A 57,671-nucleotide genomic window follows, 5' to 3' on the forward strand; every position below is an offset into this window, starting at 1 on the left:
GCAAGTTCATCCTTGTCTGCAATCTGATTGACCAATTCATCGAGTAATTTTTGAGTTTGATCTTTCATAGTATAAAGTTTTTAGACTCACAAAATCAGATCAATTCCGCTCAACACAAAATTTTTTGGAAAGTCTTCTTGAACTCCACAAATACACAAACTACTTGACAGTCCCACTTTTTCCGCTGGCGCTAACTGGAATATTCTTCCAAATTTGACTTTTGAACCTCAGGTCTCATTGTATAATATTACCAACAGTTCATATAATTTTCAGCCTAGTTTTCTCAACGGGGTCAGTAATTTGGTGGATAGTCGAAGAGCAAGTGCTTCTGAATACAAATGGCGACAATCACAAGTTGATGCTGTTCTCTCTTATTCAAAATCAATCTTAAATGCGCATCATTTCGATGCGAAGGCTGGATTTTCTTATTTTGGTCGAACCGAATCGCGACTTAGTGCGACCGGGCAAGGGGCTTCGACGGATCTTATTCCTACGCTCAATGCTTCGGCAGAACCTGTAGATATAAGTAGTTCAGTTACCGATCAGGTTATACTTGGATATTTTAGTCGAATCAATTACAATTTTGATTACAAGTACCTCTTGTCTTTTAATATGCGTTACGATGGTGCATCCAACCTCGGTAAGCAATACAGATGGGGGTTCTTTCCAGGGGTTTCATTGGGATGGAATCTCCACCATGAGGATTTTTGGGCGGTTTTACCTGAAAACTTGTTGAATTTAAAATTGAGAGGGAGTTATGGGGTTAATGGAAATATCGGAAATCTCGGTGATTTTTCGGCCCAGGGCGCTTATGGTGTAGGTGCCAAATATGCCGGATTAGCTGCTATTCAGAACTCCATCATACGTAACCCGGAACTCCAATGGGAAGAATCAAAAACGCTTAATTTTGGTGCAGATATAGGTCTGTGGAACAGGCGAGTTAATGTAATGGTCGATGTTTTTAGGCGAGTAACGGATAATTTGATTACGAGTCTTTCTTTACCCCCATCCACTGGATTTGGAAGCATATTGACAAACCTGGGTAGCCTGGAAAATAAAGGAATTGAATTAGAATTAAATGCTGCTATCCTGCCACCCAATTCAGATTTTCAATGGAACATCGCATTTAATTCATCCAAAGTGAGTAATAAAATACTTGAATTGCCTGATAATGGAACCGAAAATAATCGAATTGGAGGTTATTACGTATGGGATCCGGCGATTAATGATTACAACTGGTTAGGGGGATTGCAAGAGGGAGGTAGTTTGGGTGAGTATTATGAATACCGTCAATTGGGAATTTATGCAACTGATGAAGAGGCCGCAAGCGCCCCATTAGATCGGATTGCACGCGTAGGAGATAAAAAACATGGTGGGGATGTTATTTGGGATGATCTGGATGGAAATGGCGAAATAGATAGCCGTGACAGAGTCTACGTCGGAACAGAATTTCCAACTTGGACTGGCGGATTGACGAACACCTGGTCCTACAAGGGGTTGTCATTGCTTTTGCGGATGGATTATACGACGGGCCACACTATTTATAATTACGCCCGGGCCTTTATGAATGGTCAGTGGAAGCTCAATATGAATTTGACGCAAGAAATGGTGGATAATGCCTGGCAGGAACAGGGTGATCAAACTTATATGCCCCGGTATACCTGGGAGAGCCAGCGGGGAGCCTATAATATTTTTCCGACCAGAACAGGTCAGCAGTATTATGAATCCGGTGATTATCTTTCTGTTCGTGAGTTGACTGTGAGTTATGAATTACCTGAGTCAGTTCTCAATATGCTGAAAATTAACAGCATTCGATTCAATGTGACCGGGAACAACCTTCACTATTTTACGAAATACAAAGGATTGAATCCTGAATTTGGAGGTCGCGACTATGGTCGTTATCCGATCCCAAAGAATATCATTTTTGGGTTAAATATTTCATTCTAATAAAACTAGATCATAATGAGAAAAATAACTAACAATATCATACTAGTAATTATTCTATCTGCTTTTCAGATATCATGTTCTGATTTGCTGGACGTAGATCCGACTAGTGTTATTACGACAGATTCTTTTTGGGCATCTGAGGGAGATGCTGAAGGTGCTTTGGCTGGAATGTATGTAGATCTTAGGGATGTAGCTCGATTCAATTTATTTATCCTGGGTGAAGCACGTGCTGACGTGGTGACGCTCGGAACAGTCGGTGATGGAGGGTATGCAAAGTATTATAATAACACCGTTAACCCCGCAGATGCCGGTCCAAGTTGGTCGAGCTTTTATACCTTGATCAATAGTGCGAACCTAATTATAAAGTATGTACCTGATATCAACTTTGCTTCGGAAGATCGTAAAAGCGATATTTTAGCTCAGGCCTATGCGATGCGCGCTTACACTTATTTTGTGATGACCAGAACATGGGGTGCACTGCCCTTAAGAACCGAACCTACAGAAGGATTTGGAGCAGAAACCACACAAAAGCCAAGATCACCGATGTCTGAGGTTTTTGAATTAATAAAAAATGATATCGAACAAGCATTGCAGTTGTTCCCGGATGAAGACTATGGCCCCTATCGCGCTTTTTGGTCTAAACCTGCGGTTCAGGCCCTTAAAGGCAATGTTTATTTGTGGACCGGCAAACAAGAAGGCGGTGGAGATTCTGATATTCAAACAGCTCTTGCAGCATTAAATGAGATTAAGAACTCTGATGTTCAATTGTTAAACAACTACGAAGATGTATTTGATTATTCCAACAAAGGAAATGATGAAATATTAATGGCTGTTCGCTTAGCTGAATTTGAAACAGGAGGGAGTTATTTTCAAAATATGTACATCATTAATAGTGCGATTCCTTCTAACATAACACCAGAAACTAGACAAAAAATAGGACCTGTGGGACCTGGTAATAATATTATGGTTCCAACTTCTTATCTCAAATCACTCTATGAAGAAAACGATGTGCGAAAAGAAGAAACCTTTTATGAAATTTATACGAAGAATGAAGATGGGAATCCCACCGTTTATTATACCACCATTGTGGTTAAAGAAGATGGATTGATTACCGGTGGCGACAGACAATTTATTGATGATATCATTTTGTATCGATATGCTGATGTTTTATTGATGATCGCTGAAGCAAAGAATGCATTGGGACAAGATCCCGCAGCAGAAATTAACCAGGTTCGGATGCGTGCCTTCGGAGATGATTTTTCAGGTAATGAATTTGTTGCCGGATCAAAAGAAGAAAATAATGAATTCATTCTCGAAGAAAGACTTCGTGAGTTGGCCTTTGAAGGCAAGCGTTGGTGGGATTTACTCCGGTTTGGAAAAGCCATTGAGTTAGTTCCAGCGCTCCAGGACAAAGAGAATCCAGAACATCTGTTGTTGTGGCCAATCTCAAATTCTGTGTTAAGTCTCGAACCTACCGTAGAACAGAATCCGGGGTATCAAAATTAAATCAAATATGAAGAACGGAAAATGGGCTATTATAGCTCTTATTTTATTCGTTGGACCGTTCTATTTGATCGGTTCAAATCATCCGATTATATCTTATAATAAAAGATCCACTACCCTTGGTATAACCGATACCACTCGATATCAGATTATTTCGAAAGGTGGTGACGCTGGTGATTACCAGGCCTTTCCAGATGCGTGTCGACTGCAAAACGGGGACATCGTAGTAGTCTTTTATGGTGGGGATGGCCATATTACATATCCCAACGAACAATATCCCAAGGCAGGAAGAATTTGCATGGTCCGCTCTAGGGACGAAGGGAAGACCTGGTCCAGGCCGGTAACCATATTTGATGATCTTCATGATAATCGTGATCCGCACATCAGTCAGCGGAATGATGGTACGATAATGGTTAGTTTTTTCTCTTTGGATCTAAAATCCAATCCTAAATCCAGATCTGGTGTTGGGGTCCATTTTATTGAATCTCATGACAATGGACATACCTGGACCACCAAACCTCGTCTGGTTTCTCCTTTTGGAAAGGACTGGTATTGCTCCGCGCCCATTCGAGAAATGGTAGATGGAACCTTGATTTTTCCGGTGTATAGACAAATTATGGGTACACAAAACGCCTGGGGCGGCGTGTTTTTATCGTATGACAAAGGGAAAAGCTGGACAGACCCCATTACAATCGGGGAAGACGCCGGTTTGTTTTTGGCTGCGGAAACAGATGTGATACGCCTGAAAAATGGTGCTTTGTTTGCAGCACTGCGTGGCCAGAACGAATTGCCTATGCATTATGCCATTAGTCAGGATGTTGGAAAATCCTGGTCACCTGTTGAGAGCATCGGATTCTTGGCGCATTCACCCCATCTAAATCGGTTGAGTACTGGTGAAATATTTATGGTATATCGAGGAGTAGAAAATAGCCATACTTTTGATTGGGATAAAGCATATACGGCACTTCGGGTTAGTTATGATGAAGGGAAAACCTGGCAAGGTCCATTTAAATTGGATAATAGCCGGGGAGCTTATCCGTCGACGGTCGAATTAAAGGATGGAACCATTTTATTGGTTTTTTACGAAGAAGGGGAAAACAGTGGTGTTGGTGCATTAAACTTTGAAGTACCAGCGAAAGAACAAGCTTTATCTCCGCCTGCTGAATGGGTGAAATTTTTAAATAACTAACGTGATGAAAGAAAGAATTACCGTCTTGTATGTATCAATTTATGCGTTTATATTATCCATTGGTGTACTCGGAAACGCTCATGCCAATTCAGGTGAATATGTATTGCACAAGGATACCAGGGTCAATGGCGATACGGTATCGATCCTGGAAAAGTATATTTCAATCGATAATGTATGCGCCTGGCCCAATCTGACTCAACTGGATAATGGAAGTGTGATCGCCACAATATTTAATCAGCCCAGTCATGGCCGGGGAGAAGGTGATGTCGAAACCTGGGTAAGTAAAGATGGTCGCTTTTGGGATAAGCAGGGAACACCCACTAATCATGAACCGGGTACCAATAGAATGAATGTCGCCGCCGGATTATCCGCTTCCGGGGATCTGATCGTGCTCACTTCTGGTTGGGAATTGAAAAAAGATCGCAAAGGCAAGGTATCTTTAGTGAAGGTGTTGCGACCCTGGGTATCCCGCTCTTCAGATCATGGATCTACATGGAAAACCAACAAGAATGGTTTTCCCACCGCAGACAAAAACATGACCAACTTCATTCCGTTTGGAGATATTCTGCAGGGGGAAGATGGGTCGCTAAGAGCGATTGGTTATGCTCAGTCCCAGAATAAAGTGATCAACAAAACCGCCATGTTCAGAAGTGATGACGATGGTTCGACCTGGAAAAAGATGTCGATGATCAGTGATGGATCAGATCAGACATCCAAAGGACACAATGAAACTGCGCTTTTTTACCTGGGGCAGGGGGAATGGATTGCAGCAGCACGAAGATGGAAAGGTGGGCAATCCATGGATTTGTTCAGAAGCACAGATGATGGAGAAAGCTGGGTGAAAGAAAGTCAGCTTACAAATTCCCGACAGCATCCGGGGCATTTATTGCGATTGGAGGACGGGCGACTATTATTGACCTATGGAAATCGGGTAAAAGACCAATATGGAGTGGCGGTAAAAATCAGTGAAGATCATGGCCGGACATGGGGTGATGAGATGATGTTATTTAGTCAGAAAATGTCAGTTGATATTGGCTATCCCTCCAGTGTTCAACAAGAAGATGGAACGATAATTACCGCATACTACGCGTCCAGGGAGAAAAACCACGACAGGTATCATATGGGAACGGTGATCTGGGAACTCAAATAATTGGTGCAGTCATGAATAGGATGTTTAAAGTGAAACTGCTTACTTTCTTTATAAGTGTCGCAATGCTTTCACAAATATCCGCTCAGAATTTGCGCCCCAATATATTATTGATTGTTTGGAAGATAATAGCGCCGACTTGGGATGTTATGGCAATGATATAGTCCATACGCCGACTCTGGATAAACTGGCGCACAATGGTGTCCGGTTCACCAATGCCTATACAACTTATTCTGTCTGCAGTCCCTCAAGAAGCAGCATCTTTACTGGTTTATATCCGCATCAAAATGGCCAGATTGGGTGGGCTACTCATCATTATGCTTTGTACGAGGGCGTCAAAGTACTTCCTCAATACCTCTCTGACACGGGATATAAAACAGGGATTATTGGTAAAGTTCACGTTAATCCTGAAAGCCGTTTTAATTTTGACTTTGAAGCTATTCCGGAATCCAATTTTGGAAAAAAAAGATTGTCAGAGTATGCCTCCCATGCGAAGCATTTCATTCAGCAATCCGGGTCCGCGACACCATACTTTCTGATGGTCAATTTCCCGGATGCACACCTGCCGTTTCAGAATGAGGTCGAGAATCTCCCCACGGTCAGCGTTGATGCCGCTAAGATACGAACCACGTTGCCTTTCGCCGGGGTCAATACTCGGCGAATGAGAGACGAGACAGAAAAGTATTACAATTGCATCAATCGCCTGGATGAATCGATAAGCATGCTTTTCGACAGCATCGGAGGATTAGAAAATACCTTAGTCATTTACCTAAGTGATCATGGGGCCCAGTTTAGCAGAGGAAAGCTGACCAATTACGAAGGTGGATTGAAAATTCCGTTTTTGATGTCATGGGAAGGGGCTGCCACCTGCAAAAATATCGTAAGGGATGAGCTAATTTCTGTGGTCGATTTGCTGCCTACCATTTTGGATGTGGCGGGGTTAGACATCCCGGCACACTTGCCTGGACAAAGTTTGTTGCCGTTTCTAAATGATCCGACTGGATCGATTAATTGGAGAACCTATTTAGGAGCTGATGGAGAAGGCTCTTCACCGGTATTTTATTTTCCGCGAAGAAGCATCAGAAATGACCGGTTTAAGCTCATTCTAAATATTGGTGTGGGGCGTAAAGAATTCCCTGCATATGGTGCTTATGCGAATCCTGAATTTGGATCTGGTGCGACAGAAGAGGAGATTCATCATTCACCAAACCATGTGAAAAAGGCTTATGCAATATGGAAGCAACCGCCTACCTTTGAACTCTACGATCTGGATCAGGATCCGTGGGAATTCAATAACCTATCTGATCACCCCCATTTTCAACATGTACTGGATAATATGAAGACACTTTTAAGAAGGTGGCGTGAAGAAACCAATGATCCTTTGCTGGATCGTGTTAAGCTAGAAAAATTAACCGCAGAAATGGATTCGATTAATCATCTCTATCCAGATCATTCTTATCGGAATATTCCAAATTTCAAATGGAACTACCTGGATTACTTAAAACCTTAATCATGGATGCAGCGCATTTGAAAAACCAATTTGAAGAACAAGGATTTCTATTCCTGTCTGATTTTTTTGATAATCGCGAATTAAAGCGCATCAAAGAAAAGGTTCAAAATTATATTTTGAATATTGCACCCGGACTGCCATCTGATAAAGTGTTTTATGAAGATGCTGACGACCTTAATTCCATCAAACAGCTTTTTCATCTGTCCGATTATGATGTTTTTTTTAAAGATTTACTCCGAGGAAGTAAACTAGAAGACCTGGCCAGGGTCTTTTTTGGTGAAGATACGGGTCAGGGGTTTGTGGAGTATTTTAACAAACCACCGGGAATCGGTCAACCCACTCCTCCCCATCAGGATTGTTATTATTTTATGTTGTCCCCACCCAAAGCACTGACATTCTGGATCCCACTGGAAGACGTCGATGAAGAAAACGGTTGTTTGCGATATGTCAGGGGGTCGCACAAACTGGGGATGCGTCCACACGGCCGAACGAAAACCCTTGGTTTTTCTCAGGGCATCACCGACTTTGGGACCAAGGACGATATCGCCAATGAAGTGAGCATGCCCACGAAGCAAGGGGATGTTCTCGTTCATGATGGCATGACGATTCACCGGGCGGATCGAAATAAAAGCCATACAAGATCCAGAAGTGTGCTCGGTATCGTGTACTTTGCAGAATCAGCCATAGAAGACTTAGAGGCAAAAAAAGCCTACGAGGAAAAATTAAAAATCGATCGAACGAAATAAGTCAATTCCTTATGAAGCATTTGTCTTCGAACAACTTAATAGGAATTTGGTGTTCCATCCAATTACCCATACTAGCAGACAATAGCATTGATTTCAATAGTTTGAAAGAGGAAATGGATATGTTAACGAACACATCGATTCAAGGAATATATTCTAATGGTACAGCCGCAGAATTCTACAACCAAACAGAATCGGAATTTGACGGAATCAATGAAATGATGGCAGATATCTGTCATAAAAAGAGGTTTCCTTTTCAGATTGGTGCCAGCCATATGAGTCCTATTATTTCCAGGGAAAGAATAAGACGCACAAAAGCTTTGAATCCAAAAGCTTTTCAAATTACATTGCCTGAATGGCTCCCACTTAATTCCGACGAACAATTGTCTTTTTTGGCAGAGGTAATTGAGGAAGCTGATCCAATTCCGGTTGTTCTTTATAGCCCGGGCCACTCCAAAACCGTACTGACACCTTCTGATTTCAAAAGGATATCCGATAGATTCCCTCAGCTTATTGGCATCAAAGTAGGTGCCGGAGGGCTTGAATGGTATGCTGAGATGCGGAAAATGAATGGTGGTCTTGCGGTATTTGTTCCGGGGCATCGGCTGGCAACCGGAATAAAAGAAGGGGTAGCTAAAGGATCATACTCCAATGTCGCCTGTATTAATCCAAATGCGGCTCAAAAATGGTTTGAAATAATTATAGATAATATTGATGAAGGGATAAGGATCGAAAATCAAATCCTGCATTTCTTTGAAGAAGGAATTGTCCCGTTAGCTCGTGCTGGATATTCTGATGCTGCATTGGATAAACTTTTGTGGGCATTAAGTGGTCGCAGCACGACGAGTCCACGATTGCGATGGCCATACATAGGTGTAAGGGACCATGTGGTCGAAGATACGAGAAAGATTGCACAGCGTATTTTACCGGATTTCTTTCAAGTATAAATAATAATTGAGGAGCAAAAACGAACGATCCCCGGATAATCGCAGGCTGATTTTTAAAAACATCATTGGTTTTAGCGGAATTGTATAAACAAGATGCCCCCATTGTGCCGATAACAAACATTAAAGAAGTGGTAAGCGAGCGGGCATTCTTGTATTGATCATGTTTAAGAATCCAGCGGGACAGTATCTAAATTTGTGCGGCCATTGAAATATAGTATCAAAGTGTAGCATTAAAGTAGGAGAACGAAATCTACTTTTCGCCTAACTTAGCTGATACATTAAGTTTGAACATAAGGGATTACATCTCTGAGTGTTTCTATGCGGATATTAAGGGAGTAGATTTTTTAATCAATTGTAATACTTATGAAAAATTTGATACTAATTTTAGGACTTCTTCTTCCTTTGACGGTTCTGACACAAAATACAACCATAGAAGAGACTAATTTCCCTTATCCAGTTTCGAGAATTTATGGCACGGATGAACACAGTGCTTTCACAGACCTTATCCGGTTCAACGATGTGTTTTATTGTTCCTTCCGAGTCGGGAGTGATCATGCCGGGGGCGAGGATGGAAAAGTACGTATTTTACGTTCTCAAAATGGGGAACAATGGGAGACCGTGGCGTTAGTAGATAAGCCGGGACTCGATTTACGAGACCCCAAACTATCCATTACGCCGGATGGACGAATTATGGTGATTATGGGAGGGTCTGTGTATGAAGGAAAGTCGAGATTGGATATGCGTCCGCAGGTTTCATTTTCAGATCGTGAAGGTGCATCATTTTCTTCCCCGATCGAAGTGCATATCGATCCTGAAAGTGGCCGGAAAAATAGTTGGATCTGGCGGGTGACCTGGAACAATGGTGTCGGTTATGGCACGAGAGTACAAATAAAAGACCATAGCCCCTGGCGTGTTTCTATAGATAAAACCAATGACGGTTCACATTTTCAAGAAATATCACAGTTGGAAGTTGATGGGAAGGCCAATGAATCGACCATCCGATTCGATGACCAGGATAATATGTATGTCATTGTGCGGCGTGAAGGCGATGATAAAGTGGGTGTGCTAGCGAAAAGCAGTCCGCCGTACAATAACTGGAAGTATCAAAAATTAGATTTTCGACTTGGCGGGCCAAACTTTTTATGTTTGAACAAAGATAAATTGGTCGTGGGAACCCGCAAATATAAAGACGGGGTCAAGACACAAATTTTGGTGACTGATTTGGACGGGGATGTACGCAAAACTTTTGTGCTGCCCAGTGGTGGTGATACCAGCTATCCGGGGATGCTTATTTACAACGAAAAGCTTTGGATATCTTATTATTCCAGTCATGAAGACGGGGCTAATATTTATTTGACTAAAATCCCACTGAAAGACTTGGATTAAAGAGGTTCAAATTTAAATGAGTTTGTTCACCCGTTTAGGAAAAAATCAGATAATATATGAAACCTTTCTTTTTTTTCATATTCTCACTATTCGTGTTAGGTCTGATAACTACAATGTCGTTTAATAGAACAGTTGTATTGCCACCGAACTTGGATTTTAAATTAGGTTCAAATCCTGCAGATTTGACAGGGCATTGGCAATTGTTTGTAGACGATTATCTGGTGGAGCGAAAGGTGAATGTAAAACGAATATATCATCCCTTTACAAAGCATCCGAACAATCCTTTGCTCGTGGCAGATAAGCCGTGGGAAGGGCGAACCAGTTATTTATATGGGACCGTGTTGCCCAACGAAACCAATGATGGATATAAGATGTGGTACCACGCCTGGCTCGGTGAGTATACAAACCTATATGCCACAAGCCCAGATGGATTGAATTGGGACAAACCAGAGTTAGGACTAGTAGAATTTCAAGGATCCACAGATAATAATCTATTTCTCCGCAGGACCAGGGAAGATCATATTCCCCAGGTGATTTATACCCCATGGGAAAGGGATTCGAGTCGAAGATATAAATTGATAAATTATGATTACGGAAAGACAGAACCGAACAATCTTGTCAGTGGTTTCTATGGTGCGTATTCAGCAGATGGCATTCATTGGAATGACACCCCAGTCAATCCGATTCTTAAAGATCCGGGCGATGTAGGTAATTTTGTTTGGGACCCACATGAGAATCAATACATAGGATATCCTAAAGTTTTTGCACCCGTTCGTGGATTTAGAAGAAGGTGCGTCGGATATAGTTCGACGACTAATTTTGAAACATGGCCCCAGGCAGAGTTGATCCTGGTACCTGATCGTGCGGATGACTTTTGGGTAGAAGAAGAATACCAGCGGACGGAATTTTATGGTTTGAGTGGTTTTGCTTACGAATCGGGGTATATCGGATTTCTTTGGATATTTCCGCTTACCGATGGGAAAAATGATGGTCCTATTTATTGTGAAATTGTTAGTAGTCGGGATGGAATTAACTGGACCCGACAGGAAGTACAAGGAGGTCGCAGGGTTCCTATTTTACCGACAGGCGGGCCGGACGACTGGGATCGGGGTATGGTTTTCAGCACCAATCATCCCTTGATAGAAGATGGGCACATAAAACTTTGGTATGGTGGATCTTCTGCCACGCATAGTGGTCGTACAGATAGTTCCAGATCAAGTATTGGATTAGCCACTCTGCGGAAGGACGGATTTGCTTCACTGCAAGCGGGCCAGGATGGGGGTGAGGTTATAACAAAAATTTTTGTTGGCGCTCAGGGCCAATTATTAATCAATGCCAATGCGGAAGGTGGGTCGATTAGAGTGGAGTTGTTGGATGGATCCGGGACTGTCATTCCCGGCTACGAAAAGGAAAGATGTCAGGTGGTGAATAAAGATGGACTTGATTTAGAAGTGCGGTGGGACGATCAAGATGGATTGCCTGATGATAAAGAAATACGATTCGCCTTTCATCTTAAAAATGCTGCTCTTTATTCTTTTATGGCCGGCAGTGAACTTCAGTTGATTGATCAGCCTGATTCGGATCGTATATTTTTGGACTTTGAGGAGGAATTTGAATCTAACGCTTTGTCAAAATCTTATCAATTGCATGGCAACGCTGCTCTTGTAAAAGATAGCTCAAGTAACCATATCAGCAACTCCATGGTGAAGTTGACACCAGATGTGAAAACTGAGGTTGGGAGAATTGAAATCTTAAATACCAATAACTTAGGAACCTCCTTTACAATGGCTGCCAGAGTCAAGAATTTGGGAGGAGGTCATGCACGGATCTTTAGTAATCATAGAGGAGTGGGAGAGTTTGTGACCGGCGAAGTCGTCCTTGATGTCGACCCACGTGGGGTAGCATTCCCTGGAATCCGGTTTGTTGTAAATGGACAAGCTGTATTTTCAGGGAAAGTGAATATTCACGATGAAGAGTGGCATCACCTCGCCGTTACCTACGACGAAGGGGAGGTGATCTTATATTTGGATGGCAACATGGTAGGTTCCGGATTTATTCAATCCGGTTCAGTACCCTTACAAGCGGATAATGGCCATCGGTGGTATCTGGAAAATTCCACTGCCCCTTCGAAGGTTGGAATTCAACTTGGCAATAATGTTTTTTTGGGTGCGGATCGGAACAAACCGTTTTTTGCAAGGAGGAGGACGATACTGCCTTCTGCTTCCAAAGCGGCTTTGAATGGATGCATTGATGATGTTATAATTGCCAGAGAGGCTTTACTACCGGATCAGTTTATGAATTAGCGGATGTTTATTAATTTGCCTTTTTGGGAATGCTCTGTATCCGATGGTCTGGAATTACAAATCCTGGCAACCTTATGAATGAAAATATTAGATAAAATTTATTACAAGATGCGGACTTGAATTCTTTCCTAATTTAAATGATTGGATGATCAATCAATGTCAATCAACGGTACATATTATACTTAAATATTTTATACGCTTCTACATTAAGTTTCGAAAATAAATGAGACATCCTTTTTCCTGAAAAATAAACAGCTATGTATCAAGAACAATTGACTTCTACGGACAGGACGCTTGTAGCCAATGAAATCCTGGATTTTATCCCAGAGCGGATTTATGACATTCATGCTCATTTGTATGCTGCTCAACACTTTGATGTGCAGGCATTTCCATTCCTTCAGAATTCCTCTTTATTTGATCTCGCAGCCTACAGGAAAGCTATATCTCGCACTTTGGGAGACAGAACGATCGATGGCTTGTTTTTTGGCATGCCTCATAAAAGTGGCGATCGAGAATCTATAAATAAATGGATATCTGGCGAGGTCGAAAAATCTGAAAAAAGTAAAGCGTTAAAACTGGTTAGTCCCAAAGATTCAAGAGAAGAACTGTCCAAAGATCTGAAAAGCGGCCGGTTTTCCGGTATCAAAGTATACCACGTGTACGCTGACCGGGCCGATACCATGAATGCATCCATCACGGAATATGCGCCGGAATGGATGTGGGAAATCCTCAATGAAACTGGTGGCATCATTATGTTACACATTGTTCGTCATTATGGCATAGCGGATGAAGACAATCAGAAGGCGCTTCGACGGCTTTCAAGAACCTATCCGAACGTGAAGATTGTATTGGCACATATTGCGCGAAGTTTTAACTACCGGAATGCCAGAAAAGGATTGTCTGAAATGGCCGAGCTGGACAATGTGGTCGTGGATACCTCTGCGATATGTGAATCGGAGGCTTTTGCTACAGCAATAGAAGTTTTAGGCCCTGCCAGAATTTTGTGGGGATCTGATTATCCGGTTAGTGAACTTAGGGGACGGTGTGTGACAACCGGAGATAATATGTTTTGGTTACATCCTCATATATTAAAATCAGAACATCAGTCCCCAACCGGCGTAGATATGACCTTGGTCGGTATCGAATCACTGGTTGCATTGAAGGAAGCTTGCGAAAATCATGGCTTAAATCGTTCAGATATTCAGGACATTTTTTACAACAACGCTTCGCAACTGTTAGATCTGGAGGATACTTCCAATAGTTCATCGGATACAGCTTCGGGATCCGAATTGTGGACGAAAGCACGGGAAGTCATCGCAGGGGGTACCGCTTTGTTATCGAAACGGGCAGAAATGCATGATGTAGATACCTGGCCTACCTACTATTCCCGTTGTTCTGGATCCGAAGTATGGGATCTGGATGGCCAGCGATATGTGGATTTTCTGGGCGGGGTGGGATCCATACTGTTGGGTTACTCCGATCCGGATGTCAATGCGGCAGTGAAAAGACGGGTTGCTTTGGGGAGCTACTGTTCTCTGGTCAACCCCCAGGAGGTCGAGCTGGCTGTTAAACTGTTGGAATTGCATCCCTGGGCGAAGGAGGGGAAGGTACGTTTTGCACGGACGGGCGGTGAGGCGATGAGCGTCGCCATTCGTTGTGCACGAAGTTACACGGAAAAAAGCGGTGTGGCTTTTTGTGGATATCATGGTTGGCATGATTGGTATCTGGCTGCCAACCTGGGCGATGATGATGCGTTAGATGGTCATCTGTTGCCCGGACTGGAACCCAGTGGAGTACCCCGGGAACTGAAGGATACGTCTGTTCCATTCCGATATAATGATATTGAATCTTTTGACGCAGCGATAGATAGATTATCCGGGAACATAGCAGCTATAGTCATGGAACCCATGCGCTCGCAGCATCCCGATCCGACATTTATCGAACACATTGTCCGCACCTGTCAGACAAGGGACATTGTTTTGATCGTCGATGAAATCACCAGTGGAATGCGCCATGGATTTCCGGGTGCACACCTGAATATAGGACTTCAACCCGATATTGCTGTTTACGCCAAAGCGATGAGCAACGGAATCCCTTTCGGAGCCATTATTGGAAAAAAGGAAGTCATGGACGAGTCCGAAAAAAGCTTTATTTCATCCAGCTATTGGACCGATGGAATAGGCACCGCTGCTGCACTGGCTGTGCTGGAAAAGGCGGAACGGTTGAATTTGCAAAAGCAGGTCTGGGATAAGGGCGTAGGTTTTCAAAATGAACTCAAGGCGATTGCAGATAAATACCCCGCATGTAAAATGGAAATCGCAGGAATGCCACCCTCGCCGTCCATCGCGTTCCACCTGGGCGACCTTGCATTAAAAGTGAAAACGCTGTACATACAGAAAATGGTGGACCGAGGCTTTTTGGTATCCACCTATTTTTATCTGATGTGGACCCATACCCCGGATCACTTAGCGGCTGTATTAAAAGCGGTGGATGAGGTTTTTGCTGAAATTAATTCCCTGATAGAGAACGATCGTATACATGAAGCTTTGCCAGGAGGGGCAAAAAATAGGAGTGGTTTTTCACGACTTGCTTAAACGTATTCTGACAGTGTGAAAAAATTCGATGAAATAAACCTTTTGCCACAGCGCAAGTTCGTATAAGTCCCTACCGCATCTGCTCGATCGAATTCCACTATGAGGAAGAATTTTATTTCTTCTACTCACCCTGGTTTGCAATAACCACTATCTTTCCCTAACTTGTCAGAAAGTATCAGTTTTGCCCGCAAAATTCATGGCTTTTGATTTATGCAGATGCAAGGCATCTAATTCCGCAGGAATAGTATTCTATTTCAAGGAGTTAGTAACGCAGCAGATGTATGAATCAAAAGTCAAACGTCACCCAAAATTGGGCTATGAAATATATCCAATTTTGGAATTTAAGCATTTGATGCACTGTATATTATGCATCATAACAGATTGACGTGGTGAATAAAGCGGGTTAGGATTGATTCGGAAAACATCTCTTTATAAATTCATGAATTAACAGTATAAATCAGCAATGAACGCCGTTGAATTACATCTTCCGCAGGATTTTACCAAATCTTTTGTGGTATTTCGGGAAAAAGGGGCTTTCTTTCCGGCTCCCTGGCACTATCACGAGCACTATGAACTGGTACTGGTCAAGAAAAGTACCGGACGACGCATGGTGGGGGATCACATTGGTTATTTTGATGAAGGCGACTTGGTGTTTATGGGGTCGATGTTGCCCCATGTCTGGGTGAACGACCCGGAATACTTCGAAGGTGAAGCCGATCAGGAAGCAGATGCCCTGGTGATTCATTTTACGAAGGATTTTCTAGGGGAAGGGACGATGAAAATGCCGGAAATGGAGAAGCTGAAAAAGGTTCTTAAATTATCACAACGAGGCATGGCGATCAAAGGGAAAGCCCGGGCGGAAATTGATCGTCTGATGACTGAAATGCCCGAAATGCCCGGTCTGCTCCGCATGTCCAATCTTTTTGCTGTGTTTCAAGAGTTAGCTCATGCGGAGGAGGTGGAGATTCTGGCCAGTCCTGCATTTGTTCAAAACTATGAATCGTTGGCATCGGACCGATTCAAATCAATTATGGAGTACATTATGCAGAATTTTGATCAGAAAATCACCCTGGAACAGGTGTCTGGTGTGGCGAACATGAGCGTTACAGCATTTTCCAATTACTTTAAGGATCAGTTTCGGATGACTTTTGTAGAATACCTCAACTCTGTACGGATTGGTCAGGTGTGTGTGTTGATGTCCGAAACGGACAAAAATATTTCCGAGATCGCTTACAATTGCGGCTTTAACAATCTGGCCAACTTCAACCGGCAGTTCAAAAAGCACAAAGGAATGACGCCGCGGCAATATCGAAAAAAGCTGGAGGCCGGGTTGTAATTATTTAGAATAGCTTTTTTATCTTACGCGGAAACAACATGTACACACATTCTTTCACAATTAAATCAAGCCCCAAATGAATAGATTATACCCTGTTCTGCTTTTGCAGATTATTACCCTGCTGACAGTTACGGCGCAAGAGCCTTTACAGATCCAGGATGATCGGCAACTGTTTGTGGACCATTACCTCATTGATGCTATGGATAATACTGAACTGCGCTTGCACCACCCGGTGCCTGAAGGCGCGGTACTCCATTTTGATAAACCGTGGGAAGGTCATTTCAGTGGTTACTCCACGATTATTAAAGATGGTCCTTTGTTCAAAGCGTATTACAGGGGTGTGCGAGAGGCGGGAAGTGATGGGCGCGATGGTGAGACGACCTGCATCGCATTGTCTACCGATGGAATTCACTGGACGAAACCGGAACTGGGACTTTTCGAAGTGAATGGATCCAAGAAAAATAATATTGTCCTGGCTCATGCAGCGCCGGTGACACATAATTTCAGTCCCTTTATTGATCAAAATCCGGCGTGTAAACCGGAAGAAAAGTATAAAGGCGTGGGAGGAACCAGTAAAAGCGGTCTGATTGCATATAGTTCACCCGACGGAATCCACTGGACCAAAATGCAAGAAGAACCCGTGTTTACAACGGGTGTTTTTGATTCTCAGAATGTAGTTTTTTGGTCCGAAAGTGAAAACCAATACGTCTGTTATTTTCGAACGTGGTCGGATGGAGGGTTCACAGAATACAAGGGATTTCGGACCGTCAGTCGAACAACTTCAAAAGATTTTATCCATTGGACCGATCCGGTGAAGATGACCTTCGGAGGCACCCCACCGGAACATCTTTATACCCAACAGACCAGCCCGTATTATCGGGCGCCTCAAATTTACCTCGCTATAGGTGCCCGGTTTATGCCCGGACGACAGGTGCTGTCCACGGCACAGGCGGAGGCATTGGATGTCAATCCCAAGTATTTCAAGGATTGCTCCGATGCGTTTATTATGTCGACGCGAGGTGGCGATCGGTATGACCGGACCTTTATGGAATCCTACATCCGACCTGAAATTGGTCTTCAAAACTGGGTGTCCCGATCCAATTATCCCGCGCTGAATGTGGTGGAGACCGGCGATACCGAGATGTCTTTGTATGTCAACGAAAACTATGCTCAGCCCACGGCACACCTGAAACGATATTCGATGCGCATCGATGGCTTTGCCTCCCTTCATGCCGGGTATGGCAGTGGAACACTGGTGACCAAACCCCTGGTGTTTACCGGCAAGGAACTCGAGATCAATTATTCGACATCAGCTGCCGGAAGTGTCCGTGTCGAAATTCAGGATGAGCAGGGGCAACCCATCCCGGGGTTTGGTCTGAGAGATTGCCAGGAGATTATAGGAAATGAGTTGGATCGGGTCGTAACGTGGCAAGAGAATTCCAATGTTCAGGATCTGGCCGGCCGAACTGTCCGGTTAAAAATCCGATTAAAAGATGCCGATTTATATGCCTTCAAATTCAATGAATAGAAAGAAGGCATCCGGATCAGGGACACATTGATTTTAATCTTGTAGAATCGTATTACTTTCTGGTGTAAAAGTAGAAGAAAGGGTTTGGACTTTGAATTATATTTATGCACGTATAAAAAATATAATAATTATGTCCCGAAAAATTATCATGTCAGCCTTGCTGATGGCTTTTGTTTTGAATGCTTTCTGCCAAAACCATTCAGGAATGCGAAAGGTGAAAGATTTTATCATCTATCAGGATGCGTCCTATTATTCGACCTTCCCATCGGTCATCAAAAAAGAAGATGGAGAAATATTAGTGGCATTCCGTCGGGCTCCGAACCGGCAGGTTTTTGGTGAAGGGGGAAACAACCATGTCGACCCCAATAGCTATCTGATGACGGTGCGATCACGTGACAACGGCCTGTCGTGGTCCAGTGAGCCAGAGCTGATGTACGCACATCCCTGGGGTGGTTCGCAAGATCCTTGTTTTCTTCTTATGAAAGATGGAACGATATTGTGTACCAGCTACGGATGGGCTTTCTTGCGTAATACCGACAACCTGAAAACCCCTTATTTTGAGAATATGAAAAATACCGTTTTTCTGGGAGGTTACAACGTCATCTCCAGGGATGGCGGTGAAAGCTGGGATGGTCCCTTCTATCCGCCAAATATTCCTCCAGAGGTCAAATATTCGGCGACCGGTGAACCTCTTCCGGCCTATAACCGGGGAGCACCATGGGAAGGCAAGGACGGACGGCTTTACTGGGCTGTAGCAGCTGGAAACAATAAAGATAATATTCGTCAGACATCTGTATATCTCTTAACATCAGATGATCAGGGAGTGACCTGGGAATATTCGTGCCCCATCGCTGAAGATTCAGAGGCTTCATTCAATGAAACATCGATGTACGAAACACCCAATGGAGACCTGGTAGCTTTTCTGCGGACGGCAGGTCTGGACGATCAGGCTTGTATTGCCCGATCGACCGATGGTGGGAAGTCCTTTGGCCCCTGGAAAAAAATGGGTTTTCAAGGCCATCCGCTGCAAGCGACCCGGCTGCCCGATAACCGGGTGCTGCTGGTGTATGGATATCGCCATAAACCCTATGGAATTCGTGCCCGGATCCTCAATGCAGAGTGCACGAACTACGACACCGCTGAAGAGTTTGTTTTGCGAACAGATGGCGGAAGTACTGACATCGGTTATCCATGGGCAGTGGTCCTGGATGATAACCGGGTGCTGGTGACTTATTATTATAATATCGATAATGGAACACGGCACATCGCGGGAACGATATTGGAGATTGACTAGGATTGACTAGGATTGTAGGATTGGACAAGGGTAGTAGGGTGGATCTTATTCAGGGAGCAAAATTAGAGAAATGATAATTTTTTGTTGAATTCTACGGAAAATATCTATAAATATCTCTGCGATGTAGGACACGTCTGAATATCAATATATTTGATTCAAACTAAATACCAATTCTATAATTACCCATTTTGATTTTGTAAAAATTGGCGTATCCTTTTAATTTTTCGGCTGAATCTAATGACCAAAATGAATCTAATTTTTCACAATCTTCAAAAACAAATTGTTCTATTCTGCGGCGGTCTTTGACAGGTAATTTTACCAAATCTTTCAAAAATTTTCTTTCAATCTGTACTTCCACCAGAATTCGACTTTTTTAATTGAGAATACGCCACTCGTGCCTCGCTTACACTCATCTTTTGCATAGAATCATTATCTTCCATTAACTGGCCTAAAGCATAATCTTCCAGTATTTGTTCGATTTTCTTGTAAGCCGCAATGTCTATCTGTACGGCAACTTTATTTTGATTTTTTTCATCGAAGATGTATTTTTTCTTAATCGTGTCCATTTTATAAATTTTAATTCTTGATATAACGATGCCTTTTAAACCTTCTATTCTTGAATAAAGTTCCAGATAACTTTCTCATTCCTTAACGACATTGTGAATTCTCCTTATCTTAGACACTTATGAATCAACGACGAAAATTTATAAAAAACAGCCTGATAGGGGGTATTTCCTTAATGGCTGTTCCATCTTGTAAAACTCTGGGCTTCGGTGGTCAGGGACCTGGAAATTATGACTTGACCCGCGATGTGGCCGCTCAATACTTTGATGGAGAAATGTGCTATGTGCATCCGCGGGGTGGTATTGTACCGCACCAGGGGGTGGGGCAGATGCCTGAAATTGCCATGACCATGACAACCCTCGATCTTGCCGGAAGCGACGTGTTCAAAGGGATGTATGGGCTGCATACCCAAGACCTGGGGAAGACCTGGTCACCGGTTGAAAAACAGGAAATGATGTCGCCCCGCTTCGAAACCATCGATGGGGTCCGGCGTCCCGTGGCCGCCAGTGATTTTTGGCCCAAGTACCACCACCAAAGCAAGCAATTGCTCGGGATCGGCCATACGGTGGTGTACACCCCGGACTGGAAGGTGGCTCATCCTCGACCCCGCCATACGTCTTATTCCATGTATGACCCGAAGACCCACCGCTGGAATAAGTGGAAAAAATTGGAAATGCCTGACACGAATAAATTCCACAATGCCGGAGCTGGAAGTGTCCAGCGGTATGACCTGGCGAATGGCGAGATTATCTTACCCATTTATTTTATGCCCCCCGAATCCAATTCGAAGGTTACCGTTCTTCGATGTGGCTATGACGGGCAGACCCTTACCGTGCTCGATCAGGGAAATGAAATGGCGGTTGATGATGAGACCAGGGGTCTTCATGAACCGTCGGTGACTTTTTACGAAGGAAATTATTATCTCGTGATGCGCAATGACAAAACCTCTTATGTGACGCGCAGTAAAGATGGTCTGCAGTATGAAACCTACCGGCGATGGACTTTTGACGATGGGTCGGATCTCGGGACCTATAATACCCAACAGCATTGGGTGACCCATAGTAAAGGGTTGTTCTTGGTATACACTCGTCGTGGAGCTGACAACGATCACGTATTTCGCCACCGGGCCCCACTCTTTATGGCCGAGGTTGATCCGGAAAAATTGTGCGTGATTCGGGAGACAGAACGCATCCTGGTGCCCGAACGCGGTGCCCGATTGGGTAATTTTGGTGTAACGGATGTGAGCCCGGATGAAACCTGGGTCACGGTGTCTGAATGGATGCAGCCTGCTGGTGTCGAAAAATATGGGAGCAATGGTAGTGTTTGGGTAGCCCGGATACAATGGAATGAAACGAATGATTTATTTGATGTGGTAAGGTCTTGATCCTTGTATAGAAGCGTCCAAAATAAGTAAAAAATGACGGGGTTTAGATTTCCATATAATTGGGTTAATAAAATACCCAAACCCTGTCAAAAAATAAGATGGTCAGGTTGAACACCTACGGAGTTCAAAGCATTAGCCTTCCCCTCCCCGAATGGCGCCTATCGGCTTATTCGGGGTTATTCACCTTCAACACCTCCGGCGTTGTTGGGTAGTCAATATGAGATCTAATGCGTTGAAATTTCATGATAATTAGAGATCCCCACTACTCAGAACCCCTGATGGGGTTCAAAGTGAATAACCCCCGGCAAGCAAAGTGCAGCCGGGGGTTATAGACGATGTTTATTGGGAACCCCATATGGGGTTCAACTAAAAGCAAACTATAATTAAATTACCGGGTTTACCCACACGCCATCTTATTTTTAGATCTATAACAAAACCAAATTTATGAAATCAATTTATTCTCTGGCGAATCAAACAATATGGGTAATCGGAGGTGCCGGGTATTTGGGACGTCATATTGTGGCGACACTGCTGGAGCAAAATTACCACGTGGTCTGTGCGGATATTAATGGACGAGCAGCGGAATTTGCTGAAAATCTGGAGCATCCGGAAACCCTTTATCCGGTTGAGCTGGATGCCCGGAATGAAAAGGCCATTGATCGGTTTATTGAAGAACAAATAGCTGACACCGGAGTACCGGATGGGCTCGTGATCTTAACTTATGGGGCCGCGGGTAAAAAACTGGAAGAAATGACCGGAGCGGATTTTGACCAGGCTAGTCAGCTGGGCGTCACATCAACATTTTTATTAGCACGAAGCGTCGGTCTGCATATGGTCGAACAAGGGCGAGGCCAGATTGTCCTGTTCTCGAGCATGTATGGCATGGTGTCTCCCGATCCGAACATGTATCTGCCACCCATGAAGGCGAACCCCATCGAATACGGGGTGGGGAAAGCCGGTATTATTCAGATGACCAAATACCTGGCCGTGCTATGGGGGCGTACCGGGGTGCGCGTGAATTGCATTTCACCGGGACCTTTTCCCAGCGAACAGGTGCAGGCAGAAACCCCCGAATTTATCGACCGGTTATCCAACAAAGTTCCGTTGGGAAGAATTGGTGCACCGAAGGAGATCGCAGGACCTGTTCTCTTTCTGTTGTCCGATGCCTCCAGCTTTGTGACCGGACACAATCTGGTCGTGGACGGGGGCTGGACCGCCTGGTAAGAAAAGAACAATATGAGGACAAAAAAAAAACGGCAAGAGCCACAAAGCTCTGCCGTTTTGAAATATAGTTCATGGGGATGAAAATCATTCTGTGGATTCGAGTTTATTGATTGCAGTGATCACACCACCCTTTACCTCGAGTCCCCGCGTGGCCGTTGCGGAATCTACATCTACGCTGTATACAAAACTACCCGCTTCAGTGGTTATCCCAATGTAGACCGTCCGTCCATCTTCCGAAACATAATTGCTTCTTAAAGTATTACTGACGATGGATTTCGCATCAGGTAGTCCACTGATCCAGGTGATCGCTTTTTCGTACACATCCAGGATGGCATAGCTTTTTCCCGTGGCATAGGGTCCTTTCTCCGCAACGGGCTGCATGTAAACCAGAAACTGACCGTTTCCTGCATAGGTATTCGTTGTGATGTAGTAGCCCGCTGTGGCTGCTTCGATGTCAAAATAGTAATCAGGATCAAATTCTGTCGTTCCCCTTTTTATCCGGGTCACTGCAGATGGTTTCGTGGTACTCGGTGAACCATTGTTCATCGCTACTCCGGACGAAATCGCATAAATATCTCCCTTCTCATCAACCGTAAGACCACTGTTGAAATACCGTCCGATAAAGCTGGTCCGGTCATCGGTGATGACTTTCTCCAATTCCATTTCAGGATAATCATACACGGCAATCCAGGCGCTATCGGGGTGGGAGGTGCCAAATACATCGTTGCAGCATGCCTTTACGCTCATATAGGGCAGGAACACCTTATCTTCTACCTGGGTGATCCAGCTGAAAAATGCCAACTCTCCATTACCGGCCAGTTCTTTGGTGTTGATCTGACCTTCATCCACGAATTGATTGGTTTCGGTATCCAGCCGATACCAGTAGGCATATGGAGCCTCGTCACTTCTGGATATTTTCGTCAATAGTAAATCGTCATTTACCGGAGCAAAAGCCTGAACGGTTTCGGATTGAAAATCAGATATTTTTTCCAGTTCACCTTTGGAATCCAGCTGATAAGTCGTCACTGCGCCTGGATTGCCCTGACCATAGAGCAGACTAAAGAACTTGTTGTTGTGGGTGACATAATACCGATACGTTCCGTCCTGTTCCACCCCGTTTCCTTCTGTAGTCACCGTGCCTTCGGACAGGTCTTCGGCGGTCAGTAAATAATCCGCCACGCCTTCCGAAGCGACCGGATTGGCAGAGATAATGTATTTCGAAACAGCAGTAGGTTGTTCAGGATCAGGATTTTCTGTAATGGGATGATCATCCTTATCGCAGCCCAGACTCAGTATAAACAGGGCTAATAATCCCAGGTAAGTTGATTGTTTTCTCATAATTAAAATGGTTTTCATTAGTAAAAAGTATATTTTATTTTGGCTGAAAAACTTCGACCTGGTTTTTGCAGGCTAAAGTTGTCAAAGCGTTTTTTATCCAACAGATTTTTACACTCCAGAATCCACTGCATCTTATTGGCAAAGGTGAAGGTCACATTGAGATCATGGGATATTTGACTCGGAATGCTCAGCTTGTCACTCCCCCGACTGGGCCAGTAGAGGTAAAAAGCATGCACGTACAAGCCATTGTATCCGATACTCAGCTGGTGGTCTTTTCGCCATATATCGTGAAAAGTATAGGTCGCATCCGCATTACCATATAAAAAAGGCATGTTGGGGATCCGGTCTTTGTACACGGCACTTTGGATGGTTTGCCCTTGCTCATACCGGGTGTTGTTTCGGAGATCCTGATAAGTTATATTCACCCCCATCCTTATGTTTTGGAGATGATGGTACCGGATTTCAGCTTCGAGGCCTTTATTGATTACGCTGCCGAGATTTTCCATGATTTGCATGGTTTGGTTTTTATCCAGTCTGGGACGGATAAAATCCATGGCATCCCGATAAAATACATTGGTGTTGAAGTTGATGTTGTGGTGGTCCCGGAAAGTCCACCAATAGCTGGCACCCAGGTTGTAATTAAAGCTTTGTTCGGGCTGTAGATCGGTATTCCCCCGGAGATTGATCAGATCGCCAAATAATTCGCCGGTTTCGGGCATTCGATAGCTTTTTTCAAAGGAGGCTTTTACCTGTAGGTTTTCGGTAAAAAACCGGCTCACGGCCACTCCATAACCCACAGAATTAAAGTCGTTGGTATTGTTTCGATAAGCGACATCCCCGTAGTTGCCCGATGGGTTATAACTTTGAGCAAATTTATTTTGTTGGTAGTAGTTTTTGATAAAAAGTGAGCTATTCCATGGGCCCGGAGAAAATTGATACCCCAGACCGCTGATGTTTTTAAGTGTAATGCGGGGTTGTTCATAGATTTCATTATTTGGATCGAGGGCATCACTCCCTTTCCGGTTAAAGGTATTGGTCGTATTGCTCAAGGCGACGCTGTGTGTCTCATTCAATTTGTAATTGAGGTTTGCTACGACCAAACCATTGTTGTTGCCGTATTTGTAGGTAGAATAAGAACGCTCGCCACCGGCATTGGGATACTCTTTGTATTGACCGAACCAATTGTAGCGCCGGTGCAAGGTATCGATGTTTTGTTCTGATCCCAGGTTGTAATGACCATTGAGCCGGAAGTCAAGGTTTTCGAGGATGAAATTCTTTTTACGGTAAGTGATGGCGGGCATCAGAATATTTCCGCGCCGGTGCCAGCCACCAAACACAGAAACAATCCGGGCTCCCGTCTGAATTTCTTTGTAATTCTGACCGGCGGTCCATTCCAATGCCAGTTCATCGGCGAACCATTTGTCTCGCACTCCTACGCTGGCTATGATGCTTTCATTGTGGTAGGTGTTGTGGAATCGTTCCAGATTTTGTTTTGGGTAATAGGCCCCGGTGTTAATATCTGCCGCATCTACTTCTACCTTGTAATTGTTATCCGAATAGTTTGCAAAAGCATTGATCTTGGCAAAAAAGCCATTTTCCCCGGTGAATAAAGCATATATGTTAAATCGGTGGGTGTTGAAGGAACCATAAGAGTAGGACGCTTCCAGACTGTTTTGAGTCTGCGGTCGGGTGATGATATTGACAGCCCCGCCCAGCGCATCCGCTCCCAGTCCGACCGGTACCACCCCTTTATATACTTCGATACGTTGTGCCAGATTGATTGGTATGTTATTGAGCTGGAAAGACGAACCAAAATTGTCCATGGGGATCCCATCTATAAAAAAGCGAACCTGTTTTCCCCGGAAGCCGTTCAGGGACACATTCATCTGCGAACCCACGCCCCCATTTTCCCGAACGCGGACCCCCGAAATGCGGTCCAGTGCATGACCTATATCCAGCGTGGTATTGTGGAGCTGTAGAGCATCGACGACCTGTACGTTGAAGGCTTTTTCCTTTACTGACCGGAGTGCTGTCTTTCCCGAGATGGTGATGCCGTCCAGGGCATAGGCAGATTCTTTCAATGTAAAATCGAGCTTGGCGGTCTGACCCGAACCGACCTGAATTTTTTTCTGTTGAACTTCGTATCCTAAATACGAAATTTCGAGAACGACGGTGCCGGGTTGGGGGAGCTCCAGGCTGTATTGTCCTTTAACATCAGATGTAGTACCCGTGTTCTGGTTCTGAACTTTGATGGTGGCACCAATGATGGCACTTCCCTGCACATCATATACCGTACCACTTATGGTGGTTTTTTGAACTTGTGCAGATAGTGATCCACAGATGAGGACTAGCAAGGTGCACAGTACGAAGAATCTTATTCCAGGAATATCTTTTTTCATCACGATGTATGATTTGATGCGCTAATTAGACTAATTATAAATAATAGGACAGTGCAAATGTATTCAATGGCCTAGCGTGCGTTTATACGTCATCGGGAAATATCCATACGCCAGACGGAAAATGAGCGGGTTAACTTATTTCAGCCTTCATGGCCCTCTTATTTTTACTTGATGCCGGTGAGTTTTTTTCGCGCGGTTGTTTTGATTCCGATTTCTTCCGTTTCATTTTGAGTAAAACAAATAAGGAAGTTAGGGAAAGCAGGAGCCAGAACAGATCCACTATGAATATCTGATGATGTCCTTTTTGAAGCGTAATCCAAATCCAGTTGTCAGATACCAATCCGTTCGCTACAGGGACCAGGAATCCCAGTGCGGATCCAAGCACAAGGCTGGTTTTTGTCGTGAAACGATCGTTTCTAAAGAGAATAAAGAAGAGACTCAGGAACAGCCACGGCCAGAAAAACCAATCATAAATAAACGCCTGGCGGTTTTCGAGCTCCGCCGTGCCCAGCCATTTGACCATGATAAAAGAAAAAGCAGTGACTGGATACATCGACAAGCAAGCCGCCAAATAGATGTGGACCAACCATGCATTGAATTTCCGTTTCCGCGGGTCAATGTGTTTTTTATCTCTGGCAACCAACCAGATCATCACACCGGACAGAATCACAAAGCAGGTCACCAACCCCAATACCAGATAAATCAGCTTCATCCCATATCCACCATAATCACCAAAGTGCAACCGAAGGATCGTATTGGTGGCACCTTCCATGTAGGAGGTCGTCGCATACGGATCTTTCTCTCCGACAACCTCACCCGTCAGTGCATTAAAAATCATAAATCCACTGCCCAACAATTTATTTTTGTGCGCCGGATGACCGGTAACTTTTACGTGCATGCTTTCATCTCCGTAATTATACACTTCCACGGAACGAAGAACCAGATCTTCATACTTATCCAATGTTTGATTTACATATTTTTGAATAGAAATGGAGGTAATTACGGCCTCCCCGGTATATTCGTATTGGGTTTCTTCTTCGTAGTTCATCGTTGCTGCCATCTTGGACTGATCTCCATCAAAAAGGAACTTTTTCACCGGATCAAGCATCAGCGAATACCCGATGATCAGGTATGCCCCCGTGACCGCAAACATAAACTGGTAGGGCAACCCCAGTATACCCAGCCCCACATGGGCATCGGTCCAGATGGTTTTCCATTTCGTCCCTGGTCTGAAAACAAAAAAATTAGGAATAATTTTCTTCCAGTGGACGAGTACTCCTGTAGCAATAGCAAAGAGAAAAAAGAAAGCCACGAGCCCGGCCAACAAATAGCCCGATCTCCCATAGAAATTAAGCTGGGCGAAAAAGTGAAGCCGGTAAAAGAACTCCCCTAGCGAATAGTTGGTGGCATAGCTATTATCCTTTTTAGTCAGCAGGTCCAGATAAAAGAAGGAGCGCTTATTATCTTCTTTACTTAACGTCGTATCTTTGGATGCACTGATGGTCGTGTTTACCCGGCGTTCGTCATAATATTGGGTTAACGAAATGTCCCTTCCATACAACGGATGTTCCTGATCCAGGTGCTGAAAAACAGAATCAAAATCAATGGTTCCAAAAAAACCCTGTTCAATGGGCTCATTGCGCTCCCAGGCATTGATTTCATCCCGGAGAAAAGAGATGGAACCGGTAAAGAAAATGACGTACAGGAGCGCACTGATGATGATGCCGCTGATCGTATGACTGTGGAAAAGGATGTTGTATATTCGTCTTGACATGATGAGTTATTCGATGGGGTGAACTATTTTACCGGTATATATGATGCCACACAGCAGGATGAAAATAGCGAGATAGAGCAACCATATTTTCCATCCTTTACGTGCTATCAAAGCCACGATGAGCAGGCCGGCCCAAAGTATGAATCCGGCATACCGAAGCGTGACCAATACATTCCCAATATGGGTCCACATGGCCAAAGCGATATGGAGTCCTTCCGTGATCATATAGCCACCGACCAGGCCGGCAGATATTTTTAAAAATCGTTCAAAAGGGGATTTCGTGAGATGTTTTTTATTGGCAGGCATTGGTCTATATTATCACTTCCAATAGAATAATGAACACACCGATCAGCATCAGCGTTACAGGACTCAAGACTTGAAGTGGCTGCAGAAGAAAGGTCAGACTTCCGACTGTCATCAAAATGACACAAAACGAAAATAACCCCCCAAGTAACCCCCATTGAAACATTGAAAGCAAAGCACTTGCCGTTAAAAACACGGTCGATAATATTCTACTTTCCTCATGATGTTGACCGATCCAGTCGATAGTTACAGATTGGTAGGTCACCGTGGCTCTTTCGGAAGTGAAATAGTAGAGTGAGAATCCGATAAAACAGGTCATTAAAATACTGGAGATCATTTTTGTGGAGCATTTTATAAATAATTGGATCGCTTTTAGAGGTCCCCTCAACGCACGACCAAAGCCGTCGTATAGATTTGTACCAGTTCCTCATACGATTGACCTTGTACTTCCTCTTTCTGAATACGCTCGATATAATAGTTCCCTTTCCATTCAGGGACAAAGGAAGTCGTGCCGTGAGATTTGGTTTGTACTGTTTTTTGCCAGCCTTCTGGGGCATAAATGGAAAAGGATGATTCAGCGAGCGGTACTTTGTTCTCATAGCTGGTAAGAGTTACTTCTTTGTTTTTCTTGAGTTTATGCGGGTTTTTCGCTAAAACCAATTGATTCGCACTCACTGGTTCGACCGTCTTCCTATTGCCATGTTTACCAACGAACACCTGTGCAGAAGCACTGAACACATACTGCGTGGTTCCGGCGAGCTGATTGACAGTATGCGAGACCGTTAAAGTATAAACACCGTTTTGATCCGGTGTGAATATGGCCTTAAAATGATTGTTTTCGGGGGTAGTGTTCAGGGCTTGTTTTGACCCGTCAGGATGGTGCAGCCATAAAGTAAAATCACTAATATCGGCCCACCAATCCGAAACGGCTTCTTTGACTCCATCATGTGGTTCTGCATAATAGATCGTGACTTCCTGAAGAACACCGGATTTTCCTGTGGGGTTGGTCTCTACAAATAAGGCATGGGCAGATAGGATCGCTGTGGGGACCAGACTAAGTATGGCAAATGGTATGATACGGATAAATTTTTTCATCATGGTTGTTTTAGGTTCTGCAATAGGCTCTTGCTCAATGAATTATGGTGATAATTCTTGAAAATAAATTCAGTATTTATATTTAGATTTATTATAAATAGCTACATTTGACCGCTAATGTATTTTACTGGCGCTTTAATTCAAGTACGTCATCGGGAAGAAAAAATACGTGAAACGGAATATTATGAGATTAACAATTGTGTTGGGAGATGAGAAAGCCACTGAACTGGACCTGGACAGCCCGACACCGAGAAAAGACGATAATGATCACCTACAGGTCATTGCGCACCCTGAGGTTCGAGGTCAATTCAGAGTTTCACGCTACGAATTATTTAAAATTATTATCATAGAACTTCAGAGTGAGAAATCATACACTTTGGAGTTGGTGTCGGATGACAAGCAGGCCGAAATGTTTTTTTTATTGGAGGGAGAAATCAGCTGTCAATTTAAGGTATCTGCAAAATCCATCCATGGTAAGGGGCCGTCACACAATATATGTTACGCGTCGGATAGCCAGCGAACCATTGAGGTGACGGATACAAAATTCAAATGCTTGATCATTGAGTACGCTTTGCCCCATTTTATGGAGTACCTGGAAGACATTCCCCGGTTCCGGGATTTTCGGCTGAAAATTATGAAAAATGAACCCGGGGTTTTATACTCTGAATTTGAGGGGCTCAATGAGGACATGAGACAACTTCTTCATGAGATTGAATGTTGCTCCTCGGATTGCCCCTTTCAATGCATCCACATTAAAATTAAGGTACTGGAACTTTTATTGAACCAATTCAAATATTCTTCCCCCGTCCACCCGGTGTCAGATGATGTACCGGAGCATGAATATGATAAAATTATACGAGCAAAATCATTGATCGAAGCTAATTTTACGGATCCGCCTGGAATACCAGAACTTGCCCGACAGGTAGGGAGCAATGAGTTTTACTTGAAAAAGGGATTTAAATCCATTACGGGGAATACCGTTTATGGCTATGTTCAGCATCTGAAGATGAATAAGGCCGTGGAGTTGCTCCAGGAAAAGGACAGGACTATTCAGCAAGTTGCTGAAGCTGTGGGCTACAAATATGCACAGCATTTTTCGACCGCGTTTAAAAAGAAATATGGAATGACGCCGGGGGATTATAAGAAATTGCATGTTATCGAATAATGGTGAAAGACGTGTCTTTGTTTGAAAGGTGGACAAGGGATGGGTCTATTTCCAGACCAGATCAATATAATTATACCTGATTCCCACAAGCTTTTCGCAGAAGGGGTTGAAGCCAGACTTTTCTTCTTTGTACTAAAAGATCATGAAGGACGATCTTCGGCCGAGAATATTCAAAAGTTTTTCATGAGATTGGTTAATTTTATTATTTTGGGACACTTTCAGAATAAAAAAACACTTCAACATGAATATCGCCATTGTAGGTCTCGGATTCGGGGCAGAGTTTATCCCTATTTATCAACGGTACCCCGGTGCCAATATGTATGCCATATGTCAGCGTTCTCAAGACAAGTTGGATGAGATCGGAGATCAGTTTGGGATTGAAAAAAGATATACTTCTTATGAGGAGTTATTGAAAGATCCGGAGGTAGATGCGGTCCACATCAATACCCCCATCCCACTCCATGGTATCCAAAGTATTCAGGCCTTGAAAGCGGGAAAGCATGTCGCATGCACGGTTCCCATGGCCACGACGGTGGAAGAGTGCAAAGAGATTGTCCGATTAACGGAAGAAACCGGGTTGACCTATATGATGATGGAGACGGTGGTGTATGCCCGGGAGTTTTTGTATATGAAGGATTTATATGAAAAAGGAGAATTGGGGAAAGTTCAGTTTCTTAAAGCGAGCCACCAGCAGGACATGGATGGATGGCCGGATTATTGGCCGGGATTACCTCCCATGCATTATGCCACGCATTGCGTAGGACCTGTATTGGGATTGACCCGAGGCGAAGCGGAAACGGTATCTTGTTTTGGTTCGGGTACGATTCGCGAAGAATTGCATGAATACTATAATTCTCCGTTTGCCGTGGAGACCACACACATTAAGATTAAAGACAGTGATCTGACTGCGCACGTGTACCGATCGCTTTTTGATGTTGCCCGGCAATACAGAGAGAGCTTTGAGGTGTACGGATCCAAAAAGTCGGTAGAATGGCCGTTGATTGAACATGATCCGTTGGTGGTACATACAGCCAAAAAGCCTGAACCTGAAATTCCGGAGAATACCGAATGTCCTGATTTTGCGCATTTATTGCCTCAGGAGATTCAGCCATTCACGCAGGGTGGAGTGTATGATGAAGATGATCACCAGCACTTATCCTTTACGCAGGGTGCCGGTCATGGCGGTTCACATCCCCACCTGGTCCATGCTTTTATGGAAGCCTTGCTCCATGGAAAACATGGATATCCGGATGCCCGGGAATCTGCAAATATTACCTGCGTGGGAATATTGGCGCATGAATCGGCGCTAAAAGGAGGTGAATTACTGAAAATGCCAGAATTTACATTGCGTAAATCCTGAGTTTTTTACCAACAGGTTAAACAACATTAATGCCTGGGACTAGAACTTGCCTTTTTCCAGGCCTTGGTGTTTAATCATTTTAATCAATTAACCTTGTTAAAATAAAGTTCATCTGGCATCGACTTCCGGAACTTTTTTCATTAACCAAATGGACGAATATAGAAAAGGGGTGTCTACGAAAGCGATCAATGTTTTTACGATCCAGGTACTCCAGATAATGTCCCAAATGGGAACAACCCCATAAAAGGCAATGAAAGTGAATACTACCGTATCCAGCAGCTGACTGACGATCGTAGAAGCATTATTTCGCAACCAAAGGTGGCGTCCGCCGGTTTTTTGCTTCCAAAAATGGAAAGCCCACACATCGTGATGTTGGGACACCAGGTAGGCAACAAATCCGGCTACGGTAATACGGGGCGTTAATCCCAATACGTCCGAAAATTGATCTGAAAATTCAATGGCGTAAGGCGCCGGCGGCCAATAAATGACCAGATAGGTCGCACCGATCAGCACGAGTCCGGATAAAAAACCAGCCCACACGGCTTTTCGGGCTTGTGTTTTACCCCAGTGCTCTGAAATCAGATCCGTAATCAGAAAGATCATTGAAAAAATGATGACACCCCCCGGTAAAGTAAACGGCCCCATGCTGACCATTTTATTGGCAAATATATTGGCCATAACCACTAATGATGCTACCAATGCGATCGGATAGGCGACGCCGTAGCGTTTACCAAGAACACCCACCGATGCACCGACTACAAAGGTCATCAGAACCCACAGAAATATGATTTGCAATTCCACAGAGACAAAGGTATTATATAAAAAAGAAAGTAGAGCGAATTGCTTCTTTAGGGTAGGTCGTTACAGAAGCAGTGCGCTGTTGAGTCCAACGTGTAAGACAAAGGTTCCGTATAGATTCCGATCAATTCCCTTGTGGCTTGAGTTGACGGGTCAGAAAGCTTTTTGCTTTCTGGTACAAGGCTTCCACCTGGCGTTTCTCCTGCGGGTTTGGATTGGGCTTCATTTTCATCGTTTCGAAAATTTGCTCCATGTACACGAAATCCTCCAATCCGATGGCCAGAGACAAACCGGTCACGTAATTCTCCACGGTCATGTTCTTGGCAAAGTTCCTATCAAAGATTTCCCGGCCATATTCCAACATGGATTTTGAGTTGGGGAAAGCCTGGTATATTTCCATCGCCAAAGCCCCCGGATCAGCCGACTCGCTCTCCAGTGATGTCTTGATGCTTTCCAGGAAGGCCGATTCATCTTCCGTCTGCGCATAGTACTTTCGTTCTACGCTTTGCAACAAGGCGGGAGAGAGCTCCATCTGCTCCAGGCTGCTGACCATTTGATGGAACACGGAGGGTGCGTTGAATTCGACTGCGGTATTGATGGTGCTTTCGGCAGCAGCAACTAATTTTTCATCGATCACGCTCTGGTCATAATTTTCCTTGATCGTCGCCTTTCCTTCCATGACGTATTGCAGGAGCTGCGAATCCATATTTTTAAGCGCTTCAAACGCAATTCGGGCTTTTAGGGGTACCTCCACCTCTTTTTGTTCTTGAAAATATTGCAGCGCAATCGACTCTGTCGGTTTATCTGCTTTGTTGAGTTGCTGGATATATTCCAGGACAAAAGCCGGATCCCGTTCACCTTCGTCATACCTCGTCGCAAATTCATCGGCTTTATTGGTTTTGGAAAGCGCGATCTTCCCATTATTAATCAATCGATCCGCCGGCTGATAGCCTCGTGCCTTGTGCAAAAGGTCCCCATCGGGCGTGATGAACAACAGGGTTGGGTAAGCAGTCACGCCATACTTCCGCTGAATGGAAGGACCTTCCCCTTTTTCCATATCTATTTTGGCGTTGATGAAATTTTCATTGAAAAAATCACCGACGCTGGCCTGGGTGAATACTTCCTTGGACATCCGTTTGCAGGGACCGCACCACACGGCATAGGCATCGACAAAAATGAGTTTATCCTCCGCTTTGGACATTTCGAGCAGGTCATCCCAGGTCCCATCACGAAATTCGATCTGGCCAAAAAGTTGGGTAGAAAATCCTATGATAAATAGGGTAAAAAGAATTGATTTCATATGCTGTCGGTGTTTTGTACGATTGACCTTGTTTTGATGTTATCGAATACGTAAATATGTTTTTACAGTATTCACTGGGTTAACGAAATTATTCTTGAAATATTTTGTTGTCCGGGCGAATAGGAAAAGCGAGATTGAGTAACCAGTCAGTTATACCATTTGAATTCATAATAGCCGCATTTATTCCGAAATATTCTTCATAGTTCATGCCTCGTTGATGCACAAAATAGTGTCGTCAATTCATGTTGTTTTATTTCATTTCTACCCCCCCCCTGACTGACGTAGAATAAATTAATTACAAAAAAGAAACAATGGATCTTCCAAACCACAACCACAAACCACAAACTACTCAAACAATCTGCAGCTTCGCAAACTTCAACATAATCCTGCGCTGTGGGGTGTCAATCTCATTAAAATAGATGGTGGCCACGCGGCTGTCATTTCGTCCGTCAATCTTTAAGACTTTTCCTTTGCCAAACTTCTGGTGAATTACTTCCATGCCTTCTTTGATTTCGTCTGAAGAAGCTGGAGTGAAGTCTGCTGGGGCCACGATGGTTTTTTTCTTCTTTATGGGTTTAAACCGGGTTCTGGCAGAAGGCGTCGTTGTTTCCGCACCACCCCCTGCAAAGGATGTTTTTCCAAAAACCGTATTTGGATTGTCATAGTTCTCGGCATTGATTTCTTCCAGGAATCGGCTCGGCCGGTTGTATACGACCTTTCCATAACGATAGCGGGAGTTGGAAAAAGAAAGCGTCAGGTATTTCCGGGCTCTGGTGATGGCCACATAGAACAGTCGACGCTCCTCATCGATGTCTTTCTCATTTTCCATAGACATAAAGGACGGAAATAGATTTTCCTCCAATCCCACAACGAAGATCGCGTCAAACTCCAAACCTTTTGCCCCGTGAATGGACATCAGAGTGATTTTTTCTTCTGCCTCAGAATCATTGTCCTGGTCGGTCAATAAGGCGATGTGCTGAATGTAGGCAGCAAGGGTTCGTTCTTCTACTTCGATGCCCAGTTCACTGACCTCATCCTCATCCATAAAGTCCTTGATCCCATTGAGAAGCGCTTCTATGTTCTCCAGTCGATTCAGGCTTTCGGTGGTGTTTTCATCTTTGAATGTCTTGATGATGCCGCTGGCATTGGCTACATATTCGGCTGCCTCATAAGCTCCGGCTGTTTCGTTTTTATTAATTCCTGCCCGAATGACTTTCAAAAATTTATTGAGCTGTGTTCGGGCCCGGGGTGAAAGCGGTGCCGTCTGCGCTGCCGTATAAAGATCAGTCCCCTCCCGGGTGCGATGTTCCATAACCTTGTCCATCGTGGTATTCCCAATCCCCCGTTTGGGGTAATTGACAACGCGTTTGAAAGCTTCTTCATCACTGGGGTTGATAAGCAGACGCAGATAGGCCAACAAATCTTTAATCTCTTTTCGCTGATAGAAGGAGAGCCCGCCATAGATCCGATATGGGATGTTGTATCGGCGCAGATAATCCTCGAAAACCCGGGATTGCGCATTGGTTCGATATAGTATAGCTATCTCCTGGTTGGGAACATGATAACGATTTTTGTATTCCATGATTTGGTCGGCGATTCGCTTCCCTTCTTCATTATCAGAAACCGTTTTAAGGATCCGTATTTTTTCACCTTCCCCCTGCGAGGTCCAGATCTTTTTTTCTATTTGACGCCGATTCTTTGCAATGACTTCATTGGCAGCAGCGACAATGTGTGGTGTGCTTCGGTAGTTTTGTTCCAGTTTGAAAACCTGGGCTGATTTAAAATCTTTCTCAAAATCGAGGATGTTGTCGATGGTGGCACCCCGAAAGGCGTAGATACTTTGTGCATCATCACCAACAATGCATATGTTTTTTGGACTCCCCGGATATTTTGACAATTTCCGGATGATGGCATACTGTAGGAAGTTGGTATCCTGAAACTCATCCACCAGGATGTATTTGAACCGTTCTCTGTACTTGGTCAGTATATCCGGTTTCTTTTGAAAAAGTTCGTACAGTCGGTAGAGCAAATCATCAAAGTCCATGGCCCCCGCCTGTTTGCACCGGGCTACATAGCGGCTGTAAATCTTATGAAAAGCACGCCGGTTAGCGATTTTGTCGCTGTTCATCAGTTTTTCGTCTTGTTCATAGGTGCGAGGGGTGATGAGGTTGCTTTTTAGAGACGAAATCCTCGATAGCAGCTGGTTGGCCGGATAGTCATCTTTTTTCAAATTGAGCTCCTTGACAATGGTGCGCAGCAAACTCTTGGAATCGTCGGTGTCATAAATGGTGAATGAGGTCGGATAACCAATGTGTTCGGCCTCTATCCGAAGAATCCGCGCAAAAAGGGAGTGAAAAGTACCGGACCAGAGCCCGGCCACATTGCCCTGCAACACTTTTTCGATCCGGTCTTTCATCTCTCGGGCCGCTTTGTTGGTAAAGGTCAAAGCCAAAATATTGTGGGGCGAGATCCCCTGTTGGATCATATAGGCAATCCGGAAGGTCAGTACCCGGGTTTTTCCGGATCCGGGGCCGGCAATGACCATGACTGGTCCATCGATCTGACTGACTGCCTTTTTTTGTATTTCATTAAGTCCTGATAGAATATCACTCATCGTCTAACTCGCTTTTCATGGATGATCTAAAAATTTATAATTTTACTGCGCAGCATCCAGCATGGATTGAAAAAATCGCCGGTAGTTCGGATTGTCCACAGACTGGATGACTGGGTTCACCTCTTCCTTTAGGACCTGAGCCTGGTTCACTTCGATCTCCTCCGAACGGATGAGATCTGCTACTCCTTTGACAAGCCCGTATTTCTGAAATAAATCACCGGATTCCCGACCCTCTGACATTAATCCAGCGATGGATTCCATCATTTTACCAGGCTCCAATACGGCTAACAATGAAAGATAGCTCGAATAAAAAGGAATGGCAGACTGACCTTTGACAAAGGTTTTGTTTTCTTCAAAAAATGAAAGATGCTGGGGATCGCGCGTCTCAGCAAAGATACTAGCTGCTCCCGGCACGAGTGTCGGAGACTCGCGGACATCAATGGTCTGCAATACTTCAATGGCTGTCTGGGGATTTGATGCTCTGAGTGAGAGTAAAGCAGCATTGATGATGCGATAAGGCAGTTCCCTGGATTGTGCGATGGCAATTAGCTTAATTTCATCGAGGGGTTGACCCAGTTGCCCGGTAATTAATATAGCCTTTTCGCGTACGAAGCTATTTTCTGCATGCAGGGCCATTTCTTTGACTTTATCCCGGATGGCCTGACTGCTGCCCGGTTGGACCATGTCCAGCGCAATCAACTGAATATCTTTGGCTGGAAAATCCAGCAACCGATCCACATTTATGAGAATCGGATTGGCTTTTTGCAAATTCTCGAGAATGACCCCCACGTGGTCGGCGTGATTGACTAAGTAGGTGGCTTGCTCTGTAGTGAAATGTTGCTCTGCCGGTGCCAGAAGAACATGATCTGGATTGAAGTTAACCACCGTCGGAGCGTTTGTCAGTCCCTCAACGGTGAAATTTTGTTCCCGTTGATTCAGCCAGAACCGGACCTGTTGTACGGTATCCCCGGGAGTGTGAATGTGGAATGTGGCTGGTATTTGAAATATGGGAATACTGGATTGAGGATCCTGGGTTTGTTTGACCAGAATGTCGAGTGATTGGGAAGTAGAATCATAGGTGTATTCGATATCCAACTCGGGATGTCCCGCTTCAAAATACCACTGATTAAAAAACCAGTTGAGATCCCGGCCTGTCACGTGTTCCATCGCCAGCCGAAGATCATGGGCTTCGACCGCACTGTATTCATTTCGTTCCAAATAGTATTTTAATCCGGCAAAAAAGGCCTTGTCACCGACTTCATGCCGGAGCATATGCAGGACCAGTCCGCCCTTGTTGTAGGCATGTGCATCAAACATATCTTCTTTGTCCTTGTAGCTAAAATAGATAAGCGGATGGATGCCGGAGGTCTGGCTACTGTAAATGTAGCCATACTTTTCGTCAAAAAGCTGAGCCTGCCCCTCATACTTCCCGTAATGATGGGCTCGCCACAGGTGTTCACTGTAGTTCGCAAATCCCTCGTTCATGGTTAGATTGGACCAGGATTCGGTGGTGACCAGGTCACCAAACCAATGATGAAATAATTCATGCGCTACGATCCGATCGTTGTTGTCATCGATCAGATCCCGTTTTTTACGCTGGACGAATTCACCAAATACCACCGCTGTGGTGTTCTCCATAGCGCCCGATACATAATCGCGCACGACGATCTGATCATATTTTTTCCAGGGATATGGGGTGCCGATCAGGTCTGAAAAATAAGTCAGCATTTCTGGTGTATTGTCGAAGATATACTTCGCATCTTCTTCGTACTCCGGTTCAACCCAATACCCCAACGGGATATCCTTCCATTGATCTTCCACTTTTACAAAGTCTCCGACAGCGATCATGACCAAATAGGGCGCGTGGGGTTGGTCCATGCGCCAATGGTCCGTTCGCTGACCATCGGTTGTTTGCTTGGATTCGATGAGTAAACCATTGGACAGCGTTTTGAACCGGTCGTCGACGGTCAAGGTAATGTCGGTGGTCATACGTTCATTGGGTTTATCTACCGTGGGAAACCATTTGGAATTGTGCTCGGTCTCTCCCTGGGTCCAGATTTGCTGAGGTTTATCCTCCGTACCGTCTGCATTGATAAAAAACAGGCCGTTGTCACCGGTGATGGCATCACTACCACCGGTTCGGCTGGGGCGAGCGATATAATCGATGGATATGGTTAATTCATCTCCTTTGTATCTGCGCTTTTCCAGTTGAATCGTAATTTGTTCGCCATCATATTTATACTCGAGCGGTTGGTTGTTCTCTTTTCTCTGCACCGATTGAATTTCAAAATTTTTGGCATCGAGCACAATCTCATCGATGGGATAGAAATAGGGAGAGAGTGTGATCAAAGCCTGACCCAAAACCTCTTTCTTTGTCCAATCAAAAGACAGATCAAGTGCGGTGTGGTGAATATCGATCATGCGACGCGGCGACGCCTGGTAGACAGGTAGTTCATTGGGGATGTGTTCTTCCGGTGCGGTGGGAAGTTCTTCAAATTGCGGATCATCAGAGACCACCAGGGTATCCAATTGCCGGATTTCAGTGACCGGTGTCGAATCGACGGTTGCTTTTTTTGTTCCACCGCAGGAGACAGCGAGGAAAACGATCAATAAAAAGGGAATTCTTTTCATCTTATGTGTTTTTCTATTTAGAATACTTGGACTCGAGCGTGGGGATAACAGGTCAAAAAAGATGGTTTCATCCTGAAGATTTATTCCTGCAGGATGAAACCCATTGATGTGTTTCAGCTAAAGGAATGCGGATTAAACCGAGACATCATAATCCCGTAACGCTTCATTTAAGCTAACCTTTTTATCGGTACTTGGTTTTCGCTGGCCGATGATAAGTGCACATGGAACTTGATATTTTCCAGCGGGAAATTCTTTTTCAAAGGTGCCCGGGATGACCACACTTTGGGCGGGAACCCGTCCCCGGTAAGTGACAGGTTCATCGCCGGTGACGTCAATGATCCGGGTGGATTGAGTCAGCACCACATTGGCTCCCAGAACGGCTTCTTTTTCTATATGAACGCCCTCTACCACGATGCATCTGGAGCCTATAAATGCATTATCTTCAATGATGGTGGGTGAAGCTTGTGGTGGTTCCAGAACACCACCAATTCCCACACCTCCGCTCAGATGCACATTCCGGCCAATTTGTGCACATGAACCCACGGTGGCCCAGGTATCTACCATGGATCCTGATCCCACCCATGCGCCTATGTTCACGTAGCTGGGCATCATAATAACGCCTTTTTCGAGGTAGGAGCCGTACCGTGCGATGGCATGCGGTACGACCCGAACGCCTTGCGCTGCGTAGTTGTTTTTAAGCGGAATTTTATCGTGAAACTCAAACGGCCCCACCTCGATGGTTTCCATCTGACGGGTTGGGAAGTACAGCACAACCGCTTTTTTGACCCAGGTATTGACCTTCCATTTGTGCGCTCCATCCGGTTCTGCGACCCGAAGTTCGCCTTGATCTAATTTTTTTACCACAGATTCGATAGCGTCCAGGGTAGCCTGGTCTTTTAATAATGACCGGTCTTCCCAGCATTCTTCTATCAATTGTTGTAGCGTGTTGTTGTTCATTTTTTATCGTTTTTATGAAGTCGATTAACTATTTCATTTATCAAAAGCCGCTAGATTACATCGATCAGACCCATAGCCAGAATCTGGCCGAGGAACCCCAGAATCAAACCACCAAACAGTTCCGTGAGGGTGTGCTTTTTTAAATAATACCTCGAAAGTAAGACTATAAATAGAATAAGTAAAGCAATAAAGAGGATAATCTGGTAGCTCCACAGATAGTTGCTTTGACCAAAACTTATTGACAGGGAGGTGTATCCAAAAGCGTTTTTAGCGATTAATAGATTTAACAGGACACCTCCCATGCCCGCGGTATGCAAACTCACTTTGATGAAGAGATTGATGACAAAGGTCAAGACCAAAGTAATAATACTTCCCAGAATGTAAAGTCGGTATATGGGTGCTACTCCGTACTGGTCAATGTTCAGATAATACCAGATCAGAAAGACCATCATGGCTATAAACGGACCGATGCGTTCCATTCTGTGGTCCATGTCCAATGAAGAGATCAGATTGATCTTCCACATCATTACTACCGCGATCAGAGGTAAAATGATGCAGGTGATAAGGGTCTGAAGAACCAGGATCATATCATCAAAAGGGGTGCTTATACCAAATACAAAAGGGTTGCTGTGCAGATAGATCAGCAACATTCCAAACGGAAACCAGAGGGGGTGAAAAATGATCGATACTATGTGCGCTAACTTGTTATTCATTCACCTTGGAAATAATGATTTCTACCCGTCGGTTTCTCGCTTTAAGCTCTTCCGTTGAGTTGTCTGTAATCGGTTCTTTGGGTCCCATTCCTTTGATTTCTACCCGGTCGCCATCTATGCCCTGAGCCAAAAGAAAACGTTTAACGGCGTACGCCCGCTTTTCAGATAAGGCGATCAATGCATTTAAGTCACCAAAATCGTCGGTGTGACCTTTGATAAGAATCTCGATTTCCGGGTGGTTTTTGAGAATAACAGCTAATCGGCGTATTTCATTGTAGGAGACGGAGAGAATGCGATCGGTGGCTCTTTTGAAAAAGATCGGATCCATTTCAATCGAGTTGTTGACCCGAATGGCATCTACCGGAATATTCAACGTGGGAATTTGGTCTGCTTTGTCCAAAATTGCTTCGATATCATATTTTCGGGGTTTGGTGATGTACCCATCCAGCTGAGGATAAAACGTGGTCACTTGTTTTTCATCAAATCGCATCAAAAACCCCTTTTCATCCACGTCAAATCGCATTTTGGTTTGTCCGTTCTCTGCTATTTCAAGAACAGATGCCTTCAAAGGGGTTTTGTTTTGAGAATCTACGACGCGTATGCGAATGTTATGAATCTTAGGTTTTTCAGCTTTTTTTTCAATAGTAGGTGCTGGGGTAGGGGTCTGTGGTGGCTGCGGACTGACTTCAGCTACTGGTTCAGGTTCTGGTGCTTGGTTGGTGTGTTCATCGAAATCGAAATAAAATATATCCCAGGATCCATCCCGGTCGGAAGCAAAATAAAGCTTCTTATCCAGTATAAAAGGATGACCGTCATTGAAATTGGAATTAATGGGTTCGATCAATTTTTGGGGGTTGCTCCACCGGGTATAACTGTCATCAAGCCGCTGTGAGACATATATATTACTCCGGAAAGGATAGTCACCCCGGGTAGAGGAAAAAAATAAAAATTTACCATCTTTGCTAAGGGCCGGACTAAATTCCCGGTAGGGCGAATTAAGATTTTCAAGAGGGATGGGTTCAGAATAAGTGCTCGTATTCACTCTGAAGCAAACATTGAGATCGGTATTTTTTTTATTGGTCCGGTCGAAGGCCAATATCATAACTTCTCCATTGCGTGACAGTGCCAGGTTGGCGTCAGTGCCTGATAATTCCTTGAAATCATAGATGAACAGCGGCTTTGGCCAGGTGAACTCCGTTTCTCCAATCCTTTTTGATGTTGAAAATCCCTTGTACATACTCCCGTTCTCATAAAACTGATTCATGAGGACGAGGGTCTTTTGATCGGGCATAATTGCACAGACAGAGTTCGGTAAAGCATTATTAAGGGGGTGTTGAGGGTGTACAAACCGATCAAAGGATCCGTTTTTGAGTTCAGCGATAAACACATCCTGATTAAAAGGGCTTTGATAGATTTTATCACGCCTTTCCTGGTCTCCCAGATCGACAAAAAGTTTGCTGATAAAAGCGGCATATTCACCATAGGGCAATGTCTCGTAGAGGTTCTGATTATTATACAGCAACGTTTTATTGAACTTGGGGTCCTTGATACGCGTAAAGTACATGGTTTGCCCATCCCAGGTCCATATGGGAGCTATCTCATCAGAGAGCGGTGTATTAATAAAACTTGGTAACTTATGTATGCCCGGAGAACGCTGTTGTCCATAGGCACAGGCTACAATCGATGTAAATAGTACTACACAAAATGTCCGAATCAGTCTTGCCATCTTCATATGCTCTTGACGGCAAAAGTACGAAAGATATTAGTTATTTATTGTCCTTTGCGTTTTCTTCATCCCTGAGTTCCTTCCTCAAAATTTTTCCGACATTTGATTTTGGAAGTTCGCTTCTAAACTCAATGTATTTGGGACGCTTATACCCTGTCAGATATTCCCTCGCGTACGTTTTTAATTCCTTTTCTGTAAGTGATTTTTCTTTTTTGACCACAAAAATCTTGACCACTTCTGAAGAATGTTCATCCGGTACCCCGATGGCCGCCACCTCGAGTACCTTGGGATGCATGGCTATCACATCTTCTACTTCATTGGGATAGACGTTGAACCCGGAGACCAAAATCATGTCTTTTTTTCGGTCTACGATCTGGACGAATCCATCTGGTTCCATGATCGCCATATCGCCGGTCTTTAACCAACCCTCGTGATCGAGCACTTTTTCCGTTTCATCCGGACGCTTGTAGTACCCCTTCATCACCTGTGGCCCTTTCGTTGCCAGCTCTCCGATTTGATTATACCCCAGAATTTCCCCGTTTTCGCCGAGAATACGGACATCCGTGGATGGAATAGGGATGCCAATGGTACCCAATCGGGCATCGTCATTAAATGGATTTACGGTGACCACCGGACTGGCTTCGGTCAGACCATACCCTTCGCTGAGGACACAGCCCGTTACCTTTTTCCATTCGATGGCTACCGATTTCTGAACAGCCATTCCTCCGCCAACAGTCACTTTTAATGTTGAAAAATCACATTCTTTAAATTTCTCATTATTCAGAAGTGCGTTAAAAAGTGTATTGAGTCCGGGGAACAATGATATCTTTTCTTTTTTAAATGCCTTGACCAATGAGTTGATATCCCGGGCGTTGGGGATGAGTATGTTTTTCATTCCCAGTGCAGATATGGTTAGAAAATTTACCGTAAAAGCGAAAATGTGGTACAGTGGTAATGCACACAACGCGTTTTCATTGCCCGCTTCCAGATATGGGTTCATGATTTCTTTGACCTGGAGGCCATTGGCAATCATATTTCGGTTGGTCAGCATGGCACCCTTCGAAACTCCAGTGGTTCCACCGGTGTACTGTAGTATGATGACGTCGTCGGGATTCCTCTCCACGTCTCTTACTTTGAATTTTTTTCCCTGCGTGAGTGCTTCACTAAAAGAGACGCTGTTGACAAGGTCGTAGTTGGGAACCATTCGCTTGATGTACTTTACGCCAAAATTCACAAGCATACCCTTGAATGTACCCAATAGTTCCCCGATTTTGGTGGTGATGACCACGCTGATGTCTGTCTCTGCGGCGATCTTTTCAAATTCCGCAGCAAAATTTTCAAGAATTACAATGGCCTTGGCATCCGAGTCCACAAATTGATGTTTCATCTCCCGGGCGGTGTACAGCGGGTTGGTATTGACCAGCACCAGGCCGGCTTTGAAAGCGGCATATGCTGCGATGGGATATTGCAATATATTGGGAAGTACGATGGCGATTTTATCACCCGGCACCAATCCCCTGGATTGGAGGTATGCTGCAAAATAGGTCGCAGAAACCTCGATTTCATGAAAAGTCATTTCCTTACCCATGAATGTATAGGCCACATTGTCTCTGTACTTATCAAACGATTCTTTCAAAAGTTGATGAAGACTGTCATACTTTTCATAATCCACGTTTGCAGGAATTCCTGAGGCGTAAATTTCTAACCAGGGCTTATTGGACATAGTAAAGATTTCTTATTTTATAAAAAAACGGTTTCAGCGTAGGTGGATAAATCAGGAGGCTGTTGCCGTCTGCTCGTATTTCGTGACTAAATATAAACAAATAAAAAGAAACATGAAATTTGATAAGAATATCTTTTTAAGGAGCTTTTTATGCAATTGAGTGGTACTTTTAGTGGGCCTTCATTTTTTCGTCGTAGTGCAGCTGTGATTCCTAATTAAAACCATCATCAGCACGGCAGCTATGGAGGCATAGACAAAAGAAATTTGTTTTTTACTGAGTTGCACAGCATCTACTCACCGGGTTTCAAAACATCTCCAACTATGGAATGAAACCAGCTGCCTGAAAGTGCATGGGTGCTTTTCAATATAAGCGCTGTGCCATGCCGCGTACCGGGGCGCGCAATGGGCATCCCAAGGGGGAGCTTTTGTAACACAAGGGCAAACCACAATTTAAAAACTAAGCAGAATCCGGCAACGGGCTCTGCTTAGTTTTTCTAAAACACCAAATCCATATCTACCTCTGCACGAGATACATCGACATCGATGATTTTGACCCGGAGTTTGTCCCCTACTTTCAGAACATCTTTGGATTCACGGGCGACGGCTTCCAGTCGACTTTCCGCCACATCGTAATTTTCGTCAAACCGATCGAAAGGAACCATCCCTTCACAATGGTTTTCAGTAATCTGAACAAAAACCCCACGGTCAATAATCCCGGAGACGATGCCGTCATATTCTTCACCAATGTGGCGTTTCATGAACTCTGCCTTTTTATACTTGATGGAATCCCGCTCCGCTTCCATGGCCTTTCGTTCCTGATTGGAAATGTGAACACATTGTGCCTCCAATTCCTGTTTGTTGAATCGGGTGATCTTGTCCAGGTTTTGCTGCAATATCCGGTGAGCCAGCACATCGGAATAACGACGAATAGGAGATGTGAAATGACTGTAGTTCTCAAATCCGAGACCAAAGTGTCCAATGTTGTCCGTTGAATAGACCGCTTTGGACATCATTCGAATCGCCATGGGCTGGATCATTTTCAGTGCTTCATCCGCTTTGGCCGCCTCATTAAGTCGTTTAATGGAACTTTTGATGGCTTGTGGACTGTCCATATAGAACTGAAAGCCCATTTCTTTAAGCAACAAGGCAAAATCAGTCATTCGATCTTCATCCGGCAAATCATGAATCCGATAGATAAATGGTACATTGGGTTTGTCCCGATTGGCCATAAAGGTGCCGACTTGTTTGTTGGCAAGGAGCATAAATTCCTCAACCAGTAAGTGGGTGTCCAATCGTTCCTTGATCTTAATATCTATTGGCTTTTTGTCCTCATCCAGGATAATTTTTATTTCATCCGTTTCAAATTCCAGGGATGATTTTTTCATTCTGCGTTCTCGCAACGTCTTGGCGACCTTATTGAGAAGTCTAAGTTCATCTTGAAATTCATTGGTTTGATCTCCATTGATAATATCCTGCGCATCTTCATAACTAAACCGATAATCAGAATGAATAATGCTTTTGCCGAACCAGGACTTGATGACACCGAAGTCTTTGTCCAGAACAAAAGCTGCTGAAAAAGTCATGCTGTCTTCGTTCGGTCTCAATGAGCACAATTCGTTGGAAAGTTTCTCAGGAAGCATTGGAGCCGTCCGATCTACAAGGTATACGGAGGTGGATCGCTTGTAGGCTTCTTTGTCCAGAGCGGTGTTTGGTTTGACATAGTGGGTTACATCGGCGATATGAACCCCTATTTCAATTTGCCCGTTCTCCAGGTGTTTTAGAGAAATTGCATCATCAAAATCTTTTGCATCAAAGGGGTCTATGGTTACCGTAGCTACATCTCTGAAATCCCGACGGCGTTCCCGTTCCTTTTTGTTGAGATCAAAGTGCATTCCAGCGACTTCTTTCTCCACTTCGGCCGGAAAAATTTCACTAAAGCCTTGTTCGGCCAAAATAGATTGCATCCGAACTTCATTCATGTCATCTTCGGACAGGATCCGCTCGATGTGTCCGATGGGACTCTTGCGGGAGGAGGTTGGCCACTTGTCCACCTTGACGATCACGGTATCCCCGTTCTTGGCTCCGTGGTTGTCATCGTCGTGCACATAGATGTCAAATTGTATAGAATTGTTGAGCGGCAGTACGAAGCCAAAAGATTTGCTGGATTGGTATTTTCCCACAAAGTGGGTGGTGTTTCTTTGGACGATTTTGATGACCTCTCCGGTGTATTTGTTTTGGGATTTGCTGAGGACCATGACTTCTACACGGTCATTGTCCAGGGCACCCTTGAGTCGTTTTCGTGGGACAAAAACATCAGATTCCAATCCATCGCTTATTATATAAGCCGAACCGTGTTTTGTCATATCGACCTTCCCTTCAAATATGCGGCTGTTTTTCACGCTGTTTTTATTGAATTTAAAACGATTCTCATTTAATTCGATGAGAAATCCTTCGTTGGACAGGTGATTCAATGCATGATTGACTGAGTCCTTATTGTTTGAGAAAGACTCCGAATGCATGATTTGTTTGGCATTATAGGTTTGTGATGGGTTTTTAAAAAATTTAGTTTTGAGCTTTTCCCTCAGGTCATCTGAGGTTAACTTCTTTGGTTTTCGATTATATTTTTTCTTCTTCATAATTGTTTAATGTTCTAAGCTGATGAAACCATCAGGCGTGATTTCGAAGGTGTATTCCCGAGTGTTTTCGGGGTCGTAATCTGTTTCGTTTTTATCATTCATGGCACCTTCTACCATATGAATATTGGTGTCGTCATCGATGATGGCGATCCGAGTAATGATGTGTTCTCCATCTGATTTCATCCCTGCAATCACTTGTTGGTGGATCAGATCACCTGCATTGTTATACGTCATGACATAGTATTCGTATTCCAATAGTGCAGCCCGCCACAAAACAATGGCAATAAAATTCTTTTCTGCCTTCAGTTGAAAACACGGGATATATTCGGTGTACTCGTCATCATTGGTTCCGATATGTGGAGTTACATAAGCTTCTAAAAGCTCTGGTTTGATGGATTTATTTTGTTTACTAAAGTCATGATGTGCATCTTTGTGCAAGGTAATCGGGAAGGAAATGGTCTGATACAGATCGATATATTTGGTAAATAACTTAACGTTGGAAATTCGGCCCATGTGGTCTACTGTTCGCGATAATAATAAGTGCAAAACTACTGGAAATTATCTGAAAGGATTTAGATGCGTTCTAAATAATTAATTATTCTTTTGATATTGACAGGTTCACTTTGATAATTTTTAGTTTTGGACGTTAAAATACAATAATAGTAAAAAGCTGTCATATATGAATTGGTTGTCACGTTTTTTCACCTCATCGATAGGTCGAAAGCTAATCATGAGTCTGACGGGATTGTTTTTAATCCTATTTTTAGTAGTCCATTTAGTTGGGAACTTACAATTGTTGAACGAAGACGATGGTTTTTCGTTCAATACCTATGCGTATTTTATGACGCACAATGGATTGGTTAAAACGATATCTTTTGGATTATATTTCTTTATCGTACTCCATGCCATCCAGGGAATTGTAGTCACCATCCACAATCGGAAGTCCCGTAAAAAGAATTACCGCCAACTCAATTTTCGGGAAGCGGATTTTGCTTCACGGAACATGGCTGTTTTGGGTCTGCTGATTTTGGCTTTTCTATTTATGCATATGGGGGATTTTTGGTTGAAAATGAAGATGGGCCAACTCGATATGGTAAAATACGACGGGGTGAATTACCCGGTCAATGACCTGTATACCCGGGTCAATACCGCTTTCAGTGTTTGGTGGATCGTGGTGCTGTACGTGATCGGACAGATCGCGTTGTTTTTTCACCTGAAGCATGGTTTTTACAGTGCTTTTCAGACCTTGGGGTGGAATCATCCAAAATACACACCAATCATCAAAGGAATCGGATTGGTTTTTTCAGTGGTCGTGCCGCTGGGATTTGCTTTGATCCCGCTGTATATATATTTTGTAAGATAACAATTGAGTGAGATGAGTACAATAGCGAAAGACAATACTGCCGAAGCAGAACAAAACATAAAACTGGATTCCAAGATTCCAGAAGGCCCCCTGGAGGAAAAGTGGGAAAATTATAAAGGGTCCATGAATTTGGTTGCTCCGAACAACAAGCGCCATCTGGAAGTCATTGTGGTGGGGACCGGATTGGCCGGATCCTCTGCAGCCGCTTCTCTGGCTGAGTTGGGGTATAAGGTCAAAGCCTATACCTTTCATGATTCACCACGACGGGCACACAGTATAGCAGCGCAGGGTGGAATTAATGCAGCTAAAAATTACCAGAATGACGGGGATAGCGTTTACCGGCTTTTTTATGACACCATCAAAGGCGGAGACTACCGTTCCCGGGAAGCCAATACGTATCGGCTGGCAGAAGTAAGCGCAAACATTATTGATCAGTGCGTCGCTCAGGGTGTCCCGTTTGCGCGGGAGTATGGCGGACTGTTAGCAAACCGTTCATTTGGTGGTGTACAGGTATCCCGGACTTTTTATGCCCGGGGGCAAACCGGTCAGCAATTGCTTATCGGTGCCTATTCAGCGTTGTCCCGCCAGGTATCTTCAGGGCAAGTTGAATTGTTTACCAGGCACGAGGTGCTGGATATCGTTATCATCGATGGCAAAGCCCGGGGCATTATCGTCCGCAATCTGATCACAGGTGAAATTGAACGCCATTCGGCACACGCCGTTGTATTGGCTACCGGTGGATACGGCAATGTGTTTTATTTGTCTACCAATGCCATGGGGTGTAATGTGACCGCAGCTTGGCGGGCTGTTCAACGAGGAGCTTATATGGCCAATCCATGCTATACTCAGATTCATCCAACCTGTATCCCGGTGTCTGGATCGTATCAGTCCAAACTGACACTCATGTCAGAATCATTGCGTAATGATGGACGAGTATGGGTCCCCAAAAAGAAAGAAGATGTAGAGGCTATCCGAAGTAAACAAAAATCACCGAACGATATTCCGGAAGAAGACCGGGATTATTATCTAGAACGACGGTACCCTGCGTTTGGGAATTTGGTGCCACGTGATGTGGCGAGTCGCGCTGCAAAGCAGGCTTGCGATCGGGGGTATGGGGTAAACGCGACAGGATTGGCTGTATTTCTGGATTTTAATGCAGCGATTGAACGGTATGGAAAAGCAGCAGCGCATCAGCATGGAATTCACAACCCAGATGCATCGACCATCCGCAAGTATGGCGTAGAAGTGATCGAGCAAAAATATGGCAATCTCTTTGAAATGTACGAAAAAATCACGGGCGATGATCCTTATAGAACACCGATGATGATCTACCCCGCTGTTCATTATACCATGGGTGGACTCTGGGTCGATTATAATCTTCAGACCAATGTAGATGGTCTATTTGCATTGGGTGAATGTAATTTTTCTGACCACGGTGCTAACAGGCTCGGAGCCTCCGCACTGATGCAGGGCCTGGCCGATGGCTATTTTGTGATACCCTATACCATTGGACAGTTTTTGTCCCAAGAAATACAAACCCCTCCGATTCCCAATGATACGCCGGAGTTTTTGAAAGCAGAGAAAGAAGTAAATGAACGGATCGATCGTTTGATGGATATCAATGGTGAGGTATCTGTGGATACTTTTCATCGGGAACTGGGACACATTATGTGGGAATATTGCGGGATGGCACGAAATCGAGAGGGACTTCTGAAAGGCCGGGCCATGATTCGAGAACTCAGAGACCGGTATTGGAAAGAGGTTTATATTCCGGGTGATCGAAATGAATTCAACCCCGAGTTGGAAAAAGCACTGCGGGTGGCGGACTTTATGGAAATGGGCGAACTGATGATTCTCGATGCCCTGGACCGGGAAGAATCGGCCGGCGGACACTTCCGAGAAGAGTACCAGACCGAAGACGGTGAAGCCTTACGACGGGATGAAGAATACGCCTATGTTTCAGCCTGGGAATGGGATGAAGAGGAGCCGGAACTGCATAAAGAAAAACTAGTATTTGAAAATGTTGAACTGAAGGTGCGGAGTTATAAATAGAGAAGCATCAGATTACCTGATCATCCATTGTGATGAAAAGAGGCGGAAAGTCTTCAACGCTGACCGCAAACATATACAATAAGAGTAAAAAACGTACGAAGCATGAAACTTACGCTAAAAATATGGAGGCAAAAAGACAGGGAGGAAACCGGAGGGTTCGAAACCTACCAGGTCGAGGCCAGTGAAGAGATGTCATTTTTGGAAATGCTGGATGTGCTCAATCAAGAGTTGATTGAACAAAAAAAAGAACCCGTCGCTTTTGACCATGATTGCCGGGAAGGAATCTGCGGCACCTGTGGAATGATGATTAACGGACAGCCACATGGTCCACTAAAAGCAACGACCACCTGTCAACTACATATGCGACACTTTAACGATGGCGAAACCATCCTGATCGAACCATTCCGAGCAAACTCCTTTCCGGTAGTCAAGGATTTGGTCGTTGACCGTTCCGCTTTTGACCGGATTATTCAAGCGGGAGGTTATATTTCGGTGGATACCGGACAGGCGCCCGATGGGAATGTTATTCCAATCGAAAAAGATCAGGCATCCAGTGCATTTGATGCAGCGGCATGTATCGGGTGTGGAGCCTGTGTTGCAGCATGTCCTAATGCCAGTGCGGTCTTGTTTACCGGTGCCAAAGTGTCTCACTTAACACAATTGCCTCAGGGAGATGTGGAGTCCAAACGTCGGGTACAACGCATGGTAGCGCAAATGAACAAAGAAGGATTTGGAAACTGTTCGAACATTAGCGCATGTGAAGCGGAATGTCCCAAAGAGATCAGCGTGGCTAATATCGCACGGATGAACCGAGAATACATCAGCAGCTCTTTTTCAACAGATAAAGTGATGGACTAAGATCCGCCAAGACCGGCTTTGAATCGCTGAACAACTATTGAAAAACCCAGCTAAGAGCCATCAATTAGTTTATCGATGGAATGAATATACCATGGTTTGCCCGAGGTATAATTGATGGCTATCCCGTAGTACAATCATAGATTTTTCAGATAAAAGTTAATGTAAGGTGAATTTTGAGTCATCTAGTTGAAAGTTCTTAGATTTGTCTTATCCCATTTACCAGGTCCCCCGGGAGAGATGATCTATCTTGGATTTTATATCTCATTTTATCCAAAACTACTCGGGGGACTTTTTTTCTTAAAGCATTAATTACCAGCAGTATCCTCCACGCTTAGAAACATGGGGCCAGACCGTATGTAACATTTCACACAGGCGGGAGTCGATGCAACATGGATCCTTGTTGAACGTTGGTCTATCATGAAATCATCGTATAATAAATCTCACTATTTGTAAATTCACTCTATGATTCGGTTTTTACTTTTTCTGTGTTTCATAATGGGAGTTCCTGGGCTGTTCGCACAGAAATTACCCGATGGGTTTTATTTGGAAGAAGTGACCAGTCAGATCAATTATCCGGTGGGCATAGCACACACGGGAACCGAAGATTCGTATGTATGGACCCAGGATGGAATGGTCTGGTTGGTCACGGAGGGTGAATTAAATGACCAGCCCGTATTGGATATTTCGGAGGAGGTGGGGTTTTGGAGTGATCACGGCATGCTGGGACTTGCCCTTCACCCCGATTTCAAGAACAATGGTTGGATCTACTTAATGTATGTCGTAGATCGACACCATCTTAACCATGCCGGTACACCCCGGTATGACAACAAAATAAATGACTATAATAATGCCACCATTGGTCGGATTACACGGTATACTGTTGATCCGTCGGACCGCAGTCAAATCATGAAAGATAGCCGAAAAGTGATTGTTGGACAGACTCCTCAGGATGGGATTCCGATCACCACGACATCTCATGGCATAGGTACCTTATTATTTGGTCGCGATACCAGCTTGCTTTTCTCTGTGGGAGATGGAAGTGCGCCGGGGAAAGATTTTGTTGGTCAACCCCCTTTCCCCAACCTAGCATTTGATCAACAGGCCCTAAAGGACGGGATTATTACCGAAGCGGAGAACATCGGCGCGTACCGTTCTCAGTATCTGAATACGTATTGTGGGAAAATACTAAGAATTAACCCTGATACTGGAGCAGGTTTGGCTTCCAATCCGTTTTATGACTCTGATCGTGCTGATGAACCCATTTCCAAGGTTTGGGCATTGGGGTTCCGGAATCCTTTTCGGATGACGCGCTATCCTGATATTGCTGCTGCCGGACCAAGATCCGGCCCTGGAAACATTTTAGTGGGTGATGTGGGTGACTGGAGCTGGGAAGAGATTAATATCGTTGATGGTCCGGGATTGAACTACGGTTGGCCGGTTTATCAGGGAATCGAATCGTATTACTTGTTTCGAGACAAAAAGGTACCGAACTATGAAGCTAATATTCCTGAGAACCGATGTGGTCAAACCCATTTTTACTTCAAGGATCTTATCGTGCAATCCCGGAAAGATCATAGTGCTAAATTCGTGCATCCTTGTGGTCCGGGTGTCGCTATTCCTGACTCTGTTCCTTTGTTTGTGCATCAGCGGCCTGCTCTTTCGTATGTTAATTGGATCAGTGATACGGTTACGACTCAGACGCCGGGATATACGGAATCCGGTGAGTCCAGAGCGGTGGGCATTCATGACCCATCCTCAACGATAGAACATGGCGTTGATTTTAGTGGAAGCTCCACCATCGCCGGTGTTTTTTATACGCTGGACGGATATCCGGATACGATGAAAAATGCTTATTTTCATGGTGATTTTCAGGGCTGGTTGCGGGTGCTAAATTTTGACAATGATCACCAGGTGACCGCTATTGAGGAATGGTCAAATGATATTGGGGGAGTAGTTCACATATCTGAAAATCCCTATGATGAGAATATTTATATTGTTACACATGATCCGCATCGTATTCAGCGGTTGCGGTTTGAAGGCAACCGGAAGCCCGTCATTGTAAGCACCCCGGATACCATCTATGGCCCAGCACCGCTCACTGTGACTTTTGATGCCTCTGGGTCCTATGACCCGGAAGGCGATTCTCTTTCTTTTTTGTGGGATTTCGGTGGTCGTGATTCGAGTACCAAAGCGGTGACTGAACATACCTTTGTCAGCGATGAACCACAATCCTTTGAGGTTCAGCTCGCGGTATCTGATCAATTTGGGGCAACGACCCGAAAGAAGATTTTTGTTTCCGTCAATAATACACCGCCTAAAGTAAACATCACGAGTATCAGTGTCGGTGATCAATACAGTCTCCGTCAACCCACTGAGTGGCCGTTGGAAGCTGAGGTTTCTGATGAAGAGCACGGACAGGAATCTTTGACGTATGACTGGCGCGTTTTCCTACATCACAACACCCATTTCCATCAGGAAGCTCAGTATGATACCAGATCCGGAGTGGCGCTTATTGAACCATTGGGCTGTGGCATAGAAACCTATTACTACCGGATACAGCTGTCGGTCGAAGACCCGCTGGGATTGCGGACGACTCAGGAAAAATTGATCCATCCGAATTGTGATGAAATCGAGCCTGAGTTCCGAACATATCCCAATCCGGCCGGTCGTTACCTTATTTTAGAAGCAGGTGCAAAGCAATCGGATCAAGTGAACGTGTTTATTCATGATTTGAATGGCCGGCTTCAATTTAAATCAGAAGCTGATATCCGTGAAGGAGAAAAAGTTAGACTGGATTTGCCGATACTGCCCCCCGGTTTTTACATTATGCAGATGGTGGGAAAAAACTTCAGGATCCATCGAAAAGTGGCATTAGGGTTTTAACAACAGCCGATTTTGAGCTTTCCTTAAATTTTGGTTATATTTAGGTATCTTAGATATGGAACCTTGAACACTGTATTTTATATCCTTATTGGTTTGTTGGTAGTCATCCACTTCTTCCCGATGATACGACATCCCCATTGGGTATTCAGGGCTAGCGATTTTGGTCGAATTCAGCTTTTGGTGTTGCAGATCGTCCTTTTTTTGGTCGGGCTGATCTTTGTACAGGATAAAAACATTTTATTTTGGATCGGAGCGGCTATACTTGGCGGAATTATTATTCAAAATATCTGGATATTATTTCCCTACACGGCATGGTATCGCCCCACAAAATACGATGTTGTAGAAAATCACTCTGGCGATGTGACTATTTTGTCGGCCAATGTGTACCAATTTAATAAAGAATACGATCGGCTGATCCGGCTGATCCAAAAATTGAGCCCGGACATTATTCTGACCCTGGAGACCAATCAGGCATGGGAGGATGTTTTGACCGTGATTGAAAAGAACTATCCTCATTACAAGAAGATCCCTTTGGAGAATTGTTACGGGATGCACTTTTACACCCGATTGAAAGTAAAAGATATTAAGGCACATTTTTTTGTGGCAGATGATCTTCCTAGTATTGAAGCGCGCTTAACAACAGAGAACGGACATGAATTCACCTTTTTTGGCGTTCATCCCCCTCCGCCAAGCCCTACAGAAGAGCCCACTTCCAAAGAAAGAGATGGCGATTTGATGTCTATAGCCAAACGCATCCGGGAGATTGACCATCCGGTGATAGCTGTAGGAGACTTTAACAATGTGGCCTGGGCTCGGGCTTCCAAATTATTTCGAAAAACGTCGGGTTTGATTGATCCGCGTATTGGCCGGGGGTTTGTACCCACCTTTCCGGTAAGGTATCCGTTACTCCGTTGCCCCATAGATTTGGTCTTCCACTCAAAGGAAGTCTTTATAAAGGATCTGATAGCTCAAGAAGATATAGGTTCTGATCATTTTCCGGTATTGTGTCGTTTTTTTATTAATCTTCAGGCACCGGGACAACAAAATGAAGATAACCTGGATGACGACGAAGAAGAAACGGTGAATGAAATGATCGAAGAAGGGATAAAGAAGAATGGCAATCGTTGAAAGCACACGTCTTCTTTTGATGAATCGGGCACCCAAATAAATGGGTTCCGTCAACTTAACCCGACAAAGTCAATCGTCATCTAAAATTGGGAAATCTGAAAGAAGTCTCGCTACAGTGGAGATCAATGGTCGTCCATCGTCTTTTGTTCAAGGAACTTTGAGCCTCCGCGAACAGCGTCGAGGACATTTTGGTTACAAGACGTATTGAATACAGCGGGTTAAAAAATCGCCCAAAAGAAAGCCTCTGCGCAGGTCCCCTTTGAGCGATGTGCGTTTACTTTTCAACAACTTGGTTTATTTGACTATATCATGTTTCCAACTTGCTCCGCTGATGTCTGTGATTGTAAGGGTGTATTGGCCGGCTGGTAAATCCATCAGCGGATCCTGGTCCAGATGCATTTTAGCTTTAGCTCCCAGGGGGATGACCAGACTATGTTTGCCGGGTTTGACCCGGGCGACATAATAGTTGTCGATGTGTCGTGAATCCAGATCGGCTAATTCATCATTGGAGAGACTAAAAATCGTGTTGTTCTGATCGTCTGTCAGCTCAATTCCGATGATCCAGGCACCATATACGTCGACCCCTTCTGTTCTGTATACATCAAAAGTAAGTCCATTATTTAGTTGACCTGCTGTAATCTCAAGCTTAGGCTTGACCGATTTATTGTGTAAATTGCCCCACAAACCATTGTGAAACACCTGATTGGTCATTAGGGTCAACCCCAGAATCACCAGTGATCCCGTGAGTACAAAACCCGGAAAGATCTTGTCTTTGAGTGGAATGGTTCCGGATCCGATCCACGGAAACCATTTCTTTTGGGTCCATGGATGGTTCCGACGCATCAGATAGTTGTCGACGGAGTACATGCCGCTGCCGGTCAGGAACAGTGTGAATCCCGTCGCGATACCGAGCACCCCGATCTGCCATTCGTCCAGGCAGGTCGTCCCGATCCAACCGGAACCCAGTAGAATACCCATCGCGAGTCCGAATACACCTATACTCATCAGCCGGGTAAACAGACCAAAAATGATAAACAAACCGACGATCCCTTCGATGATGGTAAAGACCACCATGGCCCACCACAGTGCGTCCGGATTTTCTACCAGATACTGGATAATGGGTTTTATTCCGAGGGCGTTGGGTAAAAAGTGATTGAATTTTTCGCCGATGTATCCTGCCCCCGCGGGATCGAGCTTGTCGGCTAGTATAACTCTTCGGTAAAAGGCTGAGAAATAGGTCCAGCCTACGACCATCCGGATGGCCAGGGTCATTAACCCCGGATCGTTTTTAGTATTATTCATAGATCGGTTTGATTTTGAAAGTGATAAAATAAAGCCTGCTCAACCCGGTATCTTAATGATTCCAACGGGATTGATCAGATCAAAAATGCTGTGTCGAAAAATGCAGATAAATGGGTTGCTGATCAATGTTCAGGATGGAACGCCTTAGTCAGCAGGTCGTGTTGATTGTGGAAAATGTGGTCAGGTGTTGGGGGTGGCGATGATATAATATTGGTGCATCATATTGGCCAGCCCCAGTAAAGAATGCTTAAGTCAGGTAAGCTCTGAACTGTCTGTACAACAGATAATAGGGAACCGGTGAGACGGATTTCTCTTTCCTAAGATATGGTGAAAAATGGGTATTGGATAAAAGAGGAAAACCGATCGGACTTGTCCCCGTAGCAACTGCCGACGTCACAGGTGGATTTATTGCATTCTTAGAGACAATCTCAGAAGCAGGTAAACCATCAATCGTATGACACGAGTTGTCATTGAAGCTGGCTTTGCTTTTATTGATCGCGGTTGTATTCTCCACCCCAAGGGCAGATTCGATGGAATTACGAATCTTGCACGGTGCGATGACCAAAAGTAGGACCATAATGACCGCGCCTGCTTCATATAATACAGAATTGATATGTCTATTATGCATCACGCCGCAAAGGTAGGATGTGTGTCTGATTTTTGGCGCATTTGACTGCGTTAAAGATAATTACAGATCCCTTAATAAAGGTTAATTGGACTTTCTCCACTTTTGAACGTGATCGAAATGAATTAGAAGATCCCTTATTTCAAAAATATTTTACCATCTTCCAGATCTGGTAATTAAATTCTGGCGTGGGCAGGTGGCGCGCTTAGGTAATATTGAACTGTGGTCTTTTAAAACGAAGCATTCCCAGGTGTGCGGGGGAATGGAATCACATCTCGTATATTGCTCATACCAGTAACAAACTGGACCATGCGTTCAAACCCCAGTCC

The 57,671-nt window shown here is 44.3% G+C and carries 43 protein-coding genes (1 of these 43 running past the window's edge); 22 read left to right on the top strand and 21 right to left on the bottom strand.

Annotated elements, in window-relative coordinates; all coding sequences use genetic code 11:
* Nucleotides 1–150 precede the first annotated feature (150 nt).
* From KUV50_RS00005 to KUV50_RS00065, 13 genes are all read left to right on the top strand, one after another.
* Complete coding sequence (locus KUV50_RS00005) at nt 151–1,947, top strand: SusC/RagA family TonB-linked outer membrane protein (protein WP_315899904.1); 1,797 nt, start codon at nt 151–153, stop codon at nt 1,945–1,947.
* Nucleotides 1,948–1,962: 15 nt separating this feature from the next.
* Nucleotides 1,963–3,453: a RagB/SusD family nutrient uptake outer membrane protein gene (locus tag KUV50_RS00010; protein ID WP_222578021.1), complete on the top strand. Its 1,491-nt coding sequence runs from the start codon at nt 1,963–1,965 to the stop codon at nt 3,451–3,453.
* A gap of 7 nt (nt 3,454–3,460) precedes the next feature.
* Complete coding sequence (locus KUV50_RS00015; RefSeq protein ID WP_222578022.1) at nt 3,461–4,639, top strand: sialidase family protein; 1,179 nt, start codon at nt 3,461–3,463, stop codon at nt 4,637–4,639.
* A 4-nt stretch (nt 4,640–4,643) separates the two neighbouring features.
* Entirely contained in the window at nt 4,644–5,789 is a 1,146-nt protein-coding gene (locus KUV50_RS00020) for a sialidase family protein (RefSeq protein ID WP_222578023.1), read from the top strand.
* A gap of 115 nt (nt 5,790–5,904) precedes the next feature.
* Nucleotides 5,905–7,296, top strand: a complete 1,392-nt coding sequence (locus tag KUV50_RS00025; protein ID WP_222578024.1) for a sulfatase — start codon at nt 5,905–5,907, stop codon at nt 7,294–7,296.
* A 2-nt stretch (nt 7,297–7,298) separates the two neighbouring features.
* Nucleotides 7,299–8,042 carry a phytanoyl-CoA dioxygenase family protein gene (locus tag KUV50_RS00030; RefSeq protein ID WP_222578025.1) on the top strand — a complete coding sequence of 248 codons (744 nt, stop codon included), beginning with the start codon at nt 7,299–7,301 and terminating at the stop codon, nt 8,040–8,042.
* 11 nt (nt 8,043–8,053) lie between these two features.
* A complete protein-coding gene (locus KUV50_RS00035) occupies nt 8,054–8,986 on the top strand; it encodes a dihydrodipicolinate synthase family protein (RefSeq protein ID WP_222578026.1) in 933 nt (310 codons plus the stop codon).
* Between the two features lie 363 nt (nt 8,987–9,349).
* Nucleotides 9,350–10,372 carry a hypothetical protein gene (locus KUV50_RS00040; protein WP_222578027.1) on the top strand — a complete coding sequence of 341 codons (1,023 nt, stop codon included), beginning with the start codon at nt 9,350–9,352 and terminating at the stop codon, nt 10,370–10,372.
* Nucleotides 10,373–10,554: 182 nt separating this feature from the next.
* A complete protein-coding gene (locus KUV50_RS00045) occupies nt 10,555–12,675 on the top strand; it encodes a LamG domain-containing protein (protein WP_222578028.1) in 2,121 nt (706 codons plus the stop codon).
* Nucleotides 12,676–12,932: 257 nt separating this feature from the next.
* Nucleotides 12,933–15,269, top strand: a complete 2,337-nt coding sequence (locus KUV50_RS00050; RefSeq protein WP_222578029.1) for an aminotransferase class III-fold pyridoxal phosphate-dependent enzyme — start codon at nt 12,933–12,935, stop codon at nt 15,267–15,269.
* A 463-nt stretch (nt 15,270–15,732) separates the two neighbouring features.
* The gene (locus KUV50_RS00055; protein WP_222578030.1) at nt 15,733–16,605 is read left to right on the top strand and encodes an AraC family transcriptional regulator; all 873 of its coding nucleotides are present in this window, start codon (nt 15,733–15,735) and stop codon (nt 16,603–16,605) included.
* A 76-nt stretch (nt 16,606–16,681) separates the two neighbouring features.
* Entirely contained in the window at nt 16,682–18,133 is a 1,452-nt protein-coding gene (locus KUV50_RS00060) for a hypothetical protein (RefSeq protein ID WP_222578031.1), read from the top strand.
* A gap of 130 nt (nt 18,134–18,263) precedes the next feature.
* Complete coding sequence (locus KUV50_RS00065; protein ID WP_222578032.1) at nt 18,264–19,427, top strand: sialidase family protein; 1,164 nt, start codon at nt 18,264–18,266, stop codon at nt 19,425–19,427.
* Nucleotides 19,428–19,587: 160 nt separating this feature from the next.
* Here KUV50_RS00065 and KUV50_RS00070 read toward each other — a convergent pair whose 3' ends face one another.
* The gene (locus KUV50_RS00070) at nt 19,588–19,785 is read right to left on the bottom strand and encodes a type II toxin-antitoxin system RelE family toxin (protein WP_222578033.1); all 198 of its coding nucleotides are present in this window, start codon (nt 19,783–19,785) and stop codon (nt 19,588–19,590) included.
* The gene (locus KUV50_RS00075) at nt 19,769–19,993 is read right to left on the bottom strand and encodes a hypothetical protein (protein WP_222578034.1); all 225 of its coding nucleotides are present in this window, start codon (nt 19,991–19,993) and stop codon (nt 19,769–19,771) included. The genes KUV50_RS00070 and KUV50_RS00075 overlap by 17 nt, the downstream gene beginning before the upstream one ends.
* 119 nt (nt 19,994–20,112) lie before the next feature.
* Here KUV50_RS00075 and KUV50_RS00080 point away from each other — a divergent pair, with 119 nt between their 5' ends.
* Both KUV50_RS00080 and KUV50_RS00085 read left to right on the top strand, forming a co-directional pair.
* A complete protein-coding gene (locus tag KUV50_RS00080; protein ID WP_222578035.1) occupies nt 20,113–21,375 on the top strand; it encodes a sialidase family protein in 1,263 nt (420 codons plus the stop codon).
* Between the two features lie 444 nt (nt 21,376–21,819).
* Nucleotides 21,820–22,599, top strand: a complete 780-nt coding sequence (locus KUV50_RS00085; protein ID WP_222578036.1) for an SDR family oxidoreductase — start codon at nt 21,820–21,822, stop codon at nt 22,597–22,599.
* Nucleotides 22,600–22,683: 84 nt separating this feature from the next.
* On the opposite strand, the gene KUV50_RS00090 is transcribed toward KUV50_RS00085, so the two are convergent.
* From KUV50_RS00090 to KUV50_RS00115, 6 genes are all read right to left on the bottom strand, one after another.
* Entirely contained in the window at nt 22,684–23,937 is a 1,254-nt protein-coding gene (locus KUV50_RS00090) for a DUF4374 domain-containing protein (protein ID WP_222578037.1), read from the bottom strand.
* Between the two features lie 17 nt (nt 23,938–23,954).
* Entirely contained in the window at nt 23,955–26,336 is a 2,382-nt protein-coding gene (locus KUV50_RS00095; protein ID WP_222578038.1) for a TonB-dependent receptor, read from the bottom strand.
* Between the two features lie 130 nt (nt 26,337–26,466).
* Nucleotides 26,467–28,110, bottom strand: coding sequence for a PepSY-associated TM helix domain-containing protein (locus KUV50_RS00100; protein ID WP_222578039.1), 1,644 nt, complete (start codon nt 28,108–28,110; stop codon nt 26,467–26,469).
* Nucleotides 28,111–28,116: 6 nt separating this feature from the next.
* Nucleotides 28,117–28,416, bottom strand: coding sequence for a hypothetical protein (locus KUV50_RS00105; protein WP_222578040.1), 300 nt, complete (start codon nt 28,414–28,416; stop codon nt 28,117–28,119).
* Between the two features lie 4 nt (nt 28,417–28,420).
* Nucleotides 28,421–28,750, bottom strand: coding sequence for a hypothetical protein (locus tag KUV50_RS00110; protein ID WP_222578041.1), 330 nt, complete (start codon nt 28,748–28,750; stop codon nt 28,421–28,423).
* A gap of 47 nt (nt 28,751–28,797) precedes the next feature.
* Nucleotides 28,798–29,508 carry a hypothetical protein gene (locus tag KUV50_RS00115; RefSeq protein ID WP_222578042.1) on the bottom strand — a complete coding sequence of 237 codons (711 nt, stop codon included), beginning with the start codon at nt 29,506–29,508 and terminating at the stop codon, nt 28,798–28,800.
* Between the two features lie 184 nt (nt 29,509–29,692).
* On the opposite strand from KUV50_RS00115, the gene KUV50_RS00120 reads away from it, so the two are divergent.
* Nucleotides 29,693–30,673 carry a helix-turn-helix transcriptional regulator gene (locus KUV50_RS00120; RefSeq protein WP_222578043.1) on the top strand — a complete coding sequence of 327 codons (981 nt, stop codon included), beginning with the start codon at nt 29,693–29,695 and terminating at the stop codon, nt 30,671–30,673.
* Nucleotides 30,674–30,914: 241 nt separating this feature from the next.
* Nucleotides 30,915–32,033 carry a Gfo/Idh/MocA family oxidoreductase gene (locus KUV50_RS00125; protein ID WP_261394939.1) on the top strand — a complete coding sequence of 373 codons (1,119 nt, stop codon included), beginning with the start codon at nt 30,915–30,917 and terminating at the stop codon, nt 32,031–32,033.
* 108 nt (nt 32,034–32,141) lie between these two features.
* Here the strand turns inward: KUV50_RS00125 and KUV50_RS00130 are convergent, their stop codons facing one another.
* From KUV50_RS00130 to KUV50_RS00175, 10 genes are all read right to left on the bottom strand, one after another.
* The gene (locus tag KUV50_RS00130) at nt 32,142–32,834 is read right to left on the bottom strand and encodes a queuosine precursor transporter (RefSeq protein ID WP_222578044.1); all 693 of its coding nucleotides are present in this window, start codon (nt 32,832–32,834) and stop codon (nt 32,142–32,144) included.
* Nucleotides 32,835–32,955: 121 nt separating this feature from the next.
* Entirely contained in the window at nt 32,956–34,131 is a 1,176-nt protein-coding gene (locus KUV50_RS00135; protein WP_222578045.1) for a thioredoxin family protein, read from the bottom strand.
* Between the two features lie 349 nt (nt 34,132–34,480).
* Nucleotides 34,481–36,745 carry an ATP-dependent helicase gene (locus KUV50_RS00140; RefSeq protein ID WP_222578046.1) on the bottom strand — a complete coding sequence of 755 codons (2,265 nt, stop codon included), beginning with the start codon at nt 36,743–36,745 and terminating at the stop codon, nt 34,481–34,483.
* A 42-nt stretch (nt 36,746–36,787) separates the two neighbouring features.
* On the bottom strand, nt 36,788–39,376 hold the full coding sequence (locus KUV50_RS00145) for a M1 family metallopeptidase (protein WP_222578047.1): 2,589 nt from the start codon (nt 39,374–39,376) through the stop codon (nt 36,788–36,790).
* 132 nt (nt 39,377–39,508) lie between these two features.
* A complete protein-coding gene (locus KUV50_RS00150; RefSeq protein ID WP_222578048.1) occupies nt 39,509–40,333 on the bottom strand; it encodes a 2,3,4,5-tetrahydropyridine-2,6-dicarboxylate N-succinyltransferase in 825 nt (274 codons plus the stop codon).
* 50 nt (nt 40,334–40,383) lie between these two features.
* A complete protein-coding gene (locus KUV50_RS00155) occupies nt 40,384–41,046 on the bottom strand; it encodes a hypothetical protein (RefSeq protein ID WP_222578049.1) in 663 nt (220 codons plus the stop codon).
* Complete coding sequence (locus tag KUV50_RS00160) at nt 41,039–42,772, bottom strand: OmpA family protein (RefSeq protein WP_222578050.1); 1,734 nt, start codon at nt 42,770–42,772, stop codon at nt 41,039–41,041. The genes KUV50_RS00155 and KUV50_RS00160 overlap by 8 nt, the downstream gene beginning before the upstream one ends.
* Before the next feature lie 40 nt (nt 42,773–42,812).
* The gene (locus KUV50_RS00165; protein WP_222578051.1) at nt 42,813–44,495 is read right to left on the bottom strand and encodes an AMP-binding protein; all 1,683 of its coding nucleotides are present in this window, start codon (nt 44,493–44,495) and stop codon (nt 42,813–42,815) included.
* A gap of 494 nt (nt 44,496–44,989) precedes the next feature.
* Nucleotides 44,990–47,131 (bottom strand): ribonuclease R, encoded by a 2,142-nt coding sequence (gene rnr / locus KUV50_RS00170; RefSeq protein WP_222578052.1) that lies wholly within the window; start codon nt 47,129–47,131, stop codon nt 44,990–44,992.
* A gap of 6 nt (nt 47,132–47,137) precedes the next feature.
* Nucleotides 47,138–47,644 carry a hypothetical protein gene (locus KUV50_RS00175; RefSeq protein ID WP_222578053.1) on the bottom strand — a complete coding sequence of 169 codons (507 nt, stop codon included), beginning with the start codon at nt 47,642–47,644 and terminating at the stop codon, nt 47,138–47,140.
* Nucleotides 47,645–47,810: 166 nt separating this feature from the next.
* Here KUV50_RS00175 and KUV50_RS00180 point away from each other — a divergent pair, with 166 nt between their 5' ends.
* The 5 genes from KUV50_RS00180 to KUV50_RS00200 all read left to right on the top strand — a co-directional run bounded on the left by KUV50_RS00180 (nt 47,811) and on the right by KUV50_RS00200 (nt 55,415).
* Nucleotides 47,811–48,494: a succinate dehydrogenase cytochrome b subunit gene (locus KUV50_RS00180; RefSeq protein WP_222578054.1), complete on the top strand. Its 684-nt coding sequence runs from the start codon at nt 47,811–47,813 to the stop codon at nt 48,492–48,494.
* Nucleotides 48,495–48,506: 12 nt separating this feature from the next.
* Nucleotides 48,507–50,546: a fumarate reductase/succinate dehydrogenase flavoprotein subunit gene (locus KUV50_RS00185; protein ID WP_261394940.1), complete on the top strand. Its 2,040-nt coding sequence runs from the start codon at nt 48,507–48,509 to the stop codon at nt 50,544–50,546.
* A 102-nt stretch (nt 50,547–50,648) separates the two neighbouring features.
* Nucleotides 50,649–51,404 carry a succinate dehydrogenase/fumarate reductase iron-sulfur subunit gene (locus tag KUV50_RS00190; RefSeq protein ID WP_222578055.1) on the top strand — a complete coding sequence of 252 codons (756 nt, stop codon included), beginning with the start codon at nt 50,649–50,651 and terminating at the stop codon, nt 51,402–51,404.
* A gap of 462 nt (nt 51,405–51,866) precedes the next feature.
* Nucleotides 51,867–54,287, top strand: a complete 2,421-nt coding sequence (locus KUV50_RS00195; RefSeq protein WP_222578056.1) for a PQQ-dependent sugar dehydrogenase — start codon at nt 51,867–51,869, stop codon at nt 54,285–54,287.
* Nucleotides 54,288–54,350: 63 nt separating this feature from the next.
* Nucleotides 54,351–55,415 carry an endonuclease/exonuclease/phosphatase family protein gene (locus tag KUV50_RS00200; RefSeq protein WP_222578057.1) on the top strand — a complete coding sequence of 355 codons (1,065 nt, stop codon included), beginning with the start codon at nt 54,351–54,353 and terminating at the stop codon, nt 55,413–55,415.
* 294 nt (nt 55,416–55,709) lie between these two features.
* Here KUV50_RS00200 and KUV50_RS00205 read toward each other — a convergent pair whose 3' ends face one another.
* The 3 genes from KUV50_RS00205 to asnS all read right to left on the bottom strand — a co-directional run.
* Nucleotides 55,710–56,717 (bottom strand): TQO small subunit DoxD, encoded by a 1,008-nt coding sequence (locus KUV50_RS00205; protein WP_222578058.1) that lies wholly within the window; start codon nt 56,715–56,717, stop codon nt 55,710–55,712.
* A gap of 247 nt (nt 56,718–56,964) precedes the next feature.
* Complete coding sequence (locus KUV50_RS00210) at nt 56,965–57,345, bottom strand: hypothetical protein (RefSeq protein ID WP_222578059.1); 381 nt, start codon at nt 57,343–57,345, stop codon at nt 56,965–56,967.
* A gap of 227 nt (nt 57,346–57,572) precedes the next feature.
* Nucleotides 57,573–57,671, bottom strand: partial view of an asparagine--tRNA ligase gene (gene asnS, locus KUV50_RS00215; RefSeq protein WP_222578060.1) — the end only. The gene runs 1,338 nt beyond the window's last position; the window shows 99 of its 1,437 coding nt (coding positions 1,339–1,437); its start codon lies beyond the right edge, outside the window; its stop codon occupies nt 57,573–57,575.

It is taken from the genome of Membranihabitans marinus, from assembly GCF_019802045.1.
Taxonomy (GTDB): domain Bacteria; phylum Bacteroidota; class Bacteroidia; order Chitinophagales; family Saprospiraceae; genus Membranihabitans; species Membranihabitans marinus_A.

Excerpts from the sequence above, each read along its gene's own strand:
- KUV50_RS00075 (WP_222578034.1), bottom strand. The coding sequence starts at position 19,993 with ATGGACACGATTAAGAAAAAATACATCTTCGATGAAAAAAATCAAAAT.
- KUV50_RS00060 (WP_222578031.1), top strand. The coding sequence starts at position 16,682 with ATGAATAGATTATACCCTGTTCTGCTTTTGCAGATTATTACCCTGCTG.
- rnr (WP_222578052.1), bottom strand. The coding sequence starts at position 47,131 with ATGAAGAAGAAAAAATATAATCGAAAACCAAAGAAGTTAACCTCAGAT.
- KUV50_RS00030 (WP_222578025.1), top strand. The coding sequence starts at position 7,299 with ATGGATGCAGCGCATTTGAAAAACCAATTTGAAGAACAAGGATTTCTA.
- KUV50_RS00145 (WP_222578047.1), bottom strand. The coding sequence starts at position 39,376 with ATGAAAAGAATTCCCTTTTTATTGATCGTTTTCCTCGCTGTCTCCTGC.
- KUV50_RS00160 (WP_222578050.1), bottom strand. The coding sequence starts at position 42,772 with ATGGCAAGACTGATTCGGACATTTTGTGTAGTACTATTTACATCGATT.
- KUV50_RS00055 (WP_222578030.1), top strand. The coding sequence starts at position 15,733 with ATGAACGCCGTTGAATTACATCTTCCGCAGGATTTTACCAAATCTTTT.
- KUV50_RS00010 (WP_222578021.1), top strand. The coding sequence starts at position 1,963 with ATGAGAAAAATAACTAACAATATCATACTAGTAATTATTCTATCTGCT.
- KUV50_RS00135 (WP_222578045.1), bottom strand. The coding sequence starts at position 34,131 with ATGAAATCAATTCTTTTTACCCTATTTATCATAGGATTTTCTACCCAA.
- KUV50_RS00180 (WP_222578054.1), top strand. The coding sequence starts at position 47,811 with ATGAATTGGTTGTCACGTTTTTTCACCTCATCGATAGGTCGAAAGCTA.
- KUV50_RS00205 (WP_222578058.1), bottom strand. The coding sequence starts at position 56,717 with ATGAATAATACTAAAAACGATCCGGGGTTAATGACCCTGGCCATCCGG.
- KUV50_RS00150 (WP_222578048.1), bottom strand. The coding sequence starts at position 40,333 with ATGAACAACAACACGCTACAACAATTGATAGAAGAATGCTGGGAAGAC.
- KUV50_RS00140 (WP_222578046.1), bottom strand. The coding sequence starts at position 36,745 with ATGAGTGATATTCTATCAGGACTTAATGAAATACAAAAAAAGGCAGTC.
- KUV50_RS00080 (WP_222578035.1), top strand. The coding sequence starts at position 20,113 with ATGAATCAACGACGAAAATTTATAAAAAACAGCCTGATAGGGGGTATT.
- KUV50_RS00085 (WP_222578036.1), top strand. The coding sequence starts at position 21,820 with ATGAAATCAATTTATTCTCTGGCGAATCAAACAATATGGGTAATCGGA.
- KUV50_RS00115 (WP_222578042.1), bottom strand. The coding sequence starts at position 29,508 with ATGAAAAAATTTATCCGTATCATACCATTTGCCATACTTAGTCTGGTC.
- KUV50_RS00195 (WP_222578056.1), top strand. The coding sequence starts at position 51,867 with ATGATTCGGTTTTTACTTTTTCTGTGTTTCATAATGGGAGTTCCTGGG.
- KUV50_RS00185 (WP_261394940.1), top strand. The coding sequence starts at position 48,507 with ATGAGTACAATAGCGAAAGACAATACTGCCGAAGCAGAACAAAACATA.
- KUV50_RS00165 (WP_222578051.1), bottom strand. The coding sequence starts at position 44,495 with ATGTCCAATAAGCCCTGGTTAGAAATTTACGCCTCAGGAATTCCTGCA.
- KUV50_RS00090 (WP_222578037.1), bottom strand. The coding sequence starts at position 23,937 with ATGAGAAAACAATCAACTTACCTGGGATTATTAGCCCTGTTTATACTG.
- KUV50_RS00105 (WP_222578040.1), bottom strand. The coding sequence starts at position 28,416 with ATGCCTGCCAATAAAAAACATCTCACGAAATCCCCTTTTGAACGATTT.
- KUV50_RS00210 (WP_222578059.1), bottom strand. The coding sequence starts at position 57,345 with ATGCATAATAGACATATCAATTCTGTATTATATGAAGCAGGCGCGGTC.
- KUV50_RS00100 (WP_222578039.1), bottom strand. The coding sequence starts at position 28,110 with ATGTCAAGACGAATATACAACATCCTTTTCCACAGTCATACGATCAGC.
- KUV50_RS00125 (WP_261394939.1), top strand. The coding sequence starts at position 30,915 with ATGAATATCGCCATTGTAGGTCTCGGATTCGGGGCAGAGTTTATCCCT.
- KUV50_RS00035 (WP_222578026.1), top strand. The coding sequence starts at position 8,054 with ATGAAGCATTTGTCTTCGAACAACTTAATAGGAATTTGGTGTTCCATC.
- KUV50_RS00155 (WP_222578049.1), bottom strand. The coding sequence starts at position 41,046 with ATGAATAACAAGTTAGCGCACATAGTATCGATCATTTTTCACCCCCTC.
- KUV50_RS00015 (WP_222578022.1), top strand. The coding sequence starts at position 3,461 with ATGAAGAACGGAAAATGGGCTATTATAGCTCTTATTTTATTCGTTGGA.
- KUV50_RS00095 (WP_222578038.1), bottom strand. The coding sequence starts at position 26,336 with ATGAAAAAAGATATTCCTGGAATAAGATTCTTCGTACTGTGCACCTTG.
- KUV50_RS00065 (WP_222578032.1), top strand. The coding sequence starts at position 18,264 with ATGTCCCGAAAAATTATCATGTCAGCCTTGCTGATGGCTTTTGTTTTG.
- KUV50_RS00175 (WP_222578053.1), bottom strand. The coding sequence starts at position 47,644 with ATGGGCCGAATTTCCAACGTTAAGTTATTTACCAAATATATCGATCTG.
- KUV50_RS00190 (WP_222578055.1), top strand. The coding sequence starts at position 50,649 with ATGAAACTTACGCTAAAAATATGGAGGCAAAAAGACAGGGAGGAAACC.
- KUV50_RS00020 (WP_222578023.1), top strand. The coding sequence starts at position 4,644 with ATGAAAGAAAGAATTACCGTCTTGTATGTATCAATTTATGCGTTTATA.
- KUV50_RS00050 (WP_222578029.1), top strand. The coding sequence starts at position 12,933 with ATGTATCAAGAACAATTGACTTCTACGGACAGGACGCTTGTAGCCAAT.
- KUV50_RS00110 (WP_222578041.1), bottom strand. The coding sequence starts at position 28,750 with ATGATCTCCAGTATTTTAATGACCTGTTTTATCGGATTCTCACTCTAC.
- KUV50_RS00120 (WP_222578043.1), top strand. The coding sequence starts at position 29,693 with ATGAGATTAACAATTGTGTTGGGAGATGAGAAAGCCACTGAACTGGAC.
- KUV50_RS00040 (WP_222578027.1), top strand. The coding sequence starts at position 9,350 with ATGAAAAATTTGATACTAATTTTAGGACTTCTTCTTCCTTTGACGGTT.